This window comes from Staphylococcus sp. GDY8P196P (assembly GCF_017891705.1).
GTDB classification, from domain to species: Bacteria; Bacillota; Bacilli; order Staphylococcales; family Staphylococcaceae; genus Staphylococcus; species Staphylococcus ureilyticus.
The window spans coordinates 230,686-288,356 of record NZ_JAESJS010000009.1; the positions used below are offsets into that span (position 1 = coordinate 230,686).

The 57,671-nt window shown below is 31.9% G+C and carries 51 protein-coding genes and 1 riboswitch (1 of these 52 running past the window's edge); of the genes, 15 read left to right on the forward strand and 36 right to left on the reverse strand.

What is annotated here, in order from left to right:
- Positions 1–39: 39 nt before the first annotated feature.
- Both msaA and cspA read left to right on the forward strand, forming a co-directional pair.
- Positions 40–345 carry a regulatory protein MsaA gene (gene msaA / locus KA814_RS05630; protein ID WP_064208967.1) on the forward strand — a complete coding sequence of 102 codons (306 nt, stop codon included), beginning with the start codon at positions 40–42 and terminating at the stop codon, positions 343–345.
- 184 nt (positions 346–529) lie between these two features.
- A complete protein-coding gene (gene cspA, locus KA814_RS05635) occupies positions 530–730 on the forward strand; it encodes a cold shock protein CspA (protein WP_001831260.1) in 201 nt (66 codons plus the stop codon).
- Positions 731–895: 165 nt separating this feature from the next.
- Here the strand turns inward: cspA and lysA are convergent, their stop codons facing one another.
- From lysA to KA814_RS05685, 10 genes are all read right to left on the reverse strand, one after another.
- Complete coding sequence (gene lysA, locus KA814_RS05640) at positions 896–2,161, reverse strand: diaminopimelate decarboxylase (RefSeq protein WP_064208968.1); 1,266 nt, start codon at positions 2,159–2,161, stop codon at positions 896–898.
- A gap of 3 nt (positions 2,162–2,164) precedes the next feature.
- Positions 2,165–3,238, reverse strand: a complete 1,074-nt coding sequence (locus tag KA814_RS05645; RefSeq protein ID WP_064208969.1) for an alanine racemase — start codon at positions 3,236–3,238, stop codon at positions 2,165–2,167.
- On the reverse strand, positions 3,235–4,392 hold the full coding sequence (locus tag KA814_RS05650; RefSeq protein WP_064208970.1) for an amidohydrolase: 1,158 nt from the start codon (positions 4,390–4,392) through the stop codon (positions 3,235–3,237). The genes KA814_RS05645 and KA814_RS05650 overlap by 4 nt, the downstream gene beginning before the upstream one ends.
- A 208-nt stretch (positions 4,393–4,600) precedes the next feature.
- A complete protein-coding gene (gene dapD, locus KA814_RS05655; protein ID WP_210122691.1) occupies positions 4,601–5,320 on the reverse strand; it encodes a 2,3,4,5-tetrahydropyridine-2,6-dicarboxylate N-acetyltransferase in 720 nt (239 codons plus the stop codon).
- 21 nt (positions 5,321–5,341) lie between these two features.
- Entirely contained in the window at positions 5,342–6,064 is a 723-nt protein-coding gene (gene dapB / locus KA814_RS05660; RefSeq protein WP_064208972.1) for a 4-hydroxy-tetrahydrodipicolinate reductase, read from the reverse strand.
- Complete coding sequence (gene dapA / locus KA814_RS05665) at positions 6,061–6,948, reverse strand: 4-hydroxy-tetrahydrodipicolinate synthase (protein ID WP_064208973.1); 888 nt, start codon at positions 6,946–6,948, stop codon at positions 6,061–6,063. The genes dapB and dapA overlap by 4 nt, the downstream gene beginning before the upstream one ends.
- Position 6,949: 1 nt before the next feature.
- On the reverse strand, positions 6,950–7,939 hold the full coding sequence (locus tag KA814_RS05670) for an aspartate-semialdehyde dehydrogenase (protein ID WP_046208297.1): 990 nt from the start codon (positions 7,937–7,939) through the stop codon (positions 6,950–6,952).
- Positions 7,940–7,999: 60 nt separating this feature from the next.
- Positions 8,000–9,208: an aspartate kinase gene (locus KA814_RS05675; RefSeq protein WP_191905112.1), complete on the reverse strand. Its 1,209-nt coding sequence runs from the start codon at positions 9,206–9,208 to the stop codon at positions 8,000–8,002.
- Between the two features lie 81 nt (positions 9,209–9,289).
- A riboswitch (Lysine riboswitch) is annotated at positions 9,290–9,468 on the reverse strand.
- 185 nt (positions 9,469–9,653) lie between these two features.
- Positions 9,654–10,484 (reverse strand): aldo/keto reductase, encoded by an 831-nt coding sequence (locus tag KA814_RS05680; protein WP_064208975.1) that lies wholly within the window; start codon positions 10,482–10,484, stop codon positions 9,654–9,656.
- Positions 10,485–10,750: 266 nt separating this feature from the next.
- A complete protein-coding gene (locus tag KA814_RS05685) occupies positions 10,751–12,355 on the reverse strand; it encodes an ABC-F family ATP-binding cassette domain-containing protein (protein WP_046208300.1) in 1,605 nt (534 codons plus the stop codon).
- 143 nt (positions 12,356–12,498) lie between these two features.
- Here KA814_RS05685 and cvfB point away from each other — a divergent pair, with 143 nt between their 5' ends.
- From cvfB to phoU, 6 genes are all read left to right on the forward strand, one after another.
- On the forward strand, positions 12,499–13,398 hold the full coding sequence (gene cvfB, locus KA814_RS05690) for an RNA-binding virulence regulatory protein CvfB (RefSeq protein WP_046208301.1): 900 nt from the start codon (positions 12,499–12,501) through the stop codon (positions 13,396–13,398).
- A 327-nt stretch (positions 13,399–13,725) separates the two neighbouring features.
- The gene (locus KA814_RS05695; RefSeq protein ID WP_064208976.1) at positions 13,726–14,685 is read left to right on the forward strand and encodes a PstS family phosphate ABC transporter substrate-binding protein; all 960 of its coding nucleotides are present in this window, start codon (positions 13,726–13,728) and stop codon (positions 14,683–14,685) included.
- Positions 14,686–14,884: 199 nt separating this feature from the next.
- Entirely contained in the window at positions 14,885–15,814 is a 930-nt protein-coding gene (gene pstC / locus KA814_RS05700; protein ID WP_046208303.1) for a phosphate ABC transporter permease subunit PstC, read from the forward strand.
- Between the two features lies 1 nt (position 15,815).
- On the forward strand, positions 15,816–16,727 hold the full coding sequence (gene pstA / locus KA814_RS05705) for a phosphate ABC transporter permease PstA (RefSeq protein WP_019468772.1): 912 nt from the start codon (positions 15,816–15,818) through the stop codon (positions 16,725–16,727).
- A gap of 92 nt (positions 16,728–16,819) precedes the next feature.
- Positions 16,820–17,701, forward strand: coding sequence for a phosphate ABC transporter ATP-binding protein PstB (pstB, locus tag KA814_RS05710; protein ID WP_046208304.1), 882 nt, complete (start codon positions 16,820–16,822; stop codon positions 17,699–17,701).
- A gap of 3 nt (positions 17,702–17,704) precedes the next feature.
- Positions 17,705–18,349: a phosphate signaling complex protein PhoU gene (gene phoU, locus KA814_RS05715; RefSeq protein ID WP_046208305.1), complete on the forward strand. Its 645-nt coding sequence runs from the start codon at positions 17,705–17,707 to the stop codon at positions 18,347–18,349.
- 111 nt (positions 18,350–18,460) lie between these two features.
- Here phoU and pepF read toward each other — a convergent pair whose 3' ends face one another.
- Positions 18,461–20,275, reverse strand: coding sequence for an oligoendopeptidase F (gene pepF / locus KA814_RS05720; protein ID WP_064208977.1), 1,815 nt, complete (start codon positions 20,273–20,275; stop codon positions 18,461–18,463).
- 264 nt (positions 20,276–20,539) lie between these two features.
- Here pepF and KA814_RS05725 point away from each other — a divergent pair, with 264 nt between their 5' ends.
- Complete coding sequence (locus KA814_RS05725) at positions 20,540–20,890, forward strand: hypothetical protein (RefSeq protein WP_064208978.1); 351 nt, start codon at positions 20,540–20,542, stop codon at positions 20,888–20,890.
- Between the two features lie 181 nt (positions 20,891–21,071).
- Positions 21,072–21,827, forward strand: a complete 756-nt coding sequence (locus KA814_RS05730) for a MerR family transcriptional regulator (RefSeq protein ID WP_064208979.1) — start codon at positions 21,072–21,074, stop codon at positions 21,825–21,827.
- A gap of 908 nt (positions 21,828–22,735) precedes the next feature.
- Here the strand turns inward: KA814_RS05730 and KA814_RS05735 are convergent.
- Entirely contained in the window at positions 22,736–23,932 is a 1,197-nt protein-coding gene (locus tag KA814_RS05735) for an SAM-dependent methyltransferase (RefSeq protein ID WP_210122692.1), read from the reverse strand.
- 197 nt (positions 23,933–24,129) lie between these two features.
- On the opposite strand from KA814_RS05735, the gene KA814_RS05740 reads away from it, so the two are divergent.
- Positions 24,130–24,651 carry a DUF308 domain-containing protein gene (locus KA814_RS05740; RefSeq protein WP_210122693.1) on the forward strand — a complete coding sequence of 174 codons (522 nt, stop codon included), beginning with the start codon at positions 24,130–24,132 and terminating at the stop codon, positions 24,649–24,651.
- A gap of 399 nt (positions 24,652–25,050) precedes the next feature.
- On the opposite strand, the gene KA814_RS05745 is transcribed toward KA814_RS05740, so the two are convergent.
- The 10 genes from KA814_RS05745 to KA814_RS05790 all read right to left on the reverse strand — a co-directional run bounded on the left by KA814_RS05745 (position 25,051) and on the right by KA814_RS05790 (position 35,007).
- Entirely contained in the window at positions 25,051–26,310 is a 1,260-nt protein-coding gene (locus KA814_RS05745; protein WP_046208311.1) for an aminoacyltransferase, read from the reverse strand.
- Positions 26,311–26,342: 32 nt separating this feature from the next.
- Positions 26,343–27,602, reverse strand: a complete 1,260-nt coding sequence (locus tag KA814_RS05750) for an aminoacyltransferase (protein ID WP_046208312.1) — start codon at positions 27,600–27,602, stop codon at positions 26,343–26,345.
- A gap of 292 nt (positions 27,603–27,894) precedes the next feature.
- A complete protein-coding gene (locus KA814_RS05755; RefSeq protein ID WP_046208313.1) occupies positions 27,895–28,554 on the reverse strand; it encodes a type 1 glutamine amidotransferase domain-containing protein in 660 nt (219 codons plus the stop codon).
- 132 nt (positions 28,555–28,686) lie between these two features.
- On the reverse strand, positions 28,687–29,418 hold the full coding sequence (trpA, locus tag KA814_RS05760; protein WP_064208981.1) for a tryptophan synthase subunit alpha: 732 nt from the start codon (positions 29,416–29,418) through the stop codon (positions 28,687–28,689).
- Entirely contained in the window at positions 29,411–30,625 is a 1,215-nt protein-coding gene (gene trpB, locus KA814_RS05765; RefSeq protein ID WP_064208982.1) for a tryptophan synthase subunit beta, read from the reverse strand. Before trpB ends, trpA begins: the two co-directional genes overlap by 8 nt.
- A gap of 2 nt (positions 30,626–30,627) precedes the next feature.
- A complete protein-coding gene (locus tag KA814_RS05770; RefSeq protein WP_064208983.1) occupies positions 30,628–31,257 on the reverse strand; it encodes a phosphoribosylanthranilate isomerase in 630 nt (209 codons plus the stop codon).
- The gene (gene trpC / locus KA814_RS05775) at positions 31,254–32,036 is read right to left on the reverse strand and encodes an indole-3-glycerol phosphate synthase TrpC (protein ID WP_064208984.1); all 783 of its coding nucleotides are present in this window, start codon (positions 32,034–32,036) and stop codon (positions 31,254–31,256) included. Before trpC ends, KA814_RS05770 begins: the two co-directional genes overlap by 4 nt.
- Entirely contained in the window at positions 32,020–33,036 is a 1,017-nt protein-coding gene (gene trpD, locus KA814_RS05780; protein ID WP_064208985.1) for an anthranilate phosphoribosyltransferase, read from the reverse strand. The genes trpC and trpD overlap by 17 nt, the downstream gene beginning before the upstream one ends.
- The gene (locus KA814_RS05785; RefSeq protein ID WP_046208319.1) at positions 33,005–33,601 is read right to left on the reverse strand and encodes an anthranilate synthase component II; all 597 of its coding nucleotides are present in this window, start codon (positions 33,599–33,601) and stop codon (positions 33,005–33,007) included. Before KA814_RS05785 ends, trpD begins: the two co-directional genes overlap by 32 nt.
- Positions 33,598–35,007, reverse strand: coding sequence for an anthranilate synthase component I (locus KA814_RS05790; RefSeq protein ID WP_064208986.1), 1,410 nt, complete (start codon positions 35,005–35,007; stop codon positions 33,598–33,600). Before KA814_RS05790 ends, KA814_RS05785 begins: the two co-directional genes overlap by 4 nt.
- Before the next feature lie 718 nt (positions 35,008–35,725).
- Here KA814_RS05790 and KA814_RS05795 point away from each other — a divergent pair.
- Positions 35,726–36,817: a prephenate dehydrogenase gene (locus KA814_RS05795; RefSeq protein WP_046208321.1), complete on the forward strand. Its 1,092-nt coding sequence runs from the start codon at positions 35,726–35,728 to the stop codon at positions 36,815–36,817.
- A gap of 293 nt (positions 36,818–37,110) precedes the next feature.
- On the opposite strand, the gene panD is transcribed toward KA814_RS05795, so the two are convergent.
- Positions 37,111–37,494: an aspartate 1-decarboxylase gene (gene panD / locus KA814_RS05800; RefSeq protein WP_046208322.1), complete on the reverse strand. Its 384-nt coding sequence runs from the start codon at positions 37,492–37,494 to the stop codon at positions 37,111–37,113.
- Between the two features lie 126 nt (positions 37,495–37,620).
- Between panD and KA814_RS05805 the strand changes: the two genes are divergently transcribed.
- Complete coding sequence (locus KA814_RS05805) at positions 37,621–38,493, forward strand: oxidoreductase (RefSeq protein ID WP_064208987.1); 873 nt, start codon at positions 37,621–37,623, stop codon at positions 38,491–38,493.
- 294 nt (positions 38,494–38,787) lie between these two features.
- On the opposite strand, the gene KA814_RS05810 is transcribed toward KA814_RS05805, so the two are convergent.
- On the reverse strand, positions 38,788–40,059 hold the full coding sequence (locus tag KA814_RS05810) for a Y-family DNA polymerase (RefSeq protein ID WP_064208988.1): 1,272 nt from the start codon (positions 40,057–40,059) through the stop codon (positions 38,788–38,790).
- 147 nt (positions 40,060–40,206) lie between these two features.
- Between KA814_RS05810 and KA814_RS05815 the strand changes: the two genes are divergently transcribed.
- Entirely contained in the window at positions 40,207–40,395 is a 189-nt protein-coding gene (locus KA814_RS05815) for a 2-hydroxymuconate tautomerase (RefSeq protein ID WP_046208325.1), read from the forward strand.
- A gap of 348 nt (positions 40,396–40,743) precedes the next feature.
- Here the strand turns inward: KA814_RS05815 and KA814_RS05820 are convergent, their stop codons facing one another.
- Positions 40,744–41,721, reverse strand: coding sequence for an LCP family protein (locus tag KA814_RS05820; protein WP_064208989.1), 978 nt, complete (start codon positions 41,719–41,721; stop codon positions 40,744–40,746).
- 140 nt (positions 41,722–41,861) lie between these two features.
- On the opposite strand from KA814_RS05820, the gene msrA reads away from it, so the two are divergent.
- Complete coding sequence (gene msrA, locus KA814_RS05825; protein ID WP_046208543.1) at positions 41,862–42,362, forward strand: peptide-methionine (S)-S-oxide reductase MsrA; 501 nt, start codon at positions 41,862–41,864, stop codon at positions 42,360–42,362.
- 57 nt (positions 42,363–42,419) lie between these two features.
- Here the strand turns inward: msrA and KA814_RS05830 are convergent, their stop codons facing one another.
- From KA814_RS05830 to parE, 11 genes are all read right to left on the reverse strand, one after another.
- Complete coding sequence (locus tag KA814_RS05830) at positions 42,420–43,331, reverse strand: D-ribose ABC transporter substrate-binding protein (RefSeq protein WP_064208990.1); 912 nt, start codon at positions 43,329–43,331, stop codon at positions 42,420–42,422.
- A gap of 15 nt (positions 43,332–43,346) precedes the next feature.
- Positions 43,347–44,294: an ABC transporter permease subunit gene (locus KA814_RS05835; RefSeq protein WP_046208545.1), complete on the reverse strand. Its 948-nt coding sequence runs from the start codon at positions 44,292–44,294 to the stop codon at positions 43,347–43,349.
- Positions 44,281–45,771 carry a sugar ABC transporter ATP-binding protein gene (locus KA814_RS05840; protein WP_064208991.1) on the reverse strand — a complete coding sequence of 497 codons (1,491 nt, stop codon included), beginning with the start codon at positions 45,769–45,771 and terminating at the stop codon, positions 44,281–44,283. The genes KA814_RS05835 and KA814_RS05840 overlap by 14 nt, the downstream gene beginning before the upstream one ends.
- Before the next feature lie 12 nt (positions 45,772–45,783).
- Positions 45,784–46,173, reverse strand: a complete 390-nt coding sequence (rbsD, locus tag KA814_RS05845) for a D-ribose pyranase (protein WP_064208992.1) — start codon at positions 46,171–46,173, stop codon at positions 45,784–45,786.
- Between the two features lie 49 nt (positions 46,174–46,222).
- A complete protein-coding gene (locus tag KA814_RS05850) occupies positions 46,223–47,227 on the reverse strand; it encodes a LacI family DNA-binding transcriptional regulator (protein WP_064208993.1) in 1,005 nt (334 codons plus the stop codon).
- Positions 47,228–47,602: 375 nt separating this feature from the next.
- Positions 47,603–48,169: a hypothetical protein gene (locus KA814_RS05855; RefSeq protein ID WP_064208994.1), complete on the reverse strand. Its 567-nt coding sequence runs from the start codon at positions 48,167–48,169 to the stop codon at positions 47,603–47,605.
- Positions 48,170–48,602: 433 nt separating this feature from the next.
- The gene (gene mprF, locus KA814_RS05860; protein WP_064208995.1) at positions 48,603–51,125 is read right to left on the reverse strand and encodes a bifunctional lysylphosphatidylglycerol flippase/synthetase MprF; all 2,523 of its coding nucleotides are present in this window, start codon (positions 51,123–51,125) and stop codon (positions 48,603–48,605) included.
- Between the two features lie 273 nt (positions 51,126–51,398).
- Positions 51,399–52,631 (reverse strand): AI-2E family transporter, encoded by a 1,233-nt coding sequence (locus tag KA814_RS05865; RefSeq protein WP_210122694.1) that lies wholly within the window; start codon positions 52,629–52,631, stop codon positions 51,399–51,401.
- A gap of 386 nt (positions 52,632–53,017) precedes the next feature.
- Complete coding sequence (gene alsT / locus KA814_RS05870) at positions 53,018–54,463, reverse strand: glutamine transporter AlsT (RefSeq protein ID WP_046208551.1); 1,446 nt, start codon at positions 54,461–54,463, stop codon at positions 53,018–53,020.
- Positions 54,464–54,713: 250 nt separating this feature from the next.
- A complete protein-coding gene (gene parC / locus KA814_RS05875; RefSeq protein ID WP_210122695.1) occupies positions 54,714–57,116 on the reverse strand; it encodes a DNA topoisomerase IV subunit A in 2,403 nt (800 codons plus the stop codon).
- Positions 57,113–57,671 carry the final stretch of a DNA topoisomerase IV subunit B gene (gene parE / locus KA814_RS05880; RefSeq protein WP_164987281.1) on the reverse strand. Its footprint extends 1,436 nt past the window's final position, so the window shows 559 of its 1,995 coding nt (coding positions 1,437–1,995); the start codon falls outside the window, past its right edge; its stop codon occupies positions 57,113–57,115. The genes parC and parE overlap by 4 nt, the downstream gene beginning before the upstream one ends.

The window sequence follows — 57,671 nt, forward strand, 5'->3', positions numbered from 1 at the left end:
GAGCAAGTATGAAGTTGAAAGTGAAAGGGTGTAATTTACATGTGGACAGTTGCAAAAATTCGGGCTGATTACGAAGGCTGGTGGTTATTTAGTGACTGGACTGATCATATCGTGGAACAATATCATTTTGAAAACTATGAAAAGATGCTAAATTACTATCAATCTATCATTGAAAATAGTAAAAGGCACTATGACAATTTTCTGGTTGGTAAATACAATATTCATGCATTTTATAATAATTGCGAATTAGGATTTTGTGAAGATTGTGATGAAGATTTACAGATTTTTTATAGTTATATTGTTTTAAATAATAATGAAGTTTATTATAAATTACCGATTGTTTAAGAAATTGTTTTTTCACAATTGCATTGCATTTTCAGCTATTATGGCTTATAATATGAGTCAAGCAATTGTTTTATTCCATATTGCAAAGAATATTGTAAGACAGATTTACACTGTGAAATTGTATTTTTTGTAATATGCGAATAATGCATATTGAATGAATATTAGTCTTGGAGGTTTCACATTTATGAAACAAGGTACAGTAAAATGGTTTAACGCTGAAAAAGGATTTGGTTTTATCGAAGTAGAAGGAGAAAACGATGTATTCGTACACTTCTCAGCGATTAACCAAGAAGGTTACAAATCATTAGAAGAAGGTCAATCAGTTGAATTTGAAGTAGTTGAAGGCGATCGCGGTCCTCAAGCTGCAAACGTTGTAAAACTATAATATAGATTGCAATATTGACTATAAAAAGAACCTTGTTAAAGGTTCTTTTTTAATATATAAATTTTTAAAATGTAATTTAAAAAGCTCTTTTTAAAGTGAATACTCGTTAATCGAGTACTTTAAAAAGAGCTTTAATTATGATTGATTCTTTATATTATTAACAAGTTATTTTGTATCATTTATGATTAATTGTCGCAATGATTGTCTTTTTATAACTTCTCTAGCTTTACTATCTTTTAGAAAGAATACTGACGGTTTTTGCATTTGGTTGTAATTAGATGCCATGGAATAATGATAAGCACCTGTTGATAAAACAGCTAGATAATCACCGCGTTTAACGGTACTAGGTAACTTAGCATCCTTAATTATAATATCTCCAGACTCACAAAGTTTTCCAGCTATTGTTACAGTTTCATCATTTGGTTCATTTCTATTAACTAATAATGCTTCATACTGAGCATCATATAATGCAGTACGAATATGATCACTCATCCCACCATCAACTGATACATATTTGTTAACATTGGGAATCTCTTTGATTGTACCAACTTCATATAATGTTATACCGGCTTCTCCAACTATAGATCTACCAGGTTCTATTCCAATTTCTGGAAGAGGGTAGTTAAATTCAGTTGAAAATTCTTTTATCGCATCAGTAATTTCTGAAATCCCAGTTTCGATAGGGAAACTTACATCACCTTCAACATATTTAATACTGAAACCACCGCCTAAGTTAATCAGTTCAACCTCTATAGCATTTTCTTTTAACCATTGAATTACTATTTTTGCTGTTTCAATCATCGCTTCTGTGCCTTCAATTTGCGATCCTACATGAAAGTGAACACCTTTTAAATTTAAATGTTTCGTGTTTTTTACTTTTTCAACTGCTTGATTTGCCAATCCATGTTTAATTGACAAACCAAATTTACTATCTTCCTGACCAGTTTGAATAAATTCATGTGTATGGGCTTCAACACCAGGATTTAAACGTAATACGACATTTACCGTTTCACTCGCATATTTATCGATGAGTTCTATTTCTTCTAATGCATCAATAACGATATAGCCAACTTTGCTTTCTAAAGCATACTGTAACTCATGCTTTGTCTTGTTGTTACCATGAAAATGTATATGCTGTGGGTCAAAACCTGCTTCCAATGCCGTATACAATTCTCCTTCAGATACTACATCTAGTTCAAGACCTTCTTCTTGTACTAATTTCACCATTTGTAGACAAGTAAATGCTTTAGAAGCATATGAAATGTTATAGTTTAATCCACTTTTCTGAAAAGCAGTGTGAAATCGTTGCATTTGTGATCTGATTTGATGTTCATCGTAAACAATAGTAGGGGTTCCAAAACTTTGAGCTATTGTTTTAAGACTTGTACCTCCCATTGTTAACTCGCCACGATCATTATATTCTACTACCATAATTTATCTATACTCCTTTATTAGTGAGTCGTGATTCATTGCACTTAATTGTTCAGAATTCGCGCCAACACCTTTAAATGTAAACTCGTCAACACGAATATCATTATTATATAATATTACTTCATCTTGTGCATGCACGTTGTTATCAACTTCAACAAACATATGGCTCATCATCAACGCACGAATAGGGTAACGCTTGCCGTTGATAAGTGCCTCATGTTTTGCTCTTGATTTAAGAATACCATCTCCATAGCCAATATCAACTACTGCTAATTTTGTGTGATTATGCGTAGCTTCGAATGCAAAACTATAGCCACAATAATCACCCTCATTTACTTCACGAACTTGGATAACATTACCTTTAACGGTCAGTGATTGTTCAATCTCATTTACATCAATCGTTTGATAAGGTCTAGAACCGTAAAGCGCAATGCCAACGCGCGCATGTGTATGGTTATCAAACACACCGTTTTCCCTATAATAACTTGCACTGTTTTGTGCATGTATCATTTCAAAGTGATAACCTTCGTCTAATAATGCGTCAACAATCTCTAACCAAGCTTTACGCTCTTCATGATATTCTGATACACCAAATTCATCTGCATATCCAAAGTGAGTCCATAAACCTGTAATACGCATTTTATCTTTACTTTCATCTTTCATATGATGGTGCAACACTTCTTTTATTTCATCTATATTCTTCAAACCTGAGCGATGCAGTAAATTTTCAAATTCTAAATGAACTTGAATACCTTGTAAATCTTTAATATGTTCATAATAGAAATTTAACGAGGGTAGGGTCATTTGAATTTGATAATCTCGCACTTTATCAAATTCATATACTGCATTCATTAAGAAAATCGTTGCATTAGGGGCTAATTGTCTTATGCGAATTGCTTCTCTTAAGGATGTCGTACTAAAAGTATTAATACCAGCTACTAAAAATTGCTGTACTGCAAACTCCAACCCATAATGATAGGCATTATTTTTAACTACTGCCATAATTTGATTGTTTTGGATTACTTTAAGCACATTATTGTAAAATCGTTGAGTGTCAACAAACCAAACTGCGGTCATTGTGATTCCACCTCACTATAGGATTTTAAAATCGCTTCATAATAATCTGCAATTTTAATCAACATATGTTCATTAAAATTTAAAAGGGCAGTATGCAAACCTGTGACAAAACCTTTTGTCTCGTCTCGTACACCGACAAAAATAAAATAACTAGGTGCAAGTTGACTATAAAAGCTGAAATCCTCGCCAAATAAGTAAGGTGTAGGTTTATCAACTATTGTTAAGTTAGCAATGTTGAGACCATTGTCAATATGTTTACGTAATTCAGGTGAATTATATGTTGGTGGATAGCCTTCTTCAAATTTCACTTCACAATCAACGTCAAATAACAATTTTACACTTTCAGCAATTTTGTGCATTTGCAGTTTCACAGTTTCCAAATCATGGACATCATAAGTTCTAATAGTGCCTTCTAAATAGCCATTGCTTGGTACTGTGTTTATGGCTTCTCCGGCTTCAAAATGACCCATATGTACAATATTTCTCTTTAAGCCATTTAAATGGAATTGTTGTATCTGACCCACTTGACTTAAAACATGCTGCAGCGCTTCTCCAGCAGAATGTCCTTGTTCTTTATCCGCAACATGACTTGATAGACCAGTTAAATAAAAACGATACTCTGTAGCACTTGCTGTAATTTCTTCATCACGAATTACAACTCGACCTTCATCTTCAAAAGGCATCACGTGGATACCAAATATAGCTTCGATAGGGTATTTATCAAAAGCGCCTGCACGAATTAAACGGTTTGCGCCACCTCCTGTTTCTTCAGCTGGTTGAAAGATAAATACAATATTTTGAGGCAATGTGCCTTGATCAGCCATAGACTTACAACGTTTAACAAATAACATTAATGCAGTTGTATGCCCATCATGTCCACATGCGTGCATGACATGATCTGTTTTACTTCGATAAGAGACATCATTTTCTTCATAGATAGGCAAAGCATCTATGTCTGCGCGATAAGCAATCGTATGATTACCATTACCTGGTAGATAAGCAATCAAACCTGTTTCCAATGGACGATCGTATTGGACACCAAGTTCATCTAAAAATGTTGCAATATATTTAGTGGTTTCAAATTCATGGAGGCTTAATTCTGGATGTTGATGCAAATGACGTCTATGCGTTGTAACAAATTCTAACTCATTCATTAAAATCAAATCCTTTTAGTTATTATAATATGTATTAATATAAAAAATGCTTATTTATGTATAAAAAGGAGGTTAGACGATTTTATAGTTACAAATTAATATATACATTAAAATAAATGAATACATTAATAATAAAATGTTATATCGTCTAAAACCTCCTACAAATATTAAAATTTCAGTTTTTATGATCTATCTTCTTAATTCAGTATTAATCATTTAATTTTCTTAGTGCTGAAACGATTTCTCTTTTTGAATCTTCAACTTCACTTGTTTGCTTAATTACTTTTGCTGGTGTTCCAGCAACCACAGATCCGGCAGGGACATCTTGCGTAACGATTGCACCAGCTGCAACAATAGAGCTTTCACCAACGCGAACACCTTCAAGTATTACAGCATTTGCACCAATGAGTACGTCATCTTCAATGATCACAGGTGATGCACTAGGTGGTTCAATTACGCCAGCTAATACTGCACCAGCTCCAACGTGAACGTTTTTACCTGTAGTAGCACGACCACCAAGTGTTGCGTTCATGTCAACCATCGTTCCTTCGCCGACTACAGCACCAATATTGATCGTAGCACCCATCATAATCACTGCACCATCTTCAATCGTAGCTTGTTCACGAATAAATGCACCAGGTTCTATACGTGCATTCGTATTAGTTAAATCTTTCAATGGAATTGCTGAATTACGACGATCCATCTCAACTTCTAATTCATCAATCGCTGATTGATTTTTTTCATAAAATTGTTTCCAATCATCCGCTTCACAAAAGATTACTTTAGAGTCAGGTCCACCAAACACTTTAAAATTATCAGGAAATGTTACTTTATCAAACTTACCATTCACATAAACTTTAAGAGGTGTAGATTTCTTTGCATCACTTATATATTGAATAATTTCTTCTGCCGTTAAATGTTGTACCATAATTTTTTCGCTCCTTAAAAGTTATAAATTATCAAATGTATAAAAATCATTTGATTTATTAATTAATTTTTCTGCTGCACCAATCGCTCCATTGGCAAAAATATCTTTTGATTGAGCACGATGGGTGATTTCTATTGTTTCATCAGTACCTGCAAATAACACATCATGTTCACCAACAATCGTACCACCACGAATTGAATGGATACCAATTTCATCTTGTGTACGTTTTTCATCTAACTCATGTCTGTCGTAAACTGGCGTTGTTTTTTCACGTAATGACTCAATGACATCATAAAGCTTTACTAATGTACCACTGGGTGCGTCCACTTTTTTATTATGATGTGCTTCAGTTAGTTCAATGTCAAAATCTTGAAGTAGGGGAACTGCAGCTTCCAAAATTTTAGTTAAAGCATGAACTCCATAACTCATATTTGCACTGAAAAATACTGGCATTTTACTACTTAATTCTTTTAATTTTGCAATAATTTTTTCTTTTTCTCCAGTTGTTGCGATAACTAATGGCAAATTAAATTCATCATCTAATAAAGGCAACAATAACTCTGGATTTGAAAAATCAATTGCAACCTCGGCATCTTTAACGTCTGAAATACGTTGGAACGTTGGATAAGGGTATGATTTAGATGAATTAGGTACAATCACACCTTCAATTTGATGTCCTTTTGCTTCAGCTAATCTTGCTACACGTTGATTCATGGCACCATAGCCTATTAAAACAATGTTCATGTATTGTCACCTGCTTTAAATTGTTCGTATGCTTGTTCTAACGTTTGACGTTCTGCATCTTGCAGTTTCACTAGTGGAAGGCGTACTTCATAATTACCAAACCCTTCAACGGCTGTTAATGCTTTGATAGGAATAGGGTTAACATCAACAGCTAATGCATCTAATAGCGTTTGTATAGGTTGAAATTGTGAATTGATATCTTTTCCACTTTGTTTTGCATCGAATAATGACTGGAATGCATTAGGAATTACATTTGCAGCGACAGAAATGACACCGTTACCACCTTTTTCAAAATAATCTACTACATTATCATCATTACCGCTATACAAAGCAAAATGATTTAAATCTAAACGTTTTTTCAATTCATCCATATATTCAAAATCATTAGTAGCATCTTTTATCGCTACAATATATTCATTATCACTTAATGTTTCAACCGTTTCTGGATTAATAGTCATATTCGTACGTGAAGGTACATTATACAAAATGACAGGTAATTTTACTGCATTAGCTATGGTTGTAAAGTGTTCAATCAATCCACGTTGATTTGTTTTATTGTAGTAAGGCGTGATTAACATAATACCATCTGCGCCAATTTCTCTCGCACGTACTGAAGCTTGAATAGATTTTTGAGTATTATTCGTACCTGTGCCAGCAATCACTGGTACTTTGCCATCTACATAATTAACAACTGTCTCTAATACTTGATCTTTTTCTTCATCAGTTAATGTAGGGTTTTCGGCTGTTGTACCATTAACCACGATACATTTCGCATTATTTTCTAATAAATATTTTACATGTCTTCTAAGGGCGTTTAAATCAACTTCGTTGTGTGTGAAAGGTGTTGTCAAAGCAACACCTACACCTTCAAAAATATATCCCATTTTATCTTACTCCTTTCAAACTCATTACTTGTTCTAAAACTTGTACTGCATTTAAAGCTGCACCTTTTAGTAAGTTATCTGAAGTACACCAAACATGGAAAGTATTATCTAACGAATCATCTCGACGAATTCTACCAACAAATATTTCATCCTTACCAGTTGCATTTATCGCTAGTGGATATTCATTTTGTTCTGGATTATCAATCAGTACGACACGTCCGTCATTGTCAAAAAGCTGCTGAATTGCTTGTACTGAACTTTCGCTTTCAAGCGTAACGCTCATATGCACACTGTGACTATCTTGAACAGGCACACGCACACAAGTTGCTGTTACTTTCAAATCTTCATCTTTTAAAATTTTTCTTGTCTCATCAATCATTTTTTGTTCTTCTTTTGTATACCCATTTTCTAAAAAACTATCGATATGTGGTAAAACATTATTATAAATAGGATGGGGATATGCTTCAGGTGCTTTACCATTCGCACCTTCAGATAAATCTTGTCTGCCTTTTACACCAGACCCTGAAACAGCTTGATATGTTGTATAAGCTACACGTTCTAATCCAAATGCTTCTTGCAATACTTTTAAAGGTACAACCGATTGAATAGTAGAGCAATTTGGATTAGCGATGATTTTTCTTTTTAATACAGGTTCATTAACTTCAGGTACAATTAAATCAATGTCATCTGCCATTCTCCATTGACTAGAATTATCAATAACAATGGCACCAGCTTGTTCAAAAATAGGGGAGAAATGGGCGCTGGTACTTCCACCGGCACTCATTAAAACATAGTCATAATGTTCACTTGCAGCTTCTTCAGTTAATTCTTTAACCGTATATGTTTTGCCTTGAAATTCAATTTTTTCTCCTGCTGAACGTGCTGAAGAAAACAATACTAATTCATCAAATGATATGTTTTTACGATCTACTGTTTCTAACATTTTTCTTCCAACTAAACCAGTTGCGCCTGCTATTGCTAATTTTGTCATATATTATACACTCCATTTTCATTTTAATAAGTTTGCTAAAATTAATTATATTTAGAAAATTCAGATATCAAAAGTTTGATACAAGGCATGAACTGCGCGTCCACCATTTTCAGAATCTATTACACATGAAATACTTATTTCGGATGTGGTGGTTTGATAAAATGCAATATCATTTTCAATCAATGTTATAAATGCTTTTGAAGCAACACCAGACATATCTCTCATACCAGAACCAATTAATGAAAGTTTAACGTATCCCTCATTTATCTTGAAGTCTAAAGCATTAAACCTTTCTTTTAAGTCATCTAAGATGTTTGTTATTTGAACAGCATCTGTATCTTTTATCGTGAAAGACATTTGTAACCCTTCCAAATTAACGATTTGAGAAATCATATCGACATTGACTGATCCTTCTTCTAAATGGTTGAATAAATCTGTCAGTAATCTATTATCCGGTAGGGGATAACTAATTGTAACATGTTGCATATGTTTATCTAATGCAACACCAGTAACTGCTTTTTTTTCTAATAATTCTGCTTGTGACATAATCCATGTTCCTTTCACATTTGATAAAGTTCTTCCTAAATACAAGGGGATGTTATAATTTTTCGCTAATTCAACGCTTCTCGTTTCAAGTACGCCTGCACCTAAAGCGCTCATTTCCATCATTTCTTCATACGAAACATACGACAGACGTTTCGCATCTTTGTAAACCCGGGGGTCAGTCGCATATACACCATCTACATCAGTGTATATCTCACAAGTCGTTTGGTTACTTGCAGCTAAAGCTACAGCAGTGGTATCTGAGCCACCACGACCTAAGGTAGTTACTTCTAATTCATCATTTACCCCTTGAAATCCTGCTACCACTAGTACATCGTTACTTTCAAAAGCTTGTTCAAATGTACTTGGGTCGATTTCAGCAATTTTACTTTTTAAATGATGACCAACCGTTTTGATTCCTGCTTGATATCCAGTCATCGCTTTTGCATTTATACCGATGTCATTTAATACCATCGATAAATAGGAAACGGTCTGTTGTTCACCAGTTGTTAATAACAGAGCCAATTCTTGATCTTTTGGTGTCGTAGTAAGTGTTGAAACATTAGCCATCAGCTCATCTGTTGTTTTACCCATTGCACTTACAACAACGATAAGTTGCTCACCTTCATCAACTCTTGTTTTTAACATGCCTGCTATATTTTTAATTTTAGTAAAATCACTTACTGAAGAACCTCCAAATTTCAAAACACTTCTTTCCAATTCCATATCCTCCTCATTTGATAGGGGAGAATCACAGTGATATAAAAAAGAACAAGTCCGGAATGCGAACCTGTTCTATAATTTATATACAAGTGATGCACTCCATTATTTTAAAATAATGACAGACTCTTAGCTCTTAACCATAAAGTCCAACTTGTTATAAGCTGCTATTATAACTGTTTCGGCATCTCACCCTTTCAAAATTAGCTGCTAGCAGACAGGTTCTTCTAAAATTTACTAATGATTGATGCGCCTCATCAAAACTTATTTAATTTTTGTTTATGAATCATATTATACATATGCTTATATGTACTGTAAACCGCTTTTACAAAGTTTTTTAAATTTACTGAAAAATTAAACGTTTTTATAAACGTTTTGCTAATTAAGTGTAATTTATACACTTTTAAAAAGAACTAAAATATTAAACTTTTAAAATTTATGAGCTTTCTCTTTAAAATTCTTCATATATGGCTGGATCTTGGTCTTTACGTCTACCATCTACACGTGTTAATGCGTTGATTTTCTCAATGTCATTATTATCAAGGGAAAAGTCAAAAATATCAATATTTTGTAATTGTCTTGATACTGTTGTAGATTTCGGAATAGGTACAACACCATTTTGAACATGCCATTTTAATATAACTTGAGGAATAGTTTTATTATGTTTTGTGGCAATCTCCACAAGGTTTTCATCATTGATAACACTAGAAGCACGACCTAATGGACTCCAAGCTTGAGTAATAATTCCTTTAGAAGTATTGTACTGAACCAATGCTTCTTGATTGAAGTAGGGATGTAACTCAATTTGGTTCACAACTGGCAAAACGCCAGTTTCTTGTTGTAGTGTATCGATATGTTCTGGTAAAAAGTTACATACACCAATTGATTTTATTAAGCCAGCTTTTTGTGCTGCAATCATTGCTCGCCAAGCTTCAACATACTTTCCTTGTTTGGGATTAGGCCAGTGAATTAAATATAAATCAAGATAATCTACACCTAGACGATAAATTGATTCCTGAATTGCAGTCAGTGCATCGTCGTAAGTTTGATAACGACCAGGTAATTTTGAAGTAATCATAATTTGTTCGCGTGAAACTCCACTCATCTCGATTGCTTTACCTACAGTACCTTCATTCTCATAATTATAGGCAGTATCTAACAAACGATAACCTTGTTCTAAGGCATTCACAATCGCATGTGTGCCATGCGCGCCATTTAACTTATATGTACCAAAACCAATTTGAGGAATTACTTGTCCATCTAACATATTTAACTGTTTCATTTGCATACCTCCATAACGAAATATGTATTTGATTATATTATGCTTAACCATTTATGCCTAATATTTAGACTCGTAGGGAGGAAGTTACTATAAACAAAAAAGCTAAGATATGTTAATATCTCAGCTTTTAACGTATGATTTCAATCATTGATAATATTTTGCATTTATTTTTAATAACGCGATTTACAATCTGAATTTTTGAAATATACAATACGTATCATCAATTCAATATGATACTTTATATATCGCTTTGTATTTTTAAAGGGTTATTTACTTAATACACCAGTTTCTTGTAAATAAGCTTCATAAGATATTTCTTTTGATAAACCACCAGTAGGGTTTAAGTCAATTACTCGGTTTGCAATTGTATTGATAAATTCAAAGTCATAAGATGTGAAAATCATAGAACCTTTGAAATTTTTCAAACCATCGTTTACTGCAGTAATACTTTCTAAGTCTAAGTGGTTTGTTGGTTCATCTAGCAATAGAACATTCGCGCTAGATAACATCATTTTACTTAACATACAGCGTACTTTCTCTCCACCAGATAAAACACTAGCTTTTTTCTTAACTTCTTCGCCACTAAATAACATACGACCTAAGAAACCTCTTAAGAATGTTTCAGTTTGTTCATCTTCAGGTGCATATTGACGTAACCAATCAACTAAATTCATATCTACACCTTCAAAGTAGTCAGAGTTATCTTTAGGGAAGTAACTGCGGGAAGTTGTGACACCCCATTTTACTGATCCTTCGTCTGGATCCATTTCACCTGCAAGTATTTTAAGTAAAGTAGTTTTCGCAATTTCACTATCTCCAATTAAAACCGCTTTATCATTAGGGTTCATTGTGAATGAAATGTTGTCTAACACTTTATTACCATCAATCGTTTTTGATACATTTTCCACAAATAGCAAGTCATTACCAATTTCACGTTCTGGCGTGAATTTTACGTACGGATAACGGCGTGAAGAAGGTTGAATATCGTCTAATTCAATTTTTTCTAGTTGTTTTTTACGACTTGTTGCTTGTTTAGATTTAGATGCATTTGCAGAGAAACGAGCAACGAAATCTTGCAATTCTTTAATTTTTTCTTCTTTTTTCTTATTTTGCTCTTGTGCCATTTTCATTGCTAATTGACTTGATTGATACCAGAAATCATAGTTACCAACATAAACTTTTATTTTTCCATAATCTAAGTCTGCAATATGTGTACATACATTATTTAAAAAGTGTCGGTCATGTGATACCACAATTACTGTATTTTCAAAGTTAATTAAGAAATCTTCTAACCAGCTTATCGCAGGTATATCTAAACCGTTGGTCGGTTCATCAAGTAGGAGTACATCGGGCTTGCCGAATAAACTTTGAGCTAATAATACTTTTACTTTTTGATTATTTTCTAATTCAGCCATTTTTTTATCTTGTAAATCAGCAGATATACCCAATCCAGATAATAAAGAACCTGCATCTGCTTCGGCATTCCAACCGTCCATTTCAGCAAATTCGCCTTCTAATTCTGCAGCCCTGATTCCATCTTCATCACTGAAATCTGGTTTCATATAAATCTCATCTTTTTCTTTCATTACTTCATATAAACGTTCATGACCTTTAATCACAACATCTATCACACGTTCATCTTCATAAGCAAAGTGATCCTGTTTTAAGATTGCTAAACGTTCGTCTTTTCCCATAGATACATGACCTGATTGTGCATCCAACTCACCAGATAAAATCTTTAAAAATGTTGATTTTCCAGCACCGTTGGCTCCAATCAAACCATAACAATTTCCTTCTGTAAATTTAATATTTACATCCTCGAATAATTTACGATCACCAAACCGTAAACTTACATCAGTAACTTGTAACATGCATTTGCTCCTTTACGTTAATCTACCGGACAAATTATAACACACTTAAGAAGGAGTTTCGACCATTCACAATGAGGTGATGCTTGTTTCTTTATAGCATGTTATAATAGTTAAGAATAAATTTAAGTACGAAGGAGAACAGTATGGCCCAAGAAGAGAAAAATATTGTAGGTTCCATTGAATTTCTTGAAGTCGTTGGATTAGAAGGATCTACTTACAAGTTACAAGGACCAAACGGAGAAGAAGTTAAACTCAATCAATCAGAAGTTAATGAAGAAGACGAGTTAACGATAGGCGAGGAATATAGTTTCTTCATTTATCCTAATAGATCAGGTGCATTGTTTGCGACACAAAACATGCCAGACATTACTACTAGCAAATATGATTTTGTGAAAGTATTAAAAACCGACCGAGATGGTGCACATGTCGATGTAGGTCTTCCAAGAGAAGTTTTAATTCCATGGATAGATTTACCAAAAGTCAAAGATGTATGGCCGACACAAGGTGATGAATTATTAGTTACTTTGCGTATTGATAGTGAGAATAATATGTATGCTCGACTAGCAACTGAGACAATTGTTGATTCAATGTACACGCCAGTACACGATGATACATTACAAAATAAAGTTATTGAAGCAAGACCATACAGAGTTTTAAGAGTCGGAAGCTTTATGCTATCCAAAGATGGCCATAAAATATTCGTACATGAATCTGAACGTAAATCTGAACCTCGTTTAGGTGAAAAACTAGAAGTTCGTATCATCGGACATAATGAAAAAGGGGAGCTTAACGGTTCATTTTTACCATTTGCACATGAAAGACTTGACGAAGATGGTCAACATATTTTTAATTTACTCGTAGAATATGATGGTGAGCTTCCATTTTGGGATAAATCAAGTCCTGAAGCGATTAAAGAAGTATTCAATATGAGTAAGGGTGCATTTAAGCGCGCAATTGGCCATTTATATAAAAACAAAATTATCACTATTGAAACTGGTAAAATTGCATTAACTAATAAAGGTTGGAGTAGAGTCGAAGATTAGTTTCTACTATATAAAATAGTGTTTAGATGCTTATAAATTTATCCTGTACTACATAAATCGTTGTGTAGTACAGGATTTTTTTGTTTTTATATTACAAAACAAACGTGTTTTGTAATATTTATATTTTTACAAATACCGTCATATCAACATTTCAAAAATCATAACATACATAGAATCTCTTATTGTGAATTTTGTAAATGAGGTCAATAAATACTTAACAAAAGATTTACATTATCTATATTTGTATTTAATAAAAGGTGTGTAGTATAGGAACTGTAAGAAATACATATAACTTTTGGGTTATTCACTTATTAGGAGGATGTTTCAATGAAAAAATGGCAATTATTTGGTACTACTGTAATCGGCGCTTCACTTTTATTAGGAGCTTGTGGCGGTGGAAATAGCGATTCTGGTAAAGGAAGTGGAGAAGTTAAAGGTGATGGTTCATCTACTGTAGGTCCAATCATTGAAAAATTAAATGAAAAATTCGCAAAAGATAATTCAGATGTAACTGTATCTAATGGTACAGCTGGAACTGGTGGCGGTTTTGAAAAATTCATTTCAGGCAGCACTGATTTCTCAAATGCATCTAGACCTATAAAAGACGAAGAAAAGAAAAAATTAGATGATAAAGGTATTAAATATGATGAGTTTAAAGTTGCTCAAGATGGTGTGACAATTACTGTAAATAAAGATAACGACTTTGTAGATGAACTTACTAAAGAACAATTAAATGAAATCTACTCAGGCAAAGCAAAAACATGGAAAGACGTTAATTCAAAATGGCCAGACAAAGAAATCAAAGCATTTTCTCCTGACCAATCTCACGGTACTTACGATTTCTTCTCTGAAGAAATTATGGACAAAAAAGATATTAAAGCAGAGAAAAATGCTGATACAAATACAATTGTTCAGTCAGTAGAGAAAAATAAAGATAGTGTCGGCTATTTTGGTTATAACTTCTATAAACAAAATAAAGACAAGCTAAAAGAAGTTAAAATCAAAGATGAAAATGGTAAATTAACTGAACCAACTAAGAAAACAATTCAAGATGGTTCTTACGCATTAAGTAGACCACTTTATATCTACACTAACGAGAAAAAATTAAAAGATAATGAAGGATTCCAAGACTTCATGAAATTTGTCATGAAGGATAAAGGAAAATCAGCTGAAGACGCAGGATTTGTTGCCTTACCTGAAAAAGATTACACTGAACAACAAAGCAAATTAAAAGACATCATTGGTAAAGATAGCGACAAAAAAGACAGCAAAAAAGAAGATAAATAAACATAATAGCAATTTTAAAGTTGGGATTCAGGAAGTAGATAGACAAATAGCATGATTAAGTTATCTATCTACTTCCAAGTTCAATTTATCTAGCGTTTAACAATATAGTGAAAATCGCTATGTTGCTCAACACTAGATGATGAACAATCCCGACTTTTATTTTAAATATTGGGAGTCTATAAGAAAGAAGGGTATTTACATGGCTAATCAGAATACTTCTGTTAGTGAAATGATTGCTAAAAACAATGCTAAGAAAAAAGGTATTAGCGATAAAATTGTACCGATCATTCTGGGAATCATTGCAATTTGCTCAATTTTAGCAACAGTAGGGATAATCGTTACATTATTAACAGAGACCATTACATTTTTTACACGTGTTCCAATTACTGAGTTTTTATTCTCCAAAGATTGGAATCCATTCTCATCAACACCACAATATGGCATTTGGGCATTGATCTTAGGTACGCTTAAAATAACAGTTATTGCAACAATTGTTGCTGTTCCTTTAGGATTAGGCGCTGCTTTATATTTAAGTGAATATGCTTCTACAAGAGTGAGAAAAATAATAAAACCGATTTTAGAAATATTATCTGGGATACCAACAATTGTTTTCGGCTTTTTCGCTTTAACATTTGTTACCCCTGTACTCCGTGCAATATTTCCTGAATTAGGTAGTTTCAATTCAATTAGTCCAGGTATTGTCGTAGGCGTTATGATTATTCCACTAATTTCGAGCATGAGTGAAGACGCGATGTCATCTGTGCCAAATAAAATGCGTGAAGGTGCACTCGGTTTAGGCGCAACAAAATTTGAAGTTGCTACAAAAGTGATATTACCAGCTGCTACTTCAGGTATTATGGCATCTATCGTATTAGCTGTCTCACGTGCAATCGGGGAAACGATGATTGTATCACTTGCAGCAGGTAGTACTCCAAGTTCTTCATTAGATTTAACCGGATCTATCCAAACGATGACTGGATATATTGTGCAAGTTGCAACAGGAGATGCGACATTTGGCTCAGATATCTATTACAGTATCTATGCTGTTGGTTTCACACTATTCTTATTCACACTTGTGATGAATTTAATTTCACAATGGATTACGAAACGCTTTAGAGAGGAGTATTAAAATGGCAGAGACAAATACTAAAGCGCTTGTTAATCAACAAAAAGTTGAGAAAAAACTTTCCAGTAGGTTAGCAACAAATAAATTCAATAAATGGGCATTTTTCACATGTACTTTAGTAGCCTTACTTTTTTTAGCTGCTTTAATTATAGATACACTCATTAAAGGTGCAGGGCATTTAACACCGTCGTTCTTCACCAATTTCTCATCTTCTACGCCTTCAATGGCCGGTGTGAAAGGCGGTTTAATCGGTACAATTTGGTTAATGATTACTATTATTCCAATTTCAATTATATTGGGTGTAGGTACAGCAATTTATTTAGAAGAATATGCTAAAGATAATGCATTAACAAGTTTTATTAAAGTTAGTATTTCAAACTTAGCTGGTGTACCTTCAGTCGTTTTTGGTTTACTTGGTCTCACTATTTTTGTAAGAGGTATGGGTATAGAAGCGCTTGCTTTAAGTAACTCTGTACTTGCTGCGGCTTTAACTATGTCGTTACTTATCTTACCAGTCATTATCGTTGCAAGCCAAGAAGCCATCAGATCGGTACCAAGCTCTGTTAGAGAAGCTTCATATGGCTTAGGTGGAAACAAATGGCAAACGATTCGTCGCGTTGTATTACCAGCAGCGATTCCTGGTATATTAACAGGCTTCATTCTAGCATTATCTCGTGCATTAGGTGAAACTGCACCACTCATACTTATTGGTATACCAACCGTATTATTAAGTTTACCTTCAAGTGTATTCGACCAATTCCAAGCGTTGCCAATGTCGATTTACAATTGGGCAAAACTACCACAAGATGAATTCCAAAATGTTGCGTCGGCCGGTATCATTGTCTTGCTAGTGATTTTACTGCTAATGAACGCAATCGCAATATTCTTAAGAAACAAATACAGTAAAAAATATTAATGTTATTTCAAAATCAAATTTAATTAAGCGGTTATTTTGGGGAAAATTATAATTTTATAGTTTATAACATAATCGCAAAAGGAGTTTTAATTATGACTAAAGATACAATTAAAGAAGAAAAATCAAAAATCGCAGAACATACAAATCAAGATTCTGCACCAATTGCATCGATTGATAGAGAAACAAATAAAAATGACAATAAAATTCCTGATAGTGAGAAAAAAATAGTTTATTCTACAAAAAATTTAGATTTATGGTATGGCGATAATCATGCTTTAAAAAACATCAATCTAGATATTTTAGAAAATAATGTCACTGCAATCATAGGACCATCAGGTTGTGGTAAATCTACTTATATTAAAACATTAAATAGGATGGTAGAACTTGTGCCATCTGTTAAAACAGCAGGTAAAATCATTTACCGTGATCAGAATATTTTTGATGAAAAATATTCTGTTGAAAAATTAAGAACAAATGTCGGAATGGTTTTCCAACAACCGAACCCATTCCCAAAATCTATATATGATAACATCACTTACGGACCTAAAATACATGGTATTAAAAATAAAAAGATTCTTGACGAAATTGTCGAAAAATCTTTACGTGGCGCTGCAATATGGGATGAGTTAAAAGACCGCTTAGATACAAATGCATATAGCTTATCAGGTGGTCAACAACAACGTGTTTGTATCGCACGTACATTAGCAATTGAACCAGATGTTATTTTAATGGATGAACCAACATCTGCGTTGGATCCAATTTCAACATTGAAAGTAGAAGAACTCGTACAAGAGTTAAAAGAAAAATATTCAATTATTATTGTTACACATAATATGCAACAAGCTGCGCGTGTTTCTGATAAAACAGCATTTTTCCTTAACGGCTATGTAAATGAATACGACGACACTGATAAAATCTTCTCTAATCCTTCAGACAAACAAACAGAAGATTATATCTCTGGTCGCTTCGGTTAATATATGGTTATTAGAGAAAAATATGAAGGCCAATTAGACGAATTAATGAAAGATTTACGTCGACTTGGCCTTCACGTATATTATAATATTGAATATGCATTAAGATCGTTAAGTGAAGAGGATAGAAATTATGCGCGCCAAACGATTGCGAACGATAAGGATATTAATGCCTTAGAAACAGAAATAAATGAAAAAGTGATTATGTTAATCACCAAACAACAGCCTATTGCTACTGATTTAAGATTAATGATGGCTGCACTAAAAATCGCTTCTGATTTCGAAAGAATAGGTGATAATGCCGCAAATATTGCTGAAATTAGATTACGCGCTAAAATCACCGATGAATATGTGCTTACAAGATTGAATACTATGGGTAAACTCGCATTATTAATGTTAAAAGATTTAGATGATGCAGTAAAAAGAGATGATGTCACTTTAATTAAGGAAATTATCGAACGTGACGAAGATATAGATGATTTATATAAAAATATCGTTAACACAACTTATTTAATAGATAACGACCCTTTTGTTGCAGGACAAGCACATCTAGCAGCTAGACATTTAGAACGTATTGGTGACCACATTAGCAATGTTGCAGAAAGCATTTTTTACTTTGTTACAGGTGAACGTTACGAATCATATGATTAAATACAAATAGCACGATGTCGAATATTAGCTACATCCAGTTGGAAATCCGGATTTGCTTATTTTATCGGCATCGTGCTTTATATTTAAGATAAATTTTTGTTTATATTATAGTTATTGATCTTCAGCCTCGATTTCATCTGTAAGTTGTTCTAACTCATCTACCAAGTTACCTATATATGCAATTGTCGCTTTTAGTGGTTGATCCGTGCTAATATCAATACCAGCTAATTGAGCTAATTCGGCAGGTGATTGGCTACCTCCTGCTTTCAATGTAGTTAACCAATCATTCACAGCAGGTTGTCCCTCTTGTTGAATACGTTGTGACATTACCGTACCAATTGTTAAACCAGCAGAATACGTATACGAATATAATCCCATATAATAATGTGGTTGTCTCATCCATGTAAGTTCTGCACCTTTTGTAAATTTAACACTTTCTCCAAAAAATTGAGAATAAACATCCAACATAATTCGATTCAATAACGGGGCAGTCAATGATTCACCATCATCAACTTTTTTATATACCTCGCGTTGATACGCTGCTTCTAGTAAGTGCGTTACCATATTGTGATAATAAGTTCTAGAAACGATAGAACCAATTACCCAGCGCTTAAATTGAGCATCACTACTGTTTTTGAATAAATAATTTGCCATTAGCATCTCATTCATTGTCGATGGTGCTTCTACAAAATACATGGACGGTTCTGATTCTAAATAATTTTGATGACTTTGTGCTAAGGTAAAATGACCAGCATGACCTAATTCATGTGCTAAAACAAAGGTTTCAGTCATTTTTCCAGTCCAAGAAATAAATATATATGAATGTGTAGCATATGGACTTGCACAATACGCACCAGTATCTTTACCTTTATTTTGAGCAAAATCTATCCATCTATCTTGATAGGCCGTTTCAACCATATTTAAATAATCTTTACCTAAAACATTTAATGCACCATAAATATACTTTTTAGAATCCTCAATAGAGATATCGGGTTCGTAATTAGGATCTATAGATATTTTTAAATCTTCAAAATGCATGACTTCTAAGCCATGAACACGTTTAATCAATTTTGCATATTTTTGCATAATAGGTGCTAAATCACTCATAATAACATCAATTTGGCGATCAAACATATCTCGATTAATTTCTTGATCTTGTAGTAGGTAATCTATTACAGAATCATAACCGCGTAGATCTGCTTCAATTTTTTCTTGTTGTACTTGCATATTATATGTCGCAGCAGTTGTATGTTGATACTTATTTAATGCATCGCTAAACTTTTTGAAACTAATTCTTCTAAATGCTTCTTCTGGATGATCTTCATATTCATTTTCAAAAGTAGCATAATCTAAAGAGTATGTTTTGCCTTTATATTCAAATGGATCAAACTCTATATCTAACATCTTCGTGATACCATATAATTCAAAAGGGCGTTCAAACACTGATGATAAACTTGCTAATGTTTTTTCAACTTCAGGACTAAGTTGATAAGGTTTGCGTGCCTTTAATTTTTCCAAAAAATGTGGGTATTTAGATGTTGAGATAAAACGCTTGAACGTTTCATCTGAAAGTGCCAATATTTCGGACTCAACAAATGATAATTCACTGGCAATTTTCCCATAAGTATTTGAAAATTTAGCACTTAATGTTTGTGCATGTTCATTTGTTGTATCCACACTTAATCTCAACTCTGCATAATTTGCCATTTTATCTAATTCAATCAGAATATCAGAATATATAGCCAATGCCTTTTCAATTATAGTAGGATTATCCAATTGATGAACATAGTTTTCATTAAATGTTTTAGCAGCAGCTGTTGTTTTTTCTAAAGTTTGATAAAATGCTTCATCGGAAGAAAACAGAGCTGAAATGTCCCAAGTTATTTCATCAGAAACTTCATTTCTAAGTGGTAAAGTATCCGCCATTTAATCACTCCTAGTTATGTATAATAAATTCAATTTTAATTATACATGAAATCACCTTGTAAGATACAATTGTGCGTTTATATGCTAAATTCGCATCAGAAAACAAACTTTCTACTTGAACAAAACAAATGTTAATTGACGTGATTAATGCAATATTTTAATATATTATTATACGACTCAAGATGGATATGATATATAATTTCGTTTAGTATAATAATATTATTATAATGACAAATATGTCGATTTTTATAAGGAGCGCTATAAATGACTATTTTTGATTTACCCAATTTTTTATGGATTACAGTGGTAGCTGTTACAATAGTTACATTATTCTGTACACTTGTTTTAAATAAATGGTTTACATCAGCTATTTTAACATTTGTAATTTTAGCTATTGCTGCATTCTTAATACCTAATTTCGAAAATATTACTTACGAGCCATTATTAGGTTTTGCTGCATTTATGGCGGTACTAAGTTTAATCATGAGCTTTTTAATTTGGTATTTCACACGTGACTTTAGACGTAAACGTCGAGAAAAAAAGGCGCTTAAAGAAATGCGAAAACGTGGTATCTCACCTGAAGACGAAGCACATGAGTTTAAAAGAAGAAAATAATTATTTAAATGTAACATAGAAAATTAATCCCATAATAATTGCGTCAATTAATATGATTAAAAGTCCCAGACATATTTTGTCACAGGGACTTTTTTTATACTGCTATAAATTATGTAAAAAGTTATTATTGACCCTAACGTTCCGTTAAAGATTATAGTTATTATATAAGGAGGTAAATTAAATGCAAATGACAGTTAAACAGATTGCAGATTTAGTAGGTATCAGTGTGCGTACGTTACATTATTATGATGAAATTCATTTATTAAATCCTACCAAACTGTCTAAATCGGGGTATCGGCTATATTCAGAAGCAGACTTAGATAAACTACAACAAATATTATTTTTTAGAGAGCTAGATTTTCCTCTTAAAAAAATTAAATCAATCATTGCTAGTCCATCCTTTGATAGACAAGAAGCCTTAAAAATGCACAAACAATTGCTTATAGATCGAAAAAATCGAACCGATCAAATGATTCAAACAATCGATCAAACGTTACGCTATATGAGGGGAGAAATAACTATGACAAATGAAGAAAAATTCAAGGGTTTTAATTTTGACAATTTACCCAAAAGCTATGATGAAGAAGCACGTAAAAAGTGGGGCGATACTACCGTTACGAAAGCGAACGAGCATATCAACTCATGGTCAGATAAAGAAAAAGATGTAAAAACTAAAGAAATGAATGATATCTTTTCAACTTTTGCCAATTTAAAAAGTCAATCGCCAGAATCTGTTGAAGTCCAATCAAATGTGCAAAAATGGTATGATTATTTAAATTCAAACATAAATTTTGATTACACACTAGATATCTTTGAACGTTTAGGTCACTTGTATGTCGAAGACGAACGATTCAAAGTAAATATTGATAAATTTGGAACCGGCACCGCTCAATTCATTAAAGACTCAATTGAAGTTTATGTAAAGAACAATCAATAATAATATTGCCTTTATTAAATCAAAAAAATTACGATTTGATTTAATAAAGGCATATATTTTATATGACATTATCTGTTAATTACGTTAAATAACTACGTCAAAATCAACAATAATAAATTATAGATTTACAGCAAATATTTAACATACAATCTAACTTACTGGCTATAAAGACACATGGTCGTTTGATATTTACAGTCATGAATACAGTATTAATATAACTCATAATCTAATTTAAACAGAAACTAAAATATAAATTAATGCAAAATAGGTGCCCTATATCAAAATATACATAACTTCCTATAATATATATTATGTAAACTAAATTGTTAACTGAAATATGTATGCCGATTTTCGTCTTATTTAAAAGATATTTATCACTTACTTTATTTAAGTCCAAGTATTGCTTAATTCAGCTTTGATAAATCATCAAAATCTATACGTTTAAAATGAATTGAAAACATACATCATCATTATATGTATTTAGTTTCATTCATTTGCTCTTAATTTTTCAACAGCAATGCTCAATATATAATTTTTATAATCTTACTGTAGAGATCTAAATACCGATAACATATTTATAAACAAATTTTTGTTCGCTCATTTGCAATCATATCTACATTGATACACAAAAACAAAGTTCAACGTTCAAAAATCAACTTCTCAGCGTTTCAAAATGATATAGCTTTATTAAAATAATTACAATTTTTAAAAATATAAGCGAGAATGCTATCAAACATTACTCGCAATAATCTTTAACTGTATGGTTTTTAATTAAATCTATAATATTTATAGTTTACATAACATAAATAAAATAAACTATAAATGCCAATTACTTTAAGTACTATATAAATATAAATGGTGTTAAAACAGAAAATTAAGTTTCAACACCATTTATCAAAATTTTTGTATTAATTATCACAGTATAAATAATCTCTTGTCATTGGAAGTTCATTATTAACACCTTTTATGATTAAAAATTGATGCAAATCGGAAACACCACATGTGAAGTTTGCCGCACATGCATTTAAATACAAACGCCACATTCTTATAAATCGCTCATCAAATTGTTCGCGTACTTTATCTATATTTGCTTCAAAATTTTCTGCCCAGTTACGTAAAGTTAAAGTGTAATGCCTTCTTAAGCTTTCTACATCTATAATTTTCAAGTTATTCTGTGACATATTGTCAACTAATGCTCGTATTGAAGGAATTGCACCTCCGGGGAAAATATATTTAGTGAGAAAGTCGTTACCTTCTACTTCAACAAGTCCAGTAATACAATGTAACAATGCCACACCGCCATCGTTCAATAGCTTATGTGTATTTTCCATGAATATAGGAATATGATCATGCCCAACATGTTCTAACATGCCTACACTTACAATTCGATCAAAAGTTCTTTTTTCATTAATAAGTTCTCTATAATCCATTAACTTAACATCCACCTGGCCGATCAAACCTTCAGCCTTTATGCGCTCTTTTGTTTTGATATATTGTTCTTCACTTAATGTAATACCTAATGTTTGAACATTATATTGTTTTGCAGCTTCAATAATAAGATGTCCCCATCCAGATCCAATATCCAATAAACTCTGGCCAGACTGTAAATTTAACTTTTTTAATATATGGTTAATCTTGTTAACTTGAGCGGTATATAACGAATCTGCTTTCGTTTTAAAATATGCACATGAATAATTCATCGTTTTATCTAACCATAAGCGATAAAAATCATTGCCTAAGTCATAATGAAATGAAGCATTTTCTTTAGCAATTTTTTTAGTATTTTTATATTTTTTTCGAGAATGCACGTGCTTTTGCTTAGGTTTATTTATAAAACTTCTTTGTTGTGAAAAAATGGATTCCATAATATATTCTAAATCCCCATCGACTTCAATATCTTTATCCATATAGCCTTCAGCTAATGCAATCATGGGATTTGTTTTTAGCAGTTTTTTATTTAGCGGTTTGTTAAAAATTAAATGGAATTTAGCAACTCCATCGTTATAATTTACCACTGAACCATCCCAAAACGTTACACTAAACGGTTCAGTAGCTAAATTTTTTAGTATTTTTTTATAAATTGATTTTTGAATCGAAATACCCATTAATCAAACACTCCCTAACGTAAAATGAATATTTATTTTAAAACCCTATATCTTATACATTGGACCTAAATATTGATTAAATCAAACAAAACAGATTACTTTGTTATTCGTTTTTGTTAACATAACATTATTATGAATCACCAAAGTGTTGAATTCTTTCATTACGGGTAAATGTTATTAAGATTGGAGTGTAAAACATGCAACAAAAAACGGGAATTAGATGGTCCAGTTTATTAATTGGTGTTTTCTTCTTGATTATAGGTGCTTTTATCATTAGTTTTCCTGAAGAAAATTTATTTGCTATTACTTGGCTAATAGGTATTTTATTCGTTATTAACGGTTTCATTGAAATTTTTGTGAGACGCATTATGAAACAAGCTACGCAAAAGGGTTCAAATTTGCTGATTGTCTTAGGTATTATCAACATCATCATCGGCATGCTTATATTATTTAATGTAGTAACAAGTACGACATTTATTGTTTACTTATTTGCTATATGGTTTATTATTAATGCAGTTTTAAATATGTTTACAATTACACCCGCAGAAGGTTCAAACAAACGATTTCATATGGTATCTATCTTATTAAATATTATAGAAATTATATTGGGTGTAATATTATTATTTAATCCATTGATCGCTGCTGTTATTATCGCTGTATTTATGAGCGCAGTTTTCTTTATTATTGGAATAACTTATCTCATAGACGCCTTACGTTAATTTATTTTTTAAAAACGTATTTAAAATGTAAATGTATAGTAAGCACATTTTAAAATTATAATAAATTAATAATATAATATAAGAATTTACTATTTTAATTATAGAATAAAATAATATTGCGCTTCTTATGAGTGAGTTATATACTAAAAATGTGGAAACAACCAGAATAGACATCGCATGATTATCCACATAAAAGGAGTGGGCAGAAATCTAATTTTCAGCCGCGGCAAAAATGACTAGAATTGAAAAATTATTAGGGTTTATCAGAGCTTCAGTTCAGTCATCTATTGCCAAAATAAAATGAAGTTCGGCGAATACATTATGTCGCTGCCTTTTTTGAACATAAGAAAGCATACTGGCTTAGGGCTTATATTACCAGTATGCTTTCTTTTTTATTTTTTATTTTTTAATTTTTTTCCTAATATTGTTAAGCGTATTGAATAACTTATATTTTGTTTTTTTGATTGGTTTATAAAAATCACCAATTAATTCTTCGATTTGTACACCGAAACCACGCTTAAATCGGTAAACACCATAGTCTTCACTATTTTCAGTGAAGTCACCAGATAAGCCATAGAAATTATAACGACCATATCCGTGATCAAAACAATAATTAATCATAAACCAATGCATCATATATGGCCCCATATATTGATTGTATTTCTCAGATGACCCACCTGAGAAGTAATTCACTTCATATGCATTAGCAAAATATACGCCTGCTGCAAGATTTAAGATTGAGCCATCTGTCTGTCTTAATTCACTCGCATGTAATAATTCTTTTTTATCATGTTCAATTTGTTTATCGATTTCAGCAATTTTTTTCAATTGCTTGTCAGATTTATTCTCATTTTGCATCATTTGATCTCTACGTGCTTCTTTTTCATTAATACTTTCTTGTGTATGCGTAACATATTCATCTAAATCTAAATAAGCTAGAGGAATCAAAGCTTTATCCCCATAATTATCTATGAAATTATAGAAATATTCATCCGTTTTGGATACAAAACCAGCACGTTTTTCAGTTTCACGATAAAGTGATAAAAAGATATCAAATTCTTCTCTTTCTAAAAATCTTACTCTTACGCCGAAATTAATAGCTTTATTTATATTTCGTTTTCTTTGACTATCAAACTGTTTTTTTAATGACGCAGGTGTTTTACCATCTAAATTAAGTACACCCATCCATCTAACCTGACTTGAGGTATCATATTCTGTTGTAAACCCATGATGCGTATATCCATGAGATTTAAATAAATTAACAAGCGCATCATTTTCTTGATGATCAGCCATTGGATGAATATCTTTATCATAAATTTGGTATATCCAATAAGGATCCATTTTTACATATAAGCAATTTTGTTTTTGAAGATAAGTATCTAATTCACGTAAATAGAAATCAACTAAACCTAAATCTTTATAATCCATGACTGGACCACGGTTTGAATAATAAACATAGCTTCCCATAGTTGGGATTTTAGAGAAAAGACTAGCTGCGATAACTTGATTATCATCATCTTTTAAGCCTAATAAAACAACTTGAAAACCATCTTCTTCTCTAGTAGCTATATTTTCTTTTACTTGAAAGTAATGACTCTCTAATGCTGGATTTTGTACAAAATTGTCAAATTCTTTGACAGTTAACTCTGTAAATTTCATTATAGCTAGTTCCTTTCTAAATATAATACATATTACTTTTTATCTTTTAATCCCTTTAACATTGTATAAATTTTGTACATTGGCTTATTGATTGGTTTTATAAAATCACCAACATATTCAACTACATCAGCGTTGAATCCCTTTTTAAACTTCACAACACCTGCATCTTCTGCTTCTTCCGAAAAATCACCACTAATGCCATAGAAGTTATATCTATCGATATTATTATCGATTGCATAATTAATCATTTTCCATTGTATTGCATAGCTTCCTGCAAAATGTCTAAACTCGTTAGATGTTCCTCCCGCATAATACACTACTTCGTATGGATTGACGATAAAGAATGCTGCTGAAATTGGTAATTCATTACCGTGTTGTTCTTGTAATGATTTAGCTTCATCAATCTTTTGTTGATTTGCAATAAGTTGTTTTTCTAAATTTTCTTTTTTATTATATGCTTTTTTATTTTCTGGACGTTTTTCTATATCTTTAAGCGCTTTGTTAATATCTTTACTTAACACTTCACGCTCTGACTTGAGTTCATCGATGTATGCTTCAAAATCCATATAGGCTAATGGCACTAATACACGATTCTTATAATACTTCAGTCTATTGTAATAGAAGCTGTCTTCTCTATCATCAAAATCTTTCGATTCTGAAGTATCTTCCATAAACGAACGGAAAATTGGTAATTCATCTTCGCCTAAGAATCTGACTTTCACACCATTTTTTTGAACTTTTTTTGTATTACGTTTACGCAAACTATCCATATCATTTAGGACATCTTTTGCTGTCTTATCTTTTAAATCTAAAACAGAGTGGAATCTTATTTGAATAATTGGATCAAAACCAGTTAAAAACCCTTGATGTTTATATCCAAGTTGCTTCATTTTATCGAAAATCCAATCATGACCAGCATTTTCTAATACATCTCCATCATGATTTCGATATTGATATGCAAGGTATGGATCTACTCTTAAATACAATGCATTATGTTTTTTCACATATTTAGCTAATTCATTGAAAAAATAATGGACAAGTTCTTTATTTTCGAAATCAATCACCGGTCCACGATTTGTATAAAAATATTTGAATATTTTCATAACCGGTACAGCAGTTAATAAGCAGGCTGCTATAACTTCATTTTCATTATTTTTCACGCCTACCAAATGCGTTTCTGTACCTTCTGCAATTTTCAACTCATAATTCCCTACCATTTGTGTAAAATGACTGTTGGGCATATGGTCAACAAATGCACCAAACTCTTTTGCAGTTAAATTCGTAAATTTCATTTTATATACTCCTATTTGTCTATAGTACTTTATTTCGAGTTTAAACTTTAATCTTAATTATTATACAATATTCAATTATAAAACTAAATCGATACCCTAGTTAGAATTACTAAATGCCACAATTTACTTATAATTTATGTGTTGCTTTATTATAGCATTACTTTTATTTTAACAAAGAATAACTATTTAAACACAAATCTTAATTAAATTATGAAAAAATAAAAACTACTAACAAGTTTTATACTTGTTAGCAGTTTAGGTTATCTAAAATCACCTAGTTTTTAAAGACTAGCTATTTTAAGGCATCTTTTAGTGCTTCACCGATTGCTACACTAGATTGAGGATTTTGGCCAGTGATGAATTGGTTATCTGTTTCAACATGTTCTGTGAAGTTATCTTTTGGAACAAATTTAGCGCCTTGTTGCTCTAACTCTGTTTGCGTTAAAAATGGTACTTTATTTTCTAGTCCCATCGTACGCTCTTCATTATCTGTAAAGGATGTTAAAGTAACACCTTCTACAAGATATTTACCATTTTTGTCTTTTGCACCGACAAATGCACTTGGACCATGACATACAGAACTGATAAATTTGCCTTCATCTTTAAAATCAGACAATATATTCGTTAATTTTTGATTATGCGCGAAATCAAATACTGTACCGTGACCTCCTGGTAGGTATACTGCATCATATTCTGAAACATTAATGTGATCTATATTTGGCACATCACTAATTTTTTCTACAAATTGTGCGTATTTCGTTAATTCATCATTTTGAGTTGAATTTGGATCTAAAGGAATTTCTCCACCCTCAATTGAAACGATATCTACGTCGATACCTGCTTCCGTTAAAATATGATGCGGTTCACTTGCTTCCTCTAACCATAATCCTGTTGGTGTACCGTCTTCATATTGTGCTCTACTTGTTATAATGAATAAAACTTTTTTATTCACGATTGTCACCTCTTCATTTATTTAGGTTTTTATCTACTTGAACTCAGTTAGAATTCAATTCTGTGTTTCGATATTGACTATCTATTTCAAACAATACCCACCTAAAATAAACTTTACACATCAACCGTTAATTTATACATCATCTAACGCTGTTCTAATAGATTTTAGATATGCGATTGTTGATGCATTTTGATCTTGTTCAAACCGTTTAACAATTTCACTACCGATGACTACGCCATCAGCTACTTCGCTAATATCATTAACATGAGCTTTAGTTCGGATACCAAAACCTGCCACTACAGGTACATGCGCTTTGTTTTTAATTTTTTCAATTTTTCGTTTCAGCTCTGGATGGAACTTTCCATTTTCTCCTGTTGTCGCATTCATTGTAACTGTGTAGATAAACCCTTCAGCATTTTCAGCAATTTGATTGATGCGTTCATCAGATGTTGTCATAGCAACTAATGAAATAATATTAACTTTACGGTGAGGATGTCTATTTTTTAATTGTTGGACAAGTTCATGTGGCAAATCAGGTATTATTAAGCCATATACACCAGCTTTCTCACATGCGTCAAAAAAAGCGTCTTCTCCATAATGATTAATGATATTGATATACGTCATAAGTACGTATTGACTGTTTATAGCATCACGATGTGCAGTCAGTTCATCAAAAATATATGTGATATTCACACCTTGTTGTATGGCTTTATTACCGGCTTCCATAATTGCTGGTCCATCAGCTACTGGATCTGAAAATGGCACCCCTATTTCAATAATATCCGCGCCTGAGTCACTTAATATTTTCATGTTTTCAATAAAATTTTTGTTCCCCATGATATAGGGAATAAATAATTTATGCATCACTTTCGCCACCTTGTCTCATGTAATTTCTAATTGTTTCCATATCTTTATCACCGCGCCCTGACACAGTAACAACAATGATTTGATCTTTATCCATAGATGGTGCTAACGCTTCTACAAAACTAAGTGCGTGTGCACTTTCTATCGCAGGTATAATACCTTCTGCCTGAGTGAATTTCACTAAGGCATCCATAGCTTGTTTATCGCTAGCAGTTGCATATTTAACTCTACCTATATCATGATAATATGAATGTTCCGGTCCTACACCCGGATAATCTAACCCAGCTGAAATTGAATGTGCTAATTCTATCTGTCCATTTTCATCTTGTATTAAATACATTTTCGTACCATGTAAAATACCTTCTTGTCCTTTATTTATTGCGAGTGCATGTTTGTCACTGTCAATGCCCTCACCTGCTGCTTCAACACCATATAGCGCCACATCATCTTGAATAAATGGGTAAAATGTTCCAATTGCATTTGAACCTCCACCTACGCATGCAACCATCGCATCTGGTAAACGTCCTTCCTTAACTTTGATTTGATCTTTTATTTCATTACCTATAATTTTTTGGAAATCCCTCACTATAGTTGGAAATGGATCTGGACCTAAAGCAGACCCTAATAAATAATGTGTATCGTCTACATGACTTACCCAATATTGTAACGCCTTATTAACTGCATCAGATAACGTACCCTGACCTTCCGTTACGGGTTCAACTTTTGCACCAAGTAATTCCATTCTAAATACATTTAATTCTTGTCTTTTGATATCTTCTTCGCCCATAAACACTACGAGCTCCATATCAAACAATGCCGCTGCTGTCGCACTAGCAACACCATGCTGCCCTGCACCTGTTTCTGCAACTAATTTATTTTTGCCCATTCTTTTAGCTAAAAGTGCTTGACCCAAGGCGTTATTAATTTTGTGAGCACCGGTATGATTTAAATCTTCTCTTTTTAAATATATTTTTGCGCCACCTAGCGCTTTTGTATATGATGCTGCATATGTTAACGGTGTCTCTCTTCCTACATAATCTTTTAAATAATTATTCAGTTCATTCTGAAACTCAGGATCTATTTTAGCTTCTCCATAAGCTTGTTTAAGTTCTTGAATTGCTGGCATTAACGTTTCAGGGACATATTGCCCACCAAAATCACCAAAAAATCCAAATTCATCTGCTTCTGTCTGTATGTTTTTAACCATATTTAATTAACTCCTTTTACAAGTTCTATGATTGCTTGCATTTTATTGCTATCTTTTATACCATTTGTTTCGATACCACTTGCAATATCATAACCATTGTGATTTAAATTAAGTTTACTTATACTTTGAATATTTTTATAATTCATTCCGCCAGCTATTAAAAAATCTACATTTTTTATATCTTTTAAGATTTCCCAATCATAGGATTGGCCAGTACCACCGTAAGCAATTGAAGGTGTATCAATTATAAATTGATCAACAAAATCTTTATAATATTGTATGTCTTTTGCTAATGTATTTGCATTTTTTGCAGGCAAAGCTTTAATAATTTTTATATTACTTTTTTTCTGACGTATAAAATGGATAGTTTCTAAATTTTCTGTTCCATGTAATTGAATGGTAGTAATATTTGTATTATCTATGAGATGACTGATTGTTTGATGATCTGGATTTACTACAATTACTACTTTGTCTTTATCTTTTGGTATTAAATTTGCAAATGCCTGTATCTTATCAATTTCCACATAACGTTTACTATTGGGATAATGAATAAAACCTATTGCATCAATATTTAAATCTTTTGCCTTATTTACATCTTCAAGTGTTTTAAAACCACAAAATTTCAACTTCATCCTTTCACCTTATCTAACTTAAGACTTGGTAAAAACTGACTTAAATCATCGCATTTCATTAAAGATTCACCAATAAGCAAACCATCAATACCTGCGTTTACAATGTTTAATACATCTTGTTGATTACGTATGCCACTCTCAGAAATATAATAATAACCTGCTTTTTTATTTTCTAAAATTTCATTGGTATGCAAAACATCTGTTACAAATCGTTTTAAATCTCTATTGTTTACACCAATAATTTTGGGATTCAACTTGTAAGCACGTGCCAACTCTTGTTTATCATGAACTTCTACTAAAACTTCTAAATTTTTTGAAGTCGCGTAATCATATAATTCTTTCAACTGCTTGTCGGTTAATACATTTACAATGAGTAAAATAATAGACGCCCCTGCTTTTTTGGCAACATCAATTTGAATAGGATCAACTACAAAATCTTTACACAATACAGGTAAATCTGTGACCTGTGTCAATGTTTGTAATCGTTCGTAACTTCCGCCAAAATAATGTTCGTCTGTTAAAATTGAAACTGCATTAGCACCAAATGCTTCATACGCCCTAACTTGTTGTGTTAAATCTCTTCCTGGAAGTTCAGATAATGTCGGACTTTTTGATTTTATCTCAGCAATTACTGATAATTGATCAGCTTGTGATAACTGTGATTCAAACGTTTGTTTATGCGTGATGTCTATTTGCTTAAGGTCAGATAATTTTTTTGTATAATAACCGCTTTGTAACAATTCCTTTTTATAAGCTACGATTTCATCCAATATAGTCATACGTTTTGCCTCCCATTTTGTTGTATTGTTTGAGCGCATCTCGATTTTTAATCAGCATCTTTGCTTTATGAACACCTTCTTGAATGGTGGTAGCTTTTTCAGAAACATATAAGGCAATGCCTGCGTTCAATAGCACCACATCTCTTTTCGCGCTTTGATCTTTACCATTTAATATTTGTTTTGTGATTTCTAAATTTTCCTGGGGAGTTCCTCCTATTAAATCTGCATTTGGGGCATAATCTAATCCTACATCTGTCGCATTAATAGTATAAGATTTAATATATTTATCTTTCGTTACTTCATATAGTGTGTTTTCCCCGGATAATGTAGCTTCATCCATACCATTGGCTCCATGTAAGACGATTGCTCTCTTTCTACCTAAATCAGCTAATGTTTGAGCAATTTTATTTAACTGTGAAGATTCATAGACACCCATCACTTGATAATCTAATTTGAACGGATTAATGAGTGGTCCAGTAACGTTAAAAATAGTTGGATTACTAATGGCTTTCCTTAACGGTTGGATATGTTTCATAATTGGATATGTTTCAGTCGCATTTAAAAAAACAAGCCCTTGTGCTTTTAAATGCGTTTCTGTTTCCTCAACATTTCGCGTTGGAATACACATTGCATTTAATAAATCGGTACTCCCTGAAGCTGACGTAACACTTCTATTACCATGTTTAATCACTGGAACACCTGCACTAGCCAATACAAAAGATACTGTTGTTGAAATATTAAAGCTATTAGATTTATCTCCACCAGTCCCACAAACGCACATACTATTAGGATAAGTTGGTTGTTCAGGGTACATAGACCCTATTAAACTTTTCGACATATATGTTAATTCTGCTTGACTCGGTTCTCTCTCTGAAAAGGCTTCTAACAGTTCTCTTTTAGTATCGATTTCTAATTGATCCGTGATCAATAATTCTATAAATTCATTCATTTGTGCTTGATCAAGTGGTTTATACTGTTTTATATGATTTTGTAGACTCAATATAATTGGCCTCCTCTACTATATTTAAAAAGTTACTTATGATTGCTTCCCCATATTCTGTCGCAAAAGATTCTGGGTGATATTGAATACCAAAATGTAAATAATTAATATGTTCAAATGATTGAATACTATCTTTTGTTTGAGCAGTTATTTTTAGTGTATCTGGTAACGTTTTTGGGTCACTAATCAATGAGTGGTACCTCATTATTTCAGAATATTCTGTAATATTCCGGTATAGTTTAGACTCACTTACAATCTGCATTGTATCTTTTTTTCCGTGACATATTTTTTTACTTTGGATAACATCTCCGCCGTGGTAACATGTCAATGCTTGTGATCCCAGACATACACCTAATATCGGTTTATATTTATAATGTTCAATAATATTGACTAAATGGTTAGTATCTAGCGGATGTCCAGGGCCAGGTGATATAACCAAACCATCTATTTCTAAATCAAATATATCTGCATCGTCTGGATATTTAATAATTACATCAGAAGTCTTTCCTACAATATCGACTAAGTTATACGTAAAAGAATCGTAATTATCCACTACTAATATCATGGTGTAACCTCCAATAAACTTTTGGCTTTTAATTTTGTTTCTTCTAATTCTTTTTCAGGTATTGAATCATAGACGACACCACATCCTGCTTCTACATTGATATACGTTTCATCAATCATCATTGTACGAATCGCTAAGGCAAAATCTAGGTCATGATTACAGTTGATATATCCTATACCACCACTGTATACACCTCTTTTTTGAGGTTGTGCTTCATATATTCTTTGTATCGCTCTTAATTTAGGTGCGCCGGATACGGTACCCGTTGGTAATAAACTTGCGATTACAGTCATCGGTGAATAATTTGATTTCAGCTTTCCTGTTACCTCACTCACAATATGCATCACATGTTCATAGCGTTCTATTGACATTAATTTTTCAATTTTAGAACTAGCAATTTCACTTACTCTATGAATATCATTTCTGCCTAAATCAACAAGCATGCTATGTTCGCTTATCTCTTTTTCATCGCTGATTAACTGTTTTTCATTTTCAAGATCTTCTTTGTCAGTCGCGCCCCGTTTTATTGTTCCAGCTATTGGGTTTGTTACTACATTTTGTCCTTTCACTTTGACAAAACTTTCAGGCGAACTACCTACAATAATTGGTTCATCAAAATTCAAATAATACATATAAGGACTTGGGTTTTGTCTCTTTAAATTTTGATAAAGCTGATAAGATAATTGTTGTAAATTCATTCCAAAATCATGTTTGTACTTATATATAATTGAAGGTACAACTTGAAACATATCTCCTTGTTGTATCAGCGATTTCATTTCGCTAACAGTTTTTTTAAATTGATCAGGAGCAATATTTGACTCAATTGCTTTTGCTTTTGTGTCATTTTTTATAGGTGCAGGATATATATTTACGTCTTGTAACTCATCAACATGACGTTTGACACGGCGTGCTAATTGTGCTTCACTTTCATTTGAAAACAAGTTTGTGGATATAACATATAGATGCTCTTTGTAATGATCAAATACATATACATCCTCTACCATGTAAAATTTAGCATCGTGTTGTTTATGGTCAGCTAAATCGATTTGCTTTAATACAGGAAATTCATGTCTTACCAAGTCAAAACTACACGATCCAACAAATCCCGATACAAACGGTAATTGTGCTAAATCTTCATCTTCTATTTCTGCTTTATATTGATCTATAAAAGCTTTCAACTTTTCATATGGTGCTTCGTTTTCTATTTCATTTTGCCTATCATTGTATTGAATGACCATATTTTCATTATCTAAAGTCACGTCGCCGTACACATCAAATATTACAATTGAATAGCGTCCTTTTACTTTAGATTGTTCTGTACTTTCCAATACTATTTTTCGTTTTTTCAATCTTGCCAATGCTTCTGGTGTTACTTCAGCATTTATCCTTTGATATTGTACTTTCATTTTTATTCCTCCTCATAAAAAAATCAGCATCCTTAAATATTAATTAAGGACGCTGATGCGCGGTACCACCTAAATTAGTAGACATTATCAGTTTCATCTACTCACTCATTTAATTATGCAATTTTAATCCAACAAAACCCAATTTCAGTATGTGTAGGTGTTAGTTTTCATCTACCACTAACTTTCTGCTTGCTACCATTCACAACTTACTACATTTTGTTTTTTTATAAAAAAACACCACACTAACGCATGCTGTAAGGACGCGTTACCGTGGTGCCACCTTAGTTAACAATTTCATTGCTCACTTTAAATGCTATTATATTATCCTCACGTTTAAAAGCCCAATTCACAATATATGTTGTGCTAATTTTCATCTGCCATTAGCTTTCTACTTGCTACAAATCATATACGTTACTTTATCTTTCAAACGGCAACTATCGTTGCAAAATGAATTAACTAGAATAATACAAGTATCATTTAATTTTGTCAACTCTTATTTTAAATTTCTTCAGTTTATTTAAAGTTAATTAGTGACTAACCTTTTTAAATATATATCCTTTGTTTTAGTTAAATCATTTCGAATCAAAAGTGTTTTAAAATCGTGTCCTTATATGTTAAGTCTGTTTATGAAATAGAAATTGAAACACGTATTGCGAATTAACTTCACCTACTATACAATGTTACTATTCTGAAAATTTTGATAGAGGTGGTCAGCAAAATGAAACAAATACTTTTTGTAGGTTTAGGCTTAATTGGTGGTAGTCTGGCCAGTAATTTAAGATATTATCACAATGACATTGAAATTACTGCATATGATGCAGATCGCTCTCAACTAGAAAAGGCTTTATCTATTGGAATTATTGATTATCAATCTAGTGATTATAAAGCCTGTGTAGAAAATGCAGATATTATTATTTATGCCACGCCTGTGCAACAAACAATCAAATATTTACAAGCACTACCAAACTATCAAACGAAGCCTAATGTCATCGTTACTGATACTGGCAGTACTAAATTGACAATTTTGCAATATGAACAATATCTTTTAAATCACAATATCCACTTAATTGGTGGTCACCCAATGGCAGGTAGCCATAAATCCGGTGTGCTCAATGCAAAGAAACATTTATTTGAAAATGCTTTTTATGTTTTAGTTCACGATGAACCTGCAAATGATAAAGCTTTTGATGAAATACGTTTATTACTTAGTACAACAAATGCTAAATTTATTGCTACCAATCCAAAAGAACATGATTTTGTAACAGGCATTGTTAGTCATGTCCCTCATATCATTGCATCGAGTCTCGTGCATTTAAATGCAAACCATGCGTCTCACTCTTCACTTGTTAAGACACTTGCTGCTGGAGGTTTTAGAGATATTACAAGAATTGCAAGTGGCAGTCCAATTATGTGGCGTGATATTACCATTGAAAATAAAAATACCATCGTTGATATATTAAAAGAATGGAAGTCACAAATGGAAGATGTCATCACGCTCGTTGAAGAAAATAAACCGGAGGCGTTATATGATTTTTATAATGACGCAAAAGTATATAGAGATGAATTGCCACTTAAATCACAAGGTGCACTGTCTATAGAGTATGATCTTTATGTAGATATTCCTGACAAACCAGGTATGATCAGCCAAGTAACACACATCTTAAGTTTACATAATATTTCTATAAGCAACTTAAGAATATTAGAAGTTCGTGAAGATATTTATGGTGCATTAAGAATTAGCTTCAAAAATCCTGAAGACCGAAAAAAAGGCGCTGAAGCATTAAGCGACTTTGATACTTATATTGAATAGACTTTATCTTATCTTTATAATTTAATAACTTCATTGTGATTGTGTTAAGTAATTGCTTAATTTAATTTTTCTTTGCACAAATGCAAAACTTGAAAAAACATTTAAGTCAGTTACTTATTTAGAAGCTGTTAAATATTAATTAGTTCAATGTCAAAATAAAAACGTTTTAGTATATGACCAAATATGAGCCTAGCGCAAGTTTNNAAACTTGCGCTAGGCTCATATCATTTAGTTCTTTTGTCGATTGCATTTGAATTAAAACTATCCAATATATCAAACGCTGTGCTACATATTTAATTTATCAATTTCCCTTCTTCTTCTTGTATCATCTCTATAATTTCATTATCTTCATTCATAAGTGCAACTTTTGGACTATGATTTAATGCTTCTTCTGCTGTAACTTGTACATAAGACATGATAATAATAATATCATTTACTTGAACAAGCCTAGCAGCTGCACCATTTAGGCATATTTTTCCACTATTACGTTCTCCTTCAATCACATAGGTTTCTAATCTTTCTCCATTGTTATTATTCACAATTGCAACTTTCTCATTTGGTAATATATCTACCGCATCTAAAATATTGCGATCTATCGTGATACTTCCTACATAATTAAGATTAGCTTCTGTTACACGTGCACGATGTATTTTTCCATTCATCATAGTTTTTATCATTTGTTTTATACTCCTGTTCAAAAAATTAATTTTACATTTTTAGTTGATTAACACTTTATTATTTATTACTATCATAAGCATATCTATTATAATTTTATTTTCTAAATAAACGGAGGTCAACTATAAATGAAAAAAATAGGTATTATTGGTCCTGGCGCTGTCGGTAGTTGTATCACAGTTCAACTTTTAGCAACAGAACATAAAGTCTATTTAATTGGTAGACGTAATGCGTGCCTTACCTATCAAGATCCTTCGAAAAATGTAAATATGACACTTAATGTTGTTACAGCATCGGACATTACCGAACCATTAGATATTATATTCATCGCTGTTAAAATCCCACACTTAGATGGATTATATAAACAAATTAACCATTTAACTCAAGATACTACTATTGTTATATTAGCTCAAAACGGATATGGACAACACTTTAAGCTTCCTTTCCCAAATATGTATCAAGCTGTAACTTATATTAGTGGTCAAAAGACTGATCAACACGTGGTTCACTTTAGAGATGAGATACTTCACTTACAACGAGATGATAACACAGAGTCATTGAAAAAAACATTAGCTTCAAGTGGACTTTCACTTGTGTTACATAAAAACATTGAAGTGGAAATCTGGTATAAACTATTAGTAAATCTAGCAATCAATACAGTTACTGCGCTTGGAATACAGCCTGCTTCTATACTCAAACAACCTCATATTTATTCGCTATGTGTATCGCTATTGAAAGAGGGTTATATAATAGCTAAACACTCTGGTATTAATTTTTCTGAGGATGTTATTGATGAAATAATGACAATTTATCAAGGTTATCCAGATGATATGGGAACAAGCATGTATTATGATGTACTTGCAAATACTCCATTAGAAATCGATGGAATACAAGGTTTTCTATATCGACAAGCGCGAAAGTATAAATTAACGACACCGCACCTAGATACGATTTATGCTTTATTATTATCTAGACATCATGTTTTTTCAAATAATTCATAGTAAGCATGTGCACCCTATTATTTTATACATTGCTTCTTATGCTGATATTATATTTACAGTTTGGTGGGTGTGTGTTTATTTTATCCTTACGTAGTATAGACAAGACAATTCGTTAATGATGTTATAGATATATGATTTAAATTGTGTCGTTAAACGCTCACTCAATTTGATTTAATAATTATTTTTGGAACGGGCCGCCCCATATAAGCTTATTTAAAATGATACCCGTTCCACATATTGATAATGAAGTTAATTTATAACTACTTTAAATCTTTAGTTTATCATTATTCCTTTTCACATTTTATGGCCGGCCATAAGCCCTAAACGCCCATGTTTTGTACCTGCGTCTGTATAAGAGATTGCTTTAGATACGATACCCTTACCAAATTTTTGATGTAACGCGTCAATCGTTTTGGCCAATTTTTCATTTCTTTTTCTTTCGTATTCATCTATAAATAAATTCAATTGTGTATTTCGCTCATCTATAAACTGTGTGAGTGAAATACTCACTTTTCTATATAGCATTGTTGAATCACATAATTTGTCAGCTAAAGATTCTACCACCTTGAAAATCGTACCTTCTAAATTAGTTGGATCCTCTAATGTGTATTGCTTATGCACCCCTCCATGATCACTATAACCAAATGAAAAATGTATCGTCTTAGCTAATTTATTTCTTGCTCTAACACGACTCGCTACATCCTCAATTAACTCCTGCATCACTACTTTAGCTTCCTCATAACGATAATCACGCATCAATATTTGACTTTTACAAATCGAGGGATTAACTACACTATACTTGTCTCTTATTCTACTTTGATCAATACCATTCGCATGCAAGTGTAAATCCACACCTACTGTACCAAAATCCCTTTTTAAATATTGATATGGATAATGCGCTAGATCTCCTATAGTAAAAATACCGCGTTTATTCATTTTTGCTTCTGTTTTTTTACTAATTCCCCAAAATTTACTCAATGGTGAAACAGGCCAAAGTTTGTGTGGCACATCTTGATATCTCCATTCAGCAATGAAACTATTAGTATGTTTTGCTTCTATATCCATTGCAACTTTACTCAATAACATATTTGAACCAATTCCTATTGAACAATGTATACCTGTTTCTTCTAGAATTTCATATTGTAGCTTTTTGCAAAAAGACTGAATTGTACTACTAAATCTGTGATAACTATTTGTTACATCCATAAAGAATTCATCAATGCTATATTGATGTAAGTCTTCCGGAGCGACATAGCGTAAAGCAATTTTAGAGATTGCTACTGAAACTTCCAAATATTTTCTCATGCTTGGATTGATAATATATATATCATTTCTATGAGGAATTTCGAATAATCTCGATCCTGTTTTAATACCTATAGCTTTTAGTGGACCCGTAGCAGCTAATACAACTGATCCCTGTCTCTTAGTATCTGCAACAACTGCTAACTTTTCTTTCATTGGATCTAGACCTTTTTGTATACAAGAAACACTTGCAAAAAAACTTTTCTGATCAATACACAATATATCTCTTTCCTCTAGCAGATTGTAATCATAAAATTCATACATATGACATTCCTCCCCTAATCACTTATATTATACAAGAACAAATGTTCTATTTCAACTTAAATAAGAACGTTTGTTCTTGTTGTTATTTTTATAATTTTGTGAATTTTCATGCTATAATATATAAAAATAGATTAAGGTGGGATTTAAATGCCAATAGTAAATGTAAAATTGTTAGAAGGTCGCTCTGATGAACAACTAAAAAATTTAGTCACAGAAGTTACTAATGCAGTAGAGAAAACAACAGGCGCAAACAAAGAAGCTATACAAGTTGTAATAGAAGAAATGAAAACTTCTCATTATGGCGTTGCAGGAATTAGAAAATCAGATCAACAATAATTTACATACGAACATAAACATCAATATCTATTGCATCATATAGATATTGATGTTTTTTTACTTTTGCCAAATCTAACTATACATGAATGGTATGCTTAGAGAAACGTATCATGTGTAGGCATATAAAACTGTTTCAACTACATCACTTAAAGCAATTGGGTCATTTGCTGACACCCGAGGAAACAAATATGCAAAAGAGGCTATGGGCACGAATCATATTCCTAGGCAAACTGCACAATCAAAATCGCAACATTCAAATAAATAAGGACTAATCCATTGGCACACGGATTAGTCCTTATAGCGTGAAATTTGTATTCCATTCTCATTTAAATGAATTCACTAAACTCGTTATTCATTCAAAAAATTCTGTACTTCCTTTTTATTTTTGGCTTTATCGATTTCTAACGCACTACCATCCATTGGTGATTGGATATCTTGATAAGTGTTTTGTATAGGTAAAGTAATAGAATCTACCTTTTTATCACCACGTATTCCAAAATTCAAACCAGTTTGAATGAGTGCAGAATCAGGCATATTTGTATTTAAATAACCTCTCAAAATACCCGCAACTCGAGGTAATTTAGGTAGCGTATCCAAACTCGCTAATTCTTGTTTAAGTGATTGCATGACTTGTTGCTGACGTCTTACACGACCGAAATCGCCTTCTTCATCATGTCTAAATCTAGCATACCCTAATAATTCTTTACCATTTAATCGATGATGACCTTTCTTCAGTGACACACCTATATTTTTAGACATATCTTTTTCAACATCAATTGGAACACCATTAGGTTCCAATTCATCAATCATTTTTTCAAAACCAGTAAAATCAAGAATTGCATAATACTCAGGGTCTATACCTAAATTTTTCTTTAATGTTTGTCGCAATAGTTCAGGTCCACCGATAGAATAAGCAGAATTAATTTTATGTTGACCATTTCCCGGTATATCCGCATAAATATCTCGCATGACAGACATCATCTTCATTTTTTTATGAATATAATCATACTGTGCAATCATAATCGAGTCGGTTCTAGAAATACCACCTTGCTCTTTATCTGCACCTAAAACCATAATTGTGATTTTTCCATCATTTTTTTTAGCACCGTTAAATTTGTGTTGCTTGAGCGTTTTGCCCTGATCTTTTGCGTATTCAATACCTGATTTATAACCATGCACAGAATAGCCAACAATAATGGCTAAAATAATTACAATAATTAAAATTATAATTGGAAATTTTTTTAATTTTTTCTTTTTTGTCCTACGCATCGTCGGTTGTTCTTCTGTGTTTGTGCTTTCTTTACTTCTGTGTTTATGTTCATTCATATGTAATCAACCTTATATCTTCAAAATTGCACTGCTATGTACTATAATTAACATATATTAAAGTTATATAAAAACTGAATAAAAATCAAGTAATATCTTAATATATGGTACTAAGGTCTAATATGGAAAGGATGTTAAACATGAATATAAATAAAGCATACTTCGCTGGAGGTTGCTTTTGGTGTATGGTCAAGCCTTTCGACACATTTGAAGGGATTGAGAAAGTGACTTCTGGTTACATGGGAGGTCATAAAGATAATCCGTCGTATGAAGAAGTTAAGACGGGTGACACCGGGCATTATGAAACAGTTGAAATAGAGTATGATGTCGCTCTATTTTCATACAATAAATTATTAGAAATATTCTTTTCTGTAATAGATCCAACTGATGAAGGAGGACAATTCCAAGATAGAGGATCACAATATAAAACAGCAATTTTTTATACAAACGAAGACCAAAAAGCAGTAGCTGAAGATTATGTAGCACAATTAAAACAAACTATAGACAAAGAAAAAGCTATTGCTACAAAAATATTACCCGCTTCTACATTTTATGAGGCTGAAGCAGAACACCAAGATTTTTATAAGAAAAACCCTGAACGATATGCTCAAGAACAACAAGAACGTCAAAAATATAAGTAAACAAAAAAACCGGTGCTTTTGCATCCGGTTTTTTGTTTACTCGCACTTTAACATAAATTACTGCCGCTTCATTTCTAAAGGAATTTTATTCTTTTTCTCAACCTTTTTACCATTATATAAATCCATTATCGTTTTAACACTTTCTTCACCCATCAAATTAGGTTGTTGCGCCACTGTAGCAAATAGCTTACCTTTTTCAACAGATTTAATCGCATCTTCATTACCATCGAAACCAACGACTTTAATGTCTTTATTTCCTATCGCTTCTACAGCACCTAATGCCATTTCATCATTTTGAGCAAAAATAGCTTGTATTTCAGGATGAGCTTGAATAATATTTTGTGTCACATTTAGACCTTCTGTTCTATTAAACTTAGCACTTTGTTTGGAAACTACATCAAGTGATTGATCTGCGACGTTATGGAAACCTTTACCACGTTCACGTGTAGCACTGGCACCTGGGACACCTTCAAGTTCAGCTACTTTCGCATCTTTACCTAATTCATCAACAATGAGTTTCCCTCCCATCTCACCGCCTTTGATATTATCCGATGCTATAAATGAAGCAACATCCCCTTTAGCTACATCTCTATCTAATGTAATGACTGGTATTGCCTCATCATTTGCGATTTGAATACTACCTGATATCGCATCAGAATCTGTCGGGTTTACAATCAAGTAATCTACTTTTTGTTGAATTAAGTCATCAATATCATTAGCTTGTTTCGCTGCATCATCTTGAGCATCTGCAAACTTAACTTTGACGCCTTGTTTCTTCGCTTCTTTTTCAATACCATCTTTAATTTTCACAAAGAAAGGGTTATTTAATGTAGAAATACTCACACCAATAACAACATCAGATTTTTTCTTATCTACTTTACCATTGTCATTTTTTTCTATAGGTGATTCTAGTGAACAACCTGTTAAAAATAATAATATAGCTGTTACAGTTATAAAAAGCTTTTTCAATACCAACACCCCCTGTTATTTGTTTTTTCTATCTATAAGTACTGCAATGATAATCACGACACCTTTAACCACTTGTTGGTAAAATGAAGATACACCTAATAAATTTAAGCCATTGTTCAAAACACCAATAATTAACACACCAATCAACGTCCCAACTATACGTCCTTTACCACCTGTAAGCGAAGTACCGCCAAGAACTACTGCTGCAATAGCATCTAATTCATAGGACATCCCTGCAGTTGGTTGTGCCGAATTTAAACGTGAAGTTAAAATTGATCCTGCCATAGCTGACATTAAGCCGGCTAAACTATAAATCATTATTTTAATTTTATTGACCTTAATCCCTGAAATAAATGCCGCCTTTTCATTACCACCCATAGCATAAGTCTGTCTACCAAATACAGTTTTATGCAGTAGGATATATAATATGATAAATGTAATAAACATCGTGACAGCTGGTACTGGAATACCTAAAAAGTAGCCTCTACCAAATAATTGAAATGCATAACTACCATTTAAATTTGTAATAGGATTTCCATCTGTAATAACAAGTGTTAGCCCTCTAAATACGGTCATTGTAGCTAATGTCGCAATGAAAGGCGCCATTTTACCTATCGTGATGAGCAAGCCATTTATAGCACCCAATACCGCCCCAAATATGCAACCTATAAATAAAGCTACAATAGAATCCATACCAGAAACCATTAAAATCGCAACAAATGCACTAGATAAGGCAAGTGTCGATCCTACTGATAAATCAATACCTCCAGTTAATATTACGAAAGTCATGCCAAATGCAATTAAACCATTAATTGAAACCTGTCTTAATAAATTAAATAAATTAGAAGGCTCTAAAAAAGCACTATTTAATACACTGATAATAACAACTAATAATATTAAACCAATAAAAGGTATAATTTTTTCTAAATACGAATAAGAAAATGATAATTTAGACTGCTTCATTTAATTTACCTCCTGTAGCTAAAGTCATAATACGCGCTTCCGTGATAGCTGAATCTTCTAATATGCCTGCAATGGAACCTTCATGTACAACTGCGACTCTATCACTCATGCCTATAATTTCTGGTAATTCTGATGAAATCATAATAATAGACATACCTCGGTCCGTTAATTCATGCATCAATTGATATATTTCTCGTTTAGCACCTACATCGATGCCACGTGTTGGTTCATCTAATATTAATACATGTGGTGCAGTCGCAATCCATTTAGCCAAAACAACTTTTTGTTGATTACCACCAGATAAAGTGCCACATATATCTCCTATTTTGCCTTTAATATTTAAACGCTGAATCATCTGTTCTGAATATTGTTCCATAGCATGTTGTGTTAAAAATCCAGAGCTTGAAAAGCTTTTTAAAGCTGGTAAAGTAATATTTTCTAAAATTGAATCTTGTAAAACTAACCCTTCTTCTTTTCTATTTTCTGTAATAAAAGCTAAACCTTGTGAAATAGATTGATTAGGATTTTGAATTTGTAATTGTTGATTATTTAGTTTTATCGTTTTATTCCCTTTATCTAATCCAAAGAGTACTCTCATAATTTCTGAACGACCCGCACCCATCAAACCACTAAAGCCAAGTATTTCTCCTTTATGTAAATCAAAATGTATATCCTTTAAATGATGTTCATCTGAGTCTAAATTTTCAACAGTAAGCACAACATCTTCTTGATGATATTGTCTAACAGGGTATTGATTATCTAAATCTCTACCAATCATAGATTTTACTATTTCAGCATGTGTCGTATTTTGTATTTCCTTAGTTAAAATCGAACGACCATCTCTCATAACTGTAATACGATCTGAAATTGTAAAAATTTCTTCCATTCTATGAGAAATATATACAAAAGAAACGCCATCTTTTTTTAAATTTTTAATTTGTTCAAATAATGTATCTATTTCATTATTTGTTAAGGCTGCAGTAGGTTCGTCCATGATAATGATTTTTGATTTTTCCATTAATGCTTTACTGATTTCAAGCATCTGTTGCATACCAACGGATAAAGTGCCTGCCATACGATTTAAATCGATTTCAATATTTAGTTTTTTAAAAATGGCCAAAGCACGTTGTTTCATTTTTTTATTATCAACAATGCCAAAAAATTTTGTTTCTTCTTTTCCTAAAAACAAATTTTCAAGTACTGTAAGATTAGGCCAAATATTTAACTCTTGCTGAATAAACGACACACCATTTTGTTCAGCATCTATTGTATTTTTAAAGTGTATTGGCTGACCATTTTCTAAAACATTACCACTATCCGCATTATATACGCCAGTTAATATTTTCATAAGCGTACTCTTACCAGCTCCATTTTCACCCATTAACGCATGTACTTCTGCATCATTGATTTCAAAATCAACACCTCTTAAAACATCATTTTGACCAAATGACTTATATATTTGATTCATCGTTATCATATTTTTCACCCCTTAAAATAAAACACCACTAGATAAAATTACATTAGCGTAAGGTGTCGCTTCACCTGTTCTTATAATTGCTTTTGCTTCCTTACTATACATTTTTAAATTTTCATGAGATTCCGTGACCATATCAATATTTTCAGCTAATAATTTCACATATAACTCACTATTTTGTTTTATCATTTCATTTGCAATAGTAAGCTGTTCAATTGCCATATGTTCTTTAACTACATTAAATACTTCTTCAAATGATGGATGTCCAAAAGTTAATGCTAAATCTATTTTTTTAACACCATCTGGTACCGGCAGTCCACAATCAGCTATGATAATTGTATCTGTATGACCTAAATCACTAAGCACTTTAGAAATTTCGCTATTTAAAATACCAGTTTTATACATTTAAATCCCCTCTCGTTAAATCTTATTTTATGTAACCCGTTACACATTACTACTTAAATCTAATACTATTTCTGCGTTTAATTGATAACTTTAACCTATTATCTTGTTGTTCAATTATAGAATTTTTATTTAACTTTAATAAAATTGATACCGCTTGCTGCCCTAAAAAATATGCGGACTGATCAATAGTTGCAATTTGAGGAAACGTCATTGCAGAAAAAGGTATATTATCATAGCCCACAATTTGAATATCCTCGGGAACTTTCAATTGAAATTGTTGAACAAGGCCCATCGTTTCAATTGCCAGTACATCATTGCTGCATATAATACTATCAATCTGAAAATCTTTAATTAATGAAATAAATGCACTTTTATTATTTAATGTTTCTGCTGAGCAATCATAATAGCTCACATTATAGTTATTCAATTCTTGTTTAATACCATCTGTCCTTAATTTAAATGCCCGTATATTCAAATCTAAATGGAGGATCAAAATATTTTTTGGTTTACCTTCTAACACAAGTCGAGCTTGTAATTGTCCGCCTTCAAAATGATTCATAGAAATACCATTACCTTCATTTTCAACACGATCTACAAATACATAATGAATACCTTGTGACACTAATAGCTTTTCAATTTGATCATCAGCAAATGCTGTTGCAATAACTCCTACACAATTATAAGCATTGAAAGTGAATAAATACTCTTTCGCCTTATCAACATCGTTGTCACTATTTCCAATTAAAACTTGAAAACCGTGCGCAAGCGCTATATCTTCAACACCTCTTGCTATAAGTGTAAAAAAAGGATTACTGATATCTGGTAATAATAAGCCAATCATTTTTGACTTACGTTTATATAATGTACGTGCTGCTTCATTAGGTTGATAGTTAAGCTCATGAATCGCACGTTCAATTTGTATTTTTGTTTGAGCTTTGACATATCCATTATTATTTATCACTCTAGATACCGTTGCTACTGAACAACCAGCTAACTTAGCTACTTCTTTAATTGTTACTATAAAAATCACCTCTATTTTTGTAACCGTTTTCATATTATCATAATCATTTACATTTTGATAGTTTATTTGAAAATTTAATTATTGTAATATTTAATATTCTATATTTTTTTAATTTATTTATATAAAAAGAAAACGATAATTTATAGTAATCAAATCAGCAGTATAAATAATTTTTTATTTTATGATCAAAAAATTAGCGTTAACTTTTCTATTAAATAATTATATAAGCAGTTGAAATCAGTTATATTAAATTCGTACTTATACAAATTTTTATTTAGCGCTTACCTCATTATGTTTTTAAAATATATTTCTGTCATATCGTAAAATTCAAATAAAAAAGACTCATCCAGTAGTTCGGATAAGCCCTTTATGCTGATAATAAAATTTTTATTTTCTCACATTATAAATTTATTTTATAGTAGACACTTGATCTATATTCTCTATTGCTTTCACCTTTTTATTTGAATCAAAATATACTTTAACAGAGAAATAATTGGATGGATTATCATCGTATATCATCGTACCATTGTGATTATTGTGTACTCTATAACCATGTACTTGCGAAAATGATTCAATAGTAACATTATCAGGTACAACAAAAATTCGTTGAACTTTATTATTTTTGAATAAAAAAGCCATGTCACCATATTTATGTGCTTTCATATTAGCAATTTGTATTGTTTTTTCACTATCACCAAAGTATGTTTCAACTTTGTGTTTGTCCATGCCTTTAGAAATGTGCATATAATGATTTCTTACATCACTATTCATAAAATTTTCACTGAATTGTTGTGACAAAACATTGATCTTAGGCAATTTATACTTGGTCTTTTTCTCCTGTTTAAATTTTTCGTTTTGAGCAGATTGATTTGAACCTTTGTAATTTGTATGTATGTTATCATATAACGATTTAATTGAGAGTGTTAACGCAACTAAAAGCATCACGATTACCAAACTAATTATAACTTTTTTCATTTCCCCACCCCATTGTTCACTCTGCAAACATTAATATTTACATATTACTACATTATATTGAAATTTTAAATGTATATTAATAATATAACAAATGAAAATAATTCAAAAAGCTAATTTTACTACGGTAAAAAAATACAATTATATTTCAAAAAGAAACCAACTATATAAAATGTCAATTTTTATTCAAATAAGATGATATCATGATGTTGAAAGCGTTTTCTAATGATGATATATTATAAATACACCTTGAACAAAGGGGTAACTAGAAATTCATAAATATAGTTAGAGTCAAAATGATATTTAGAAAGTATATCGTTAGTTTATTAAAAAGTAGTTAATAACTTCTCCGGCGTTAACTACAAAAACCATTAAAAACTATAACTCCAAAAAACAACCAACAATCATTAACGGGATTGTTGGTTGTTTTGTTTTATTATTTTTTTCTAACTACACGCATGACTTTTGTCATACTTACCCACAATGAGTTATCTTTACGATACACTAAGAACCTTGGCTGCCAATTGGGATTAAACTTTTCTTTATAACGTCTTAATCCTTGAAATCTATATAATCCATTGAAATGCTCAAATACTCTACCTGCAAGTCTTTCTCTATAGAAAGAAAAAGGTACTTTACCCACATTAGACAGTGTAGCCATGCCCATATTAAAGTATTGATACTCATTTGCCTTAGCCCATAATAGCATATGAAGATATAAACTATCCATCAGAGGTAAGGAGGTATCTGATTTCCAACGTATTAAATCAATAGACACAGTTGAATTATCATTAACAGGCATAAATGTACAAAAACCAATTATAGCATTCTCTTTATCTTTAATAACTCCGATCGGCGCCTTCGATATATAATGTTCACTAAAATGTCCTACTGAAAATTGCATTTCTGTAGAGCCTGATAACCAATCATCGCTTATTTGTTTTAATTCATCAAAAATGTTTTTTGAAAAAGGAGGTTCTAATATCTCAAAAGTACACCCCAAATCATCTAACTTATTTAAAGTAGCACGTAAACCACGCTTCTTTTTACCTGAAGTAGTGAAAGTTGATAAATCAATAATGGCTTCTTCGCCTAATTTAAAAAACTGATTTCCAAAATCATGATAAATTGACATATATTTATCAGAGACTTGATAGAAAATAATGTCGTAACCTAAATATTGAGCTTCATTATAAAATCTTTCGAGCAACTCATGGAACGAAGCGCTATTTCCAATGGGGTCACCTAAAACAATATAGGCATTCCCCTTATAACGATACATCACAAATGCGTCTTGTTGTTCATTAAAGAAAAACTTCTTATCACCACTGTATATGAGATGACTTAAATAATTTCCACCAAATTTCTGAATAATCGTTTCACATTGTTCTAGTTTTTGACCGCTGCCTGCAGATTTGAATCTTGCTTCAAACCACCACACAACAACACTAACTATAATTGCTACTGTAATAATCGTGAACCAAAAATAATATCTCAAAAGAGACGTATCTACTTCTATATGATAAATATCTAAAGTGTAAAATGTATTTTTTATAAACACATGATTAATGAATAACACAAGAGTCCCAATAATTACACTAGACAATAGTTTCGTATATCTAAACGGACGCTTTATGACACGTGCACTTCTATAAAATACAACGAGCATTACAAACATAGTAATTAACCAACCTAAAAGTACCAAAGAAGGATAGGTATAAACAGTGACACTAAATATGATAATGATTGAACAAATTGCAAACAAAAGTGCTCTCTTAGATAAATGATATACACCTATCACATTTAACAATAGTAATAGGCATGCACATGTATGAATAGAAGCGATAATATAATAAAACGCATGGTTATTACTATATAACCCATCATAAATTATTGTAATGTTATTAAAGAAAAATAAAGCACTCGTAAATAAAAGTAACAATGCAATGGAAAATGCTGGTATCCTAGTTAAGATATCTTTTTGATAAGATGCTAAAAGTGATGACATATCTTTCACAGGTATCATAATTTTAGAATCATCCAAATAACGTTTCGCCGTATTTCTAAATTCAAATGTTGAGAGAATAAGGGCAATTAAGACAGGAAATAAGTAATAAGCAAATCTGTATAGCAATAAAGCTAAAATAATTTTTTCTTCTGGAATATTTAAACTTTTCAATCCTAGTAATAGTACCAAATCAAATGTACCAAATCCTCCAGGAATAAAACTGATTAACCCTGATAATGCACCAATGATAAATATTCCCATAAATACAGAAAAATGCACCTGTATACCAACAATTAATAATGCCATATATAATACTGCAGCAGCAATCATCCATTCAATACTAGAAACAATGGTGCAATAAATTCCAGTCAATTTACTTTCTTTATTTACTGGTTTCCAAATTGTAATAAAAATAAAAATAGGCAAAAACAACGCAACAACATACATTAACCATCTAACCCAAGGGAACGGACTAAATACATGTCTAACATCAAACACATGAAATACTACTAAAATAGAAAGCATACTTAAACCCGTCAACATGGAGATTAAAACAATAGAAATAGTATGCAGTAATGCTTTTTTATCTTCTGTAGTATCTTTATATAATAAAAATCTTACACTCGCTCCTATGAATCCTCCAAAGCCCAATACTGCGTTCAAAGCATTTACAATATATCCTATACGTACAGTTTTAACTAAAGATATCTTCAAGTGTAATGCTTTAGCTAAAATCACATCATACATTGATAATACCAGTATAGCTAGACCACCACTCAAAAAAAGCACAACCAACCATACACTATTAATATCTTTTATAGAATGAATCGTTTCTTTTAAATTTATATTTGCTAGTTCTTTATATAAAGTAAAAACAACAAATATAAATAATGAAAGTGCAAATAAAACTTTCATTATCGTTAATATTTTATTTACTAGCTTCTTTGACATGTGTTCACATCACTTTTCTATATTCATATAACATTTAAAATATAGCACAATTTTTATTTTTTATAAATAATTTTTATACGAGTTAAATATTACAATATTGTTAGACCACACACTCAGTTACAAAAAATATACACATACTTTCATTTTATATGCACAACAATAAAAAGTATCTTAATATATCAAATCACTTAACAACATGTCATTCCACTTCGGTTATGATAAGAGGCTGAGACAATTGATTTGTCCCAGCCTCTTTCGTACATTATTTATAATTTAACTTTTACGAATTTCTTCATCAGAAGTAATTTCATATTCTCCTGCATCATCACCATAATATTTGTTATAACGACGTTTGTACATTGTATATAAATGTGAAACTAGTACTTTCAATATTGCATAAGCAGGAATACCTAAAATGACACCGACAACACCTAATAAATTACCTGCACTTAATAAGATGAATATAATTATAAGTGGATGAATTTTCAATGTTTTACCCATGATATTTGGAGAAATAAAATGCCCTTCAATAAATTGGACAGCCGTCCAAACTATCACTAACTTCAACAACATAATTGGTGAAGTAATTAAAGCAATAATAATTGCTGGTGATATCGCAATCGTTGGACCAATATATGGAACAACACTAGTAACTGCAGCTATTGAAGCTAAAATTAAACTGTAGTCTAAACCGATGATACTATATCCGATAAATAATAATATACCAATACAAAACGATACAATAATTTGTCCTTGGATATAAGAACCAACTTGTAGACTCATTTTATCTAACAAATCATGAAAGTCTTTTCTAAATTTAGGGGGCATTAAGTTTGTTGAAAACTCTTTGAAGCGGTGCCCATCTTTTAACATAAAGAATAAAACAAATGGTGTTGTAGCAATTACCACACCAACATTCACTAATGCTTCAGCAAAATTTTTAACTTTAGAACCAAAACCATTAAAGTAATCAGACACCATTGAAGGTAATTTTTTCGCCAATGAATCTAATTGATCTTGAATTTGACCATAAAAATTAGAAATTAAAGAGTATTTCGTTACACTATCTATAAATTTATTAACCTTATCTACATAGTACGGGAAGTTATTTCCAAAACTTTTAAACTGAGCACCAATTACAGGTATTAATAAATTAATTGCTAGCGCAATAACACCAATAATGACTAAGAATAATATGATTACACCCCAAAGTCTTGAAATATTATACCGTTCCATCAAATTAACTAATGGGTTAAATAGATAATATAATATAATCGATACAATAATCGGTGCTACAATTGTATTAAAAACAATTATAAATGGTTTAAAAATATAAGAAACTTGATCAAATATAAAAATAGCACAGCCAATAAATATTAATATGAGCAAAGCAAAAACTAAATCTTTGCCACCTAAAAATTTCATAAAACGTGTTTCAGGGAAACTTAGTTTTAATCTATTTTTCTTAGATGTCGTTTCTTGTTTTAAATTATCTTCATTTGACATAACATCACCAAACCTTATTTTTCAAAATATATTGTTTATTTAGCGCATAGCAAAAAATAATGCACCTTTGTAATACAATACATAACGTTCAATATTTAAAATAACTAATGTTAATCATAACACAATGACCATTTACCAAACATATATTTTGCCATGTTTTATTAAAAATTAACTAAACATCCATAATAATAGCAACGAACAATATGTATTAATACGATATAAGTATATTATACTAAAATATAAAAATGTATATTAAAAAGCAGTAATATAAAATCAAATGTTTATCATCCATTTTATATTACTGCTTATATATGAATTATTATTAAAGAAACTATGATAATGATGTTGAAGAAAATTCAAATCTTTGCATTAATGCTTAAATACAATTATTTCTTCTTCATTCCCCAACTCTCAATACCAAACAAGTTAATTTCTAACTCTTCAGGTTTAAATACAGGTTTTTTGCCAGCTTTACGTTGACGTTGGTAATCATTCATAACTGCAAAAGCAATGTTAGATAAACCAATAATAGCAACTAAGTTAACGATGGCCATTAGACCCATAAACACATCTGCTGTACTCCATACCGTTTCAGTTTTCACAACAGCACCGACGAAGACAAGTACAACAACTAAACATCTGAAAATAAATAATACTGTTTTATTTTCCCATAAAAATTCCATGTTCGATTGACCATAGTAGTAATTACCAATAACCGAAGAAAATGCAAATAAAGTGATAGCAATCGTTAAGAAAATACCGCCTGCACTACCTAAGTGTTCATTTAAAGCTGATTGTGTAACTGCAACGCCTTGTGCTGCATTCTCTCCAAATTCTAATCCTGTATATAATAAAATCATGATCGCCGTTGCTGTACATACTAGCATCGTATCAAAAAATACGCCCAATGATTGGATTAAACCTTGTTTAACTGGATGTGGCGCTGCAGCAGTAGCAGCAGCATTTGGCGCAGAACCCATACCAGCTTCGTTTGAGAACAAGCCACGTTTTATACCTTGCAGAACGGCTGCTCCAATCGCGCCTCCCGTTGCTTGTTCAAATCCAAATGCATTTTTAATTATAGTTGCAATCATCGGTATGATTTGATCATAGTTAAATATTAATATTACAGCAACTAATCCTATATATATAATTGCCATCACAGGTACAATAATCGAAGATAATGTTGCAATACTTCTTACCCCACCAAATATAATAATAGCAGTAATAATAGCTAAGATTACACCCGTTATAATAGGACTTACATTATATTGCGTTTTTAATGATTCAGCTATTGTGTTTGATTGTACTGTATTAAAAACAAATGCAAATGTCACTGTGATTAGCACCGCAAACACAATGCCTAACCATTTTTGATTGAGTCCCTTAGTTATGTAATAAGCTGGTCCTCCACGATAACCACCTTCTTCATCAGGTACCTTGTACACTTGCGCAAGTGTTGCTTCAATAAATGCACTGGCTGCTCCGATAAAAGCAATAATCCACATCCAGAATACTGCACCAGGACCGCCTAATACAATTGCTGTCGCAACACCGGCTATATTACCTGTGCCAACACGAGAACCTGCACTAATCGCGAATGCTTGGAATGGTGAAATACCTTTTTTCCCATTTTCTAACGTTTCAGGTTTTTCTCCAATTGCTCGAAACATTTCCGGTATCCATCTTAATTGTACGAACTTAGATCCAATAGTAAAAAATATACCTGCTGTGATTAATAGTCCAATTAAGTATTGTGACCAGATTAAATCATTCCCGACTTGAACAAATGCTTTGAACCAATCCGGAATCAAACTATCAAAATTGCTCAATTTAATCCCTCTCATCTATACAATTTAATTTTCATAGTAAAATCAAGAGATTTATAGTCGCTTTCATGTTTATAAACAAAATTCAATGCTTATGTAGACATGAAAATGAATGAATCAGTTCAGTATAAAACATTACGCCTTGCACTAAACTTTTTCACATTGCTATAAATCTCTTGCTTCATTTTGTTACACCTTATAGGTATTTTATCATTATATTGTTGTATTTACTAACAAAATTTTAAAATTAAAGTTATTTAACAATCATACTAACAACGTCGCCAAACTCTTTAACATCTACTACAAAGCTGCCATTAGTATATTGTTCTGATAGATGAATATCTTTAATATTGCCACTTTCTTCATGTTGTTTTGAATATATTGTATAAGTCATATGATCTGGCTGCACAACATTAGCAGCTACGATGCGATGTGGTGATTTTTTAAGCTCTTTTAATAAAGTAATACCACGTTGTGCACGTTTGGCATTTTGTAAAATATTGAATCCTATGCGTTTTAATGAACCTCGTTGTGTTGCCATCAAGATCGTATTTTTTTCATTAACGATTTGGGTTAAGACAACAAAGTCTTCACTTTTAAGATTAATCGATTTAACACCAGCGGCTCTAAGTCCTGTATCTGATAACTCTTCACTACTGTAAGTTAATGACATACCTTTGTGTGTTAGCACGGTAATCGCTTGAGGTTCATCTAATCTCATTACATTTATCACTTCATCATTATCTTTTAGTTTCATAGAAACAAGTGGTTTGTTATATCTTGATGTTTTAAACATAGAGACATTGCTTTTCTTAATCATGCCATTGCGCGTAGCTAAAATATAAAATGCGTCTGGTCTAAAATCATTTTCACAGTAAACATCGATAACATGCTCGCCTTCATCAATGGGTACAATCTGTGATACATGCTGTCCTAAATCTTTCCACTTAATCTCTGAAAGTTTATGAACTGGAATATAAAGATGTCTGCCTTTATTCGTAAATACTAATGCTGTGTCTAATGTATTGACTTCTTGGTATTTGAGCATTGCATCGCCATCTTTCACACCTAGCTCCTCTACACCACTTGCATTAAAGCTACGTAACGATGTTCGTTTAATGTAACCATGTTTCGTAATACTCATAATCACATTTTCACTTGGCACCATAACTTCTTTATCAATCTTAATTTCACTGATTTCAGCTTCTATAGAAGATAAACGTTGTTGTTTATATTTATTTTTAATTTCGCTCAATTCTTCCTTGATAACATTTAACAAAGCATCATGATTATCTAATATATTTTTTAAATGTGCAATTTTAGCTTTTAATTCATCATGTTCTTCTTGTAGTTGTACAATATCTGTATTTGTCAGACGATATAACTGCAACGTAACTATCGCCTCAGCTTGTGCTTCTGTAAAATCAAACTCAGAAACTAAATTATCTTTAGCATCTTTTTTATTTTTTGAATTTCTAATGAGCTTAATAACTTCATCTAAAATTGACAAAGCCTTCATGAGACCTTCTACAATATGCATTCTACTCTCTGCATTATCCAATTCAAAACGTGTACGCTTTGTAACTACATCAATTTGATGATTGAGATAACTGTCTATAAATTGACGAATACCCATAAGAAGCGGTCGACCATCACTTATTGCTACCATATTAAAATTATATGCCACTTGTAAGTCTGTATTTTTATATAAATAATTAGCAACCGCTTCGCTATTAACATCTTTCTTTAATTCGATGGCAATACGTAACCCTGTACGGTCAGTTTCATCACGTACTTCTACAATACCATCTACTTTTTTATCTGCTCGCAGTTCATCCATCTTTTTAACAAGTGCACTTTTATTAACTTCATAAGGTAATTCAGTAACGATGAGTTCTTTTCTACCATTTCTTAATTCTTCAACATCAACTTTAGAGCGCACAACAATTTTACCTTTTCCGGTTTCATACGCTTTCTTAATACCGTCTATTCCTTGAATAATACCACCAGTAGGAAAATCGGGACCTTTGATATACTTCATCAACTGGCTTACTGTGATATTTGGGTTATCTATATACTTCAATGTTGCTTGAATAACTTCAGCGAGATTATGCGGTGGTATATCCGTAGCATAACCTGAAGATATGCCTGTACTTCCATTAATTAACAAATGTGGCAGTCTAGCTGGTAAAACCATAGGTTCCATTGTCGTATCATCGTAGTTAGGCATAAATGGCACTGTTTCTTTATTAATATCTCTTAATAGCTCTTCTGAAATTCTGCTTAATTTCGCTTCTGTATAACGCATAGCTGCTGCTGGATCGTTATCGATACTACCATTATTACCTTGCATTTCTATCAAAACATGTCGCAATTTCCAGTCCTGACTTAATCGAACCATCGCATCATATACAGATAAATCACCATGCGGATGATATTGTCCGATGACATCACCGACTGTTTTTGCACTTTTACGGAAATTTTTATCAAATGTATTACCACTAGCATACATAGCGTATAAAATACGTCTTTGAACAGGTTTAAGCCCATCACGAACATCTGGTAATGCACGCTCTTGAATGATGTATTTACTATATCTACCAAATCGGTCGCCAATAACATCTTCCAGCGACAAATCTTGAATTATTTCACTCAATTCATTTCCTCCTCATCAGAATAATCCTGTTCTAGTATTTGAATTTCATTGTTATCCAGAATACTTTGATCTTCTTGAAGACCAAATTCAACGTGGTTTTCAATCCACTCACGTCTAGGAGCTACTTTGTCTCCCATTAAAGTTGTTACGCGTTTCGATGAACGTAACTCATCATCAACTTGTACTCGAATCAACGTTCTTGTATCTGGGTTCATCGTTGTTTCCCATAATTGATCAGCGTTCATTTCACCTAGACCTTTATAGCGCTGTAAACTAAATCCTTTACCTAATTTTTTTTGTAATTTTTCTAATTCTTCATCTGTCCATGCATATTCTATTTTCTTAGAAGCACCTTTACCTTTTTCCAGTTTGTATAATGGCGGTAAGGCTATAAATACTCTTCCTGCTTCTACTAAAGGTTTCATATATTTAAAGAAAAATGTTAGTAAAAGCACTTGAATGTGCGCACCATCAGTATCAGCATCTGTCATTATAATGACGCGGTTATAATTGCTATCTTCTAATTTAAATTCATTACCTACACCTGCACCTATT

Excerpts from the sequence above, each read along its gene's own strand:
- KA814_RS05805 (WP_064208987.1), top strand. The coding sequence starts at position 37,621 with ATGAAAAAAATAGGTATTATTGGTCCTGGCGCTGTCGGTAGTTGTATC.
- msrA (WP_046208543.1), top strand. The coding sequence starts at position 41,862 with ATGAATATAAATAAAGCATACTTCGCTGGAGGTTGCTTTTGGTGTATG.
- lysA (WP_064208968.1), bottom strand. The coding sequence starts at position 2,161 with ATGGTAGTAGAATATAATGATCGTGGCGAGTTAACAATGGGAGGTACA.
- trpA (WP_064208981.1), bottom strand. The coding sequence starts at position 29,418 with ATGCATAAATTATTTATTCCCTATATCATGGGGAACAAAAATTTTATT.
- dapD (WP_210122691.1), bottom strand. The coding sequence starts at position 5,320 with ATGGTACAACATTTAACGGCAGAAGAAATTATTCAATATATAAGTGAT.
- KA814_RS05790 (WP_064208986.1), bottom strand. The coding sequence starts at position 35,007 with ATGAAAGTACAATATCAAAGGATAAATGCTGAAGTAACACCAGAAGCA.
- KA814_RS05745 (WP_046208311.1), bottom strand. The coding sequence starts at position 26,310 with ATGAAATTTACAGAGTTAACTGTCAAAGAATTTGACAATTTTGTACAA.
- KA814_RS05855 (WP_064208994.1), bottom strand. The coding sequence starts at position 48,169 with ATGAAAAAAGTTATAATTAGTTTGGTAATCGTGATGCTTTTAGTTGCG.
- KA814_RS05735 (WP_210122692.1), bottom strand. The coding sequence starts at position 23,932 with ATGGGTATTTCGATTCAAAAATCAATTTATAAAAAAATACTAAAAAAT.
- rbsD (WP_064208992.1), bottom strand. The coding sequence starts at position 46,173 with ATGTATAAAACTGGTATTTTAAATAGCGAAATTTCTAAAGTGCTTAGT.
- KA814_RS05740 (WP_210122693.1), top strand. The coding sequence starts at position 24,130 with ATGCAACAAAAAACGGGAATTAGATGGTCCAGTTTATTAATTGGTGTT.
- KA814_RS05835 (WP_046208545.1), bottom strand. The coding sequence starts at position 44,294 with ATGAAGCAGTCTAAATTATCATTTTCTTATTCGTATTTAGAAAAAATT.
- KA814_RS05785 (WP_046208319.1), bottom strand. The coding sequence starts at position 33,601 with ATGATATTAGTAGTGGATAATTACGATTCTTTTACGTATAACTTAGTC.
- pstA (WP_019468772.1), top strand. The coding sequence starts at position 15,816 with ATGGCAGAGACAAATACTAAAGCGCTTGTTAATCAACAAAAAGTTGAG.
- msaA (WP_064208967.1), top strand. The coding sequence starts at position 40 with ATGTGGACAGTTGCAAAAATTCGGGCTGATTACGAAGGCTGGTGGTTA.
- KA814_RS05815 (WP_046208325.1), top strand. The coding sequence starts at position 40,207 with ATGCCAATAGTAAATGTAAAATTGTTAGAAGGTCGCTCTGATGAACAA.
- KA814_RS05685 (WP_046208300.1), bottom strand. The coding sequence starts at position 12,355 with ATGTTACAAGTTACTGATGTAAGTTTACGGTTTGGTGATCGTAAATTA.
- pepF (WP_064208977.1), bottom strand. The coding sequence starts at position 20,275 with ATGGCGGATACTTTACCACTTAGAAATGAAGTTTCTGATGAAATAACT.
- phoU (WP_046208305.1), top strand. The coding sequence starts at position 17,705 with ATGGTTATTAGAGAAAAATATGAAGGCCAATTAGACGAATTAATGAAA.
- KA814_RS05695 (WP_064208976.1), top strand. The coding sequence starts at position 13,726 with ATGAAAAAATGGCAATTATTTGGTACTACTGTAATCGGCGCTTCACTT.
- KA814_RS05730 (WP_064208979.1), top strand. The coding sequence starts at position 21,072 with ATGCAAATGACAGTTAAACAGATTGCAGATTTAGTAGGTATCAGTGTG.
- KA814_RS05670 (WP_046208297.1), bottom strand. The coding sequence starts at position 7,939 with ATGACAAAATTAGCAATAGCAGGCGCAACTGGTTTAGTTGGAAGAAAA.
- KA814_RS05645 (WP_064208969.1), bottom strand. The coding sequence starts at position 3,238 with ATGACCGCAGTTTGGTTTGTTGACACTCAACGATTTTACAATAATGTG.
- mprF (WP_064208995.1), bottom strand. The coding sequence starts at position 51,125 with ATGTCAAAGAAGCTAGTAAATAAAATATTAACGATAATGAAAGTTTTA.
- KA814_RS05725 (WP_064208978.1), top strand. The coding sequence starts at position 20,540 with ATGACTATTTTTGATTTACCCAATTTTTTATGGATTACAGTGGTAGCT.
- dapA (WP_064208973.1), bottom strand. The coding sequence starts at position 6,948 with ATGGGATATATTTTTGAAGGTGTAGGTGTTGCTTTGACAACACCTTTC.
- KA814_RS05850 (WP_064208993.1), bottom strand. The coding sequence starts at position 47,227 with ATGAAAACGGTTACAAAAATAGAGGTGATTTTTATAGTAACAATTAAA.
- pstB (WP_046208304.1), top strand. The coding sequence starts at position 16,820 with ATGACTAAAGATACAATTAAAGAAGAAAAATCAAAAATCGCAGAACAT.
- cspA (WP_001831260.1), top strand. The coding sequence starts at position 530 with ATGAAACAAGGTACAGTAAAATGGTTTAACGCTGAAAAAGGATTTGGT.
- KA814_RS05820 (WP_064208989.1), bottom strand. The coding sequence starts at position 41,721 with ATGAATGAACATAAACACAGAAGTAAAGAAAGCACAAACACAGAAGAA.
- KA814_RS05865 (WP_210122694.1), bottom strand. The coding sequence starts at position 52,631 with ATGTCAAATGAAGATAATTTAAAACAAGAAACGACATCTAAGAAAAAT.
- KA814_RS05840 (WP_064208991.1), bottom strand. The coding sequence starts at position 45,771 with ATGATAACGATGAATCAAATATATAAGTCATTTGGTCAAAATGATGTT.
- pstC (WP_046208303.1), top strand. The coding sequence starts at position 14,885 with ATGGCTAATCAGAATACTTCTGTTAGTGAAATGATTGCTAAAAACAAT.
- trpB (WP_064208982.1), bottom strand. The coding sequence starts at position 30,625 with ATGGTTAAAAACATACAGACAGAAGCAGATGAATTTGGATTTTTTGGT.
- trpC (WP_064208984.1), bottom strand. The coding sequence starts at position 32,036 with ATGACTATATTGGATGAAATCGTAGCTTATAAAAAGGAATTGTTACAA.
- KA814_RS05795 (WP_046208321.1), top strand. The coding sequence starts at position 35,726 with ATGAAACAAATACTTTTTGTAGGTTTAGGCTTAATTGGTGGTAGTCTG.
- KA814_RS05675 (WP_191905112.1), bottom strand. The coding sequence starts at position 9,208 with ATGGAATTGGAAAGAAGTGTTTTGAAATTTGGAGGTTCTTCAGTAAGT.
- KA814_RS05680 (WP_064208975.1), bottom strand. The coding sequence starts at position 10,484 with ATGAAACAGTTAAATATGTTAGATGGACAAGTAATTCCTCAAATTGGT.
- KA814_RS05770 (WP_064208983.1), bottom strand. The coding sequence starts at position 31,257 with ATGAAGTTGAAATTTTGTGGTTTTAAAACACTTGAAGATGTAAATAAG.
- dapB (WP_064208972.1), bottom strand. The coding sequence starts at position 6,064 with ATGAACATTGTTTTAATAGGCTATGGTGCCATGAATCAACGTGTAGCA.
- KA814_RS05750 (WP_046208312.1), bottom strand. The coding sequence starts at position 27,602 with ATGAAATTTACGAATTTAACTGCAAAAGAGTTTGGTGCATTTGTTGAC.
- panD (WP_046208322.1), bottom strand. The coding sequence starts at position 37,494 with ATGATAAAAACTATGATGAATGGAAAAATACATCGTGCACGTGTAACA.
- cvfB (WP_046208301.1), top strand. The coding sequence starts at position 12,499 with ATGGCCCAAGAAGAGAAAAATATTGTAGGTTCCATTGAATTTCTTGAA.
- KA814_RS05810 (WP_064208988.1), bottom strand. The coding sequence starts at position 40,059 with ATGTATGAATTTTATGATTACAATCTGCTAGAGGAAAGAGATATATTG.
- KA814_RS05650 (WP_064208970.1), bottom strand. The coding sequence starts at position 4,392 with ATGAATGAGTTAGAATTTGTTACAACGCATAGACGTCATTTGCATCAA.